Origin of the sequence: Flavobacterium calami (assembly GCF_038290035.1) — a bacterium.
Taxonomy (GTDB): Bacteria; Bacteroidota; Bacteroidia; order Flavobacteriales; family Flavobacteriaceae; genus Flavobacterium; species Flavobacterium calami.
Map to the genome: position 1 here is coordinate 1 of NZ_JBBYHS010000012.1, position 57,671 is coordinate 57,671.

Annotated in this window: 39 protein-coding genes (1 of these 39 running past the window's edge); 14 read left to right on the forward strand and 25 right to left on the reverse strand. The window is 36.5% G+C overall.

Annotation, left to right across the window (positions count from 1 at the left end):
• Nucleotides 1-612: 612 nt before the first annotated feature.
• From AAEO57_RS12140 to AAEO57_RS12190, 11 genes are all read right to left on the reverse strand, one after another.
• Nucleotides 613-2,544 (reverse strand): glycoside hydrolase family 43 protein, encoded by a 1,932-nt coding sequence (locus tag AAEO57_RS12140; RefSeq protein WP_341692935.1) that lies wholly within the window; start codon nt 2,542-2,544, stop codon nt 613-615.
• Nucleotides 2,545-2,593: 49 nt separating this feature from the next.
• A complete protein-coding gene (locus AAEO57_RS12145) occupies nt 2,594-5,161 on the reverse strand; it encodes an alpha-L-arabinofuranosidase C-terminal domain-containing protein (protein ID WP_341692937.1) in 2,568 nt (855 codons plus the stop codon).
• On the reverse strand, nt 5,161-6,531 hold the full coding sequence (locus tag AAEO57_RS12150; protein ID WP_341692939.1) for a glycoside hydrolase family 27 protein: 1,371 nt from the start codon (nt 6,529-6,531) through the stop codon (nt 5,161-5,163). The genes AAEO57_RS12145 and AAEO57_RS12150 overlap by 1 nt, the downstream gene beginning before the upstream one ends.
• Nucleotides 6,532-6,662: 131 nt before the next feature.
• Nucleotides 6,663-9,086 carry a glycoside hydrolase family 2 TIM barrel-domain containing protein gene (locus AAEO57_RS12155; protein ID WP_341692941.1) on the reverse strand — a complete coding sequence of 808 codons (2,424 nt, stop codon included), beginning with the start codon at nt 9,084-9,086 and terminating at the stop codon, nt 6,663-6,665.
• A 75-nt stretch (nt 9,087-9,161) separates the two neighbouring features.
• Nucleotides 9,162-10,748 (reverse strand): glycoside hydrolase, encoded by a 1,587-nt coding sequence (locus AAEO57_RS12160; RefSeq protein ID WP_341692943.1) that lies wholly within the window; start codon nt 10,746-10,748, stop codon nt 9,162-9,164.
• A 180-nt stretch (nt 10,749-10,928) separates the two neighbouring features.
• On the reverse strand, nt 10,929-12,566 hold the full coding sequence (locus tag AAEO57_RS12165; protein WP_341692945.1) for a glycoside hydrolase: 1,638 nt from the start codon (nt 12,564-12,566) through the stop codon (nt 10,929-10,931).
• 1 nt (nt 12,567) lies between these two features.
• A complete protein-coding gene (locus AAEO57_RS12170) occupies nt 12,568-14,169 on the reverse strand; it encodes a RagB/SusD family nutrient uptake outer membrane protein (RefSeq protein ID WP_341692947.1) in 1,602 nt (533 codons plus the stop codon).
• A 12-nt stretch (nt 14,170-14,181) separates the two neighbouring features.
• A complete protein-coding gene (locus tag AAEO57_RS12175; protein ID WP_341692949.1) occupies nt 14,182-17,214 on the reverse strand; it encodes a SusC/RagA family TonB-linked outer membrane protein in 3,033 nt (1,010 codons plus the stop codon).
• 35 nt (nt 17,215-17,249) lie between these two features.
• On the reverse strand, nt 17,250-18,647 hold the full coding sequence (locus AAEO57_RS12180) for a hypothetical protein (protein WP_341692951.1): 1,398 nt from the start codon (nt 18,645-18,647) through the stop codon (nt 17,250-17,252).
• 687 nt (nt 18,648-19,334) lie between these two features.
• Nucleotides 19,335-19,661: a hypothetical protein gene (locus AAEO57_RS12185; RefSeq protein WP_341692953.1), complete on the reverse strand. Its 327-nt coding sequence runs from the start codon at nt 19,659-19,661 to the stop codon at nt 19,335-19,337.
• A 145-nt stretch (nt 19,662-19,806) separates the two neighbouring features.
• Nucleotides 19,807-23,847, reverse strand: a complete 4,041-nt coding sequence (locus AAEO57_RS12190) for a two-component regulator propeller domain-containing protein (protein ID WP_341692955.1) — start codon at nt 23,845-23,847, stop codon at nt 19,807-19,809.
• A gap of 203 nt (nt 23,848-24,050) precedes the next feature.
• Here AAEO57_RS12190 and AAEO57_RS12195 point away from each other — a divergent pair, with 203 nt between their 5' ends.
• A complete protein-coding gene (locus AAEO57_RS12195) occupies nt 24,051-24,968 on the forward strand; it encodes a phytanoyl-CoA dioxygenase family protein (RefSeq protein WP_341692957.1) in 918 nt (305 codons plus the stop codon).
• Between the two features lie 79 nt (nt 24,969-25,047).
• Here the strand turns inward: AAEO57_RS12195 and AAEO57_RS12200 are convergent, their stop codons facing one another.
• Complete coding sequence (locus AAEO57_RS12200) at nt 25,048-25,425, reverse strand: winged helix-turn-helix transcriptional regulator (protein WP_341692959.1); 378 nt, start codon at nt 25,423-25,425, stop codon at nt 25,048-25,050.
• A 78-nt stretch (nt 25,426-25,503) separates the two neighbouring features.
• Between AAEO57_RS12200 and AAEO57_RS12205 the strand changes: the two genes are divergently transcribed.
• On the forward strand, nt 25,504-26,379 hold the full coding sequence (locus AAEO57_RS12205; protein WP_341692961.1) for an NmrA family NAD(P)-binding protein: 876 nt from the start codon (nt 25,504-25,506) through the stop codon (nt 26,377-26,379).
• A gap of 112 nt (nt 26,380-26,491) precedes the next feature.
• A complete protein-coding gene (locus tag AAEO57_RS12210) occupies nt 26,492-26,851 on the forward strand; it encodes a hypothetical protein (RefSeq protein ID WP_341692963.1) in 360 nt (119 codons plus the stop codon).
• 195 nt (nt 26,852-27,046) lie between these two features.
• Here AAEO57_RS12210 and AAEO57_RS12215 read toward each other — a convergent pair whose 3' ends face one another.
• The 5 genes from AAEO57_RS12215 to AAEO57_RS12235 all read right to left on the reverse strand — a co-directional run bounded on the left by AAEO57_RS12215 (nt 27,047) and on the right by AAEO57_RS12235 (nt 32,527).
• A complete protein-coding gene (locus AAEO57_RS12215; RefSeq protein WP_341692965.1) occupies nt 27,047-28,465 on the reverse strand; it encodes a TolC family protein in 1,419 nt (472 codons plus the stop codon).
• Complete coding sequence (locus AAEO57_RS12220) at nt 28,446-29,801, reverse strand: HlyD family secretion protein (protein ID WP_341692967.1); 1,356 nt, start codon at nt 29,799-29,801, stop codon at nt 28,446-28,448. The genes AAEO57_RS12215 and AAEO57_RS12220 overlap by 20 nt, the downstream gene beginning before the upstream one ends.
• Nucleotides 29,802-29,803: 2 nt before the next feature.
• Nucleotides 29,804-31,459 carry a peptidase domain-containing ABC transporter gene (locus AAEO57_RS12225; RefSeq protein WP_341692969.1) on the reverse strand — a complete coding sequence of 552 codons (1,656 nt, stop codon included), beginning with the start codon at nt 31,457-31,459 and terminating at the stop codon, nt 29,804-29,806.
• A 105-nt stretch (nt 31,460-31,564) separates the two neighbouring features.
• On the reverse strand, nt 31,565-31,969 hold the full coding sequence (locus tag AAEO57_RS12230) for a hypothetical protein (protein WP_341692971.1): 405 nt from the start codon (nt 31,967-31,969) through the stop codon (nt 31,565-31,567).
• A 156-nt stretch (nt 31,970-32,125) separates the two neighbouring features.
• On the reverse strand, nt 32,126-32,527 hold the full coding sequence (locus AAEO57_RS12235; RefSeq protein ID WP_341692973.1) for a DoxX family protein: 402 nt from the start codon (nt 32,525-32,527) through the stop codon (nt 32,126-32,128).
• A 413-nt stretch (nt 32,528-32,940) separates the two neighbouring features.
• Here AAEO57_RS12235 and AAEO57_RS12240 point away from each other — a divergent pair, with 413 nt between their 5' ends.
• On the forward strand, nt 32,941-33,996 hold the full coding sequence (locus tag AAEO57_RS12240; RefSeq protein WP_341692975.1) for a GntR family transcriptional regulator: 1,056 nt from the start codon (nt 32,941-32,943) through the stop codon (nt 33,994-33,996).
• Between the two features lie 37 nt (nt 33,997-34,033).
• Here the strand turns inward: AAEO57_RS12240 and AAEO57_RS12245 are convergent, their stop codons facing one another.
• Nucleotides 34,034-35,263 carry a PQQ-dependent sugar dehydrogenase gene (locus tag AAEO57_RS12245; protein ID WP_341692976.1) on the reverse strand — a complete coding sequence of 410 codons (1,230 nt, stop codon included), beginning with the start codon at nt 35,261-35,263 and terminating at the stop codon, nt 34,034-34,036.
• A 346-nt stretch (nt 35,264-35,609) separates the two neighbouring features.
• On the opposite strand from AAEO57_RS12245, the gene AAEO57_RS12250 reads away from it, so the two are divergent.
• From AAEO57_RS12250 to AAEO57_RS12265, 4 genes are read left to right on the forward strand one after another with little or no spacing between them, the layout of a single operon-like run.
• Nucleotides 35,610-37,118 (forward strand): ankyrin repeat domain-containing protein, encoded by a 1,509-nt coding sequence (locus AAEO57_RS12250; RefSeq protein ID WP_341692978.1) that lies wholly within the window; start codon nt 35,610-35,612, stop codon nt 37,116-37,118.
• A gap of 57 nt (nt 37,119-37,175) precedes the next feature.
• Entirely contained in the window at nt 37,176-37,658 is a 483-nt protein-coding gene (locus AAEO57_RS12255) for a DUF2271 domain-containing protein (protein WP_341692980.1), read from the forward strand.
• 15 nt (nt 37,659-37,673) lie between these two features.
• Nucleotides 37,674-39,872: a PepSY domain-containing protein gene (locus tag AAEO57_RS12260; protein WP_341692982.1), complete on the forward strand. Its 2,199-nt coding sequence runs from the start codon at nt 37,674-37,676 to the stop codon at nt 39,870-39,872.
• A 17-nt stretch (nt 39,873-39,889) separates the two neighbouring features.
• Nucleotides 39,890-40,891, forward strand: a complete 1,002-nt coding sequence (locus AAEO57_RS12265; RefSeq protein ID WP_341692984.1) for an FAD:protein FMN transferase — start codon at nt 39,890-39,892, stop codon at nt 40,889-40,891.
• 161 nt (nt 40,892-41,052) lie between these two features.
• On the opposite strand, the gene AAEO57_RS12270 is transcribed toward AAEO57_RS12265, so the two are convergent.
• Nucleotides 41,053-42,084, reverse strand: a complete 1,032-nt coding sequence (locus AAEO57_RS12270; RefSeq protein WP_341692986.1) for a LacI family DNA-binding transcriptional regulator — start codon at nt 42,082-42,084, stop codon at nt 41,053-41,055.
• Nucleotides 42,085-42,297: 213 nt separating this feature from the next.
• Here AAEO57_RS12270 and AAEO57_RS12275 point away from each other — a divergent pair, with 213 nt between their 5' ends.
• The 6 genes from AAEO57_RS12275 to AAEO57_RS12300 all read left to right on the forward strand — a co-directional run bounded on the left by AAEO57_RS12275 (nt 42,298) and on the right by AAEO57_RS12300 (nt 48,520).
• Complete coding sequence (locus tag AAEO57_RS12275) at nt 42,298-44,913, forward strand: glycoside hydrolase family 3 C-terminal domain-containing protein (protein WP_341692987.1); 2,616 nt, start codon at nt 42,298-42,300, stop codon at nt 44,911-44,913.
• 168 nt (nt 44,914-45,081) lie between these two features.
• Nucleotides 45,082-45,882, forward strand: a complete 801-nt coding sequence (locus AAEO57_RS12280) for a polysaccharide deacetylase family protein (protein WP_341692989.1) — start codon at nt 45,082-45,084, stop codon at nt 45,880-45,882.
• A 349-nt stretch (nt 45,883-46,231) separates the two neighbouring features.
• On the forward strand, nt 46,232-46,723 hold the full coding sequence (locus AAEO57_RS12285; protein WP_341692991.1) for a TlpA family protein disulfide reductase: 492 nt from the start codon (nt 46,232-46,234) through the stop codon (nt 46,721-46,723).
• A gap of 164 nt (nt 46,724-46,887) precedes the next feature.
• Complete coding sequence (locus AAEO57_RS12290) at nt 46,888-47,565, forward strand: YiiX family permuted papain-like enzyme (protein WP_341692993.1); 678 nt, start codon at nt 46,888-46,890, stop codon at nt 47,563-47,565.
• A 192-nt stretch (nt 47,566-47,757) separates the two neighbouring features.
• Nucleotides 47,758-48,210 (forward strand): hypothetical protein, encoded by a 453-nt coding sequence (locus AAEO57_RS12295; protein WP_341692995.1) that lies wholly within the window; start codon nt 47,758-47,760, stop codon nt 48,208-48,210.
• A gap of 4 nt (nt 48,211-48,214) precedes the next feature.
• On the forward strand, nt 48,215-48,520 hold the full coding sequence (locus AAEO57_RS12300) for a hypothetical protein (RefSeq protein ID WP_341692997.1): 306 nt from the start codon (nt 48,215-48,217) through the stop codon (nt 48,518-48,520).
• Nucleotides 48,521-48,528: 8 nt separating this feature from the next.
• Here AAEO57_RS12300 and AAEO57_RS12305 read toward each other — a convergent pair whose 3' ends face one another.
• The 6 genes from AAEO57_RS12305 to AAEO57_RS12330 all read right to left on the reverse strand — a co-directional run.
• Nucleotides 48,529-49,473: a hypothetical protein gene (locus AAEO57_RS12305; RefSeq protein WP_341692999.1), complete on the reverse strand. Its 945-nt coding sequence runs from the start codon at nt 49,471-49,473 to the stop codon at nt 48,529-48,531.
• Nucleotides 49,474-49,522: 49 nt separating this feature from the next.
• On the reverse strand, nt 49,523-50,902 hold the full coding sequence (locus AAEO57_RS12310; protein ID WP_341693001.1) for a M20/M25/M40 family metallo-hydrolase: 1,380 nt from the start codon (nt 50,900-50,902) through the stop codon (nt 49,523-49,525).
• 394 nt (nt 50,903-51,296) lie between these two features.
• Entirely contained in the window at nt 51,297-53,201 is a 1,905-nt protein-coding gene (locus AAEO57_RS12315) for a discoidin domain-containing protein (protein ID WP_341693004.1), read from the reverse strand.
• 91 nt (nt 53,202-53,292) lie between these two features.
• The gene (locus AAEO57_RS12320) at nt 53,293-54,078 is read right to left on the reverse strand and encodes a glycerophosphodiester phosphodiesterase family protein (RefSeq protein WP_341693006.1); all 786 of its coding nucleotides are present in this window, start codon (nt 54,076-54,078) and stop codon (nt 53,293-53,295) included.
• Between the two features lie 151 nt (nt 54,079-54,229).
• Nucleotides 54,230-56,530 (reverse strand): beta-glucosidase BglX, encoded by a 2,301-nt coding sequence (gene bglX, locus AAEO57_RS12325; protein ID WP_341693008.1) that lies wholly within the window; start codon nt 56,528-56,530, stop codon nt 54,230-54,232.
• Between the two features lie 118 nt (nt 56,531-56,648).
• Nucleotides 56,649-57,671, reverse strand: partial view of a glucoamylase family protein gene (locus tag AAEO57_RS12330; RefSeq protein ID WP_341693010.1) — the 3' portion only. The gene runs 366 nt beyond the window's last position; the window shows 1,023 of its 1,389 coding nt (coding positions 367-1,389); its start codon lies off the right edge, out of view; its stop codon occupies nt 56,649-56,651.

Genomic DNA, 57,671 nt, shown 5'->3' on the forward strand with positions numbered 1-57,671 from the left:
CAAATTTTTTTGGGCTATCAATTTTGTTTTCTTTACAAGAAACTAAGTTCATTAAAATGAATATAAAAAGAATTTTTTTCATAGATTTTTTATTTACGCAATTTTGGTCAACTGACTGCTAACTCTTTTATATGCGAATAAATTTAGCCTGTTTTATTCTATATTGGTATGTTATGCGCATGTTTTGGTTTGTGTTGTTGCGTTTTATTGCTATACAAAAATAAAATTATTTCTTACATCTCGAAGGGATTGATGTTTTTTTTGTAATGAATTGACTGATTCATGTATTTGTTTCGGTTGTTCTACTGTTGTTTTGACTTAATGGTTTTCTGTATCCAACTTAATCAGGCTTAATAATTTTGAATTCTGAGGATTTTATTGTGTTAAATCATTGTTACATCTGTTTATAAATTTATCCTGGTATTTACAAAAGTTTCTTTTTAATACTGCCCTAGCCCTGATGGAAACGGCATCCTTTTGTGCCGGGGTTCGGCACAAAAGATATAGTGTACAGCAGGAAACAGCTTCTAATGCAAAAACTGAAAATTTTAAAAACCAAAAAAGCTGCTCCGGGGCAAGGTAGAGCAGCTTTTTACAACTAAATAATTGGTATTACTTAATTGCTTGTGTTCCGGTATGTGTTGGTGTTACTTGTTTGATTGTTCCGTCTGGATTGAATTCTAGTTTGTCTATGCAGACTTCACGGTGAAAACCTCCTGCTCTTCCCATTTTTATTCCGGTTGGGTAGGAGAATCTGTGATAAGTAATGTACCATTCGTCTTTGTTTTGGATTTGTAAAACCGAATTATGTCCTGTTGCATAGATTCCCTGATCTGGGATTCCCTGAATTACGATGTTGTTTTCGGGAATTTCAATGGGTCCCAAAGGCGATTTTGAAGTTCCGTAGCGCACTTTGTAGTTCGGGCTTCTGGTGTCGTCTTCGCTCCACATGAAATAATAGGTTCCTTTTCTGTAAATCACATACGTTCCTTCACGGAAAGTCTTGTCAACTTTTATCAATTTTACATCTCCTTTGAAAGAAATCATATCGTCATTCAGTTCGGCTACAGCCATGTATCCGTTGCCCCAGTACAAATAGCTTTTGCCTGTTTTTGGATCTGTAAAAACATCCGGATCGATTTCCTGACCGCCTTTTGCTCCTTCGGGTTTGGTGGCTACCAATGCTTTTCCGCTGTCTTTGAACGGCCCTGTTGGATTATCAGAAACGGCAACACCTATTTTTTGCGCTGCGGTGAAATAATAAAAATACTTGTATTTTCCTTTTACCTTTTTCTCTACGATACATGGCGCCCAGGCATTTCTGTTCGCCCAGCTCACGTCTTTTGGAAGATCTAAAATTACGCCTTCGTCTTTCCAGTCCACTAAATTATCTGAAGAGAAAGTCTTAAAATAATTCCCCGACCAGTCGTTAAAACCATCGCTGGTTGGGTAGATGTAATATTTTTTGGTTTTGTTTGAATATAAAATATCGGGATCGGCATAATAGCCTTCTAAAACCGGGTTGTTATTGATTTTTGGAAAATTGGCAGGAGTCCCCCATTTTGCAAGTAGTCTTTTTAATTCGGTACGGGTTATTGGCAAAATAGTTCCATGGCGCGGTTTGAAATCCATTGAAATTTCATCGTCAATTGCTTTGAAATTCTCTAAATCGGTACTTTTTGTAAACTGATATCTTCCCTTTTTGTACACATCATACATTAAAATATACTCATCCGAATTGTTTAGTTTGAAAACGCTTGACCCTTCTACAGATTCTTTGGTTTGCTGGAGGTAATTGTCGTTTTCTGTCCATTTTCCTGAAGTCAGATCGGTTGTAGTAGCCACTTTGATTCCCGGATTTTCGGTTTCGGTTTTGTAAAAAAGATGATAAACACCGTCTTTTTCAATAATATCGCCATCGATACAGGCTTTTTCAGATTTTGGAACGAATAATAATTTTGGTTCGCTTTCGAGAGCCGTAAAATCCTTATTTGCATAGGCGTAATAAATTTTGTCTGCATCTTTATTATGCTGCATACTGAAGTAAATCAAATATTTACCGGCTTTGGAATCATAAATCGTCTGCGGTGCCCAAACACGTTTCAGGTTTTCATTTCCTGCAAAAGCGATCTGAATATTCACAATACTGCTTTTCCAGTTTACCAGATCGGTACTTTTTAGCAAAACCATTGCACGGTTACTGTCCCACCCTTTTGATGACGTCATATCGGTCAAGACCATATAAAATGTTTTACCGTCATCGCCTCGTAAAATATGGGGATCACGCACCCCACCTGTTGAACTGATAATCTTACTGTCTATTACAGGTTTGTTATTATTGAGGTGATAATAATGGTATCCATCAGTACTGACTGCGTAACGAACTGCCTCGTCTTCGACAGCGTTTCCGGTAAAGTAAACAAACAAATAAGCCGTTAAATCCTTGCCGGCTATAACCGGAGGAGTTCCTGTTGCGGGCTGCTGTGCCTGTAGTATATTGAAAAACGCTACTAGTGCTACAAGACAAAAATGTGTTTTTTTCATTATCAATTAGTTTTATTTTAATGCTTTAAATTTTATAGTGATGCAAAATTTAAAAGGTTTCATTTAAAAGTGTTTTCGAAATCATCTTAACACGAATCACTGCGAAAGAATACGGAGGCAGTTCCTTTGAAAAAGCTTCTTTCGTAGCTATTTTTTGAGTTACCGGTCTGGCCGTTGTTTTTTCCGGATTGCCTGACATTAAAGTGTAAGCTGCATTTTCAGCAGTTGAAAAATTTGCAAAATCCATAGAAGGCGTTACGGCAACCGGAAGCAGATTGACCAATTTTACAATCAAATCTCCGGAGTCATTGTCCTGAACTGCAGATACACCAATTCGTTTACTGACTTCATTATTGGTATCAGAAAGTTTTATCGAACTTTGCAAATAAACATCTCCCGGATTTTGTCCGTACAGCTTTTGCACAAAATAATTTACGGTTGGTTTTACTTCACTTCCTGTAAAATAAATCAAGTCTGTATTCCACTGTACATGTTTTTCACGAGCCAATAATGGTGCGTAAGATGCCATAGCTACCACATCCCCATTTCTTTCAACCCCCGTAAGATATAGTGCTTCTGCCAGGGCGTTGTAAAATTTGTTGCCCCACGAAGCGTATTCGCCTAAATATACTTTTGATTTTGAGCGGTCGTAACCGTCATAAAAATCCTGATTATTGATAAACCAGCCCGGACTTTGGTAATAATGTTCATCAACAATGGGCAGTTTCAGATCATTGGCTATTCTCCAGCCTTCGTTATAATCGGTTCCTTCATTGAATGGGCCAACAGTACCAATTACAATAATTTTAGGATATTTTTGCTGAACGGCTTTTACGATCATTCGGTAACGCTCTTCGAAAACATCACTGATAAGATCTTCATTCCCGATTCCGATATATTTTAAGTTGAAAGGTTTTGGATGACCGGCTTCGGCACGTTTTTTACCCCAGACACTGGTTGCGCTTCCGTTTGCATATTCAATTAAATCCAAAATATCCTGCACATATTCGTCCATATCTTCCATCGGAATACCAAATTGCTGTCCGGCACCACCGTCAGAGGAGTTCTGACAGGGAACTCCAGCCGCTAAAACCGGAACCGCCTCTGCTCCCAGATCTTCGCAAAACTGAAAATATTCAAAATAACCTAATCCCATTGACTGATGGTAATTCCAGATGTTTCGTGAAGGAACACGGCTTTCCAAAGATCCAATGGTGTTTTTCCATTTGTAAATATTATGCAATCCGTCTCCGTGCGCTACACAGCCTCCCGGGAAACGGACAAATTTAGGGTGCATCTCTGCAATGGTTTCCGCCAAATCTGAACGAAGACCGTTTTTACGATTTTTAAACGTTTTTTGAGGAAAAAGCGAAATCATATCGATGGAAGTTTCTCCCGTTGTACTGATTTCTAAATGGGCATCGATTACTGTTTTTGATGGTTTTAAAACTGCATTTAATTTTTTCCAAGAAATAGCTGGTTTTAATACGGCTTCCGCCAAAGTTTCTCCATTAGCTCCTTTTAGTTTTACAGTACATTTTTCGCCTTTCGCAAATATGCTAAAATCATATTTCTCATTAGCTTTCAGGGCAATTCCATCAAATCCTGTGTTGCTGATTGCTCCTTTTGTAACCACTGCGTAATTTGGATTATTAGGATGAATTGGATTGTCTTTTGATATTTTAAAATCGCCGCTCCATGCCATCGTAGCATTCCATTTTTCGTCCCTGCCTTTTTTATCGCTTAAGGCATATTCGAAATCACGATTCTGGATCAGTTCGCCATACAAACCGCCATCGGCAGCATAATTGATATCTTCAAAAAACACACCTGTAAGCATGTTACTTATTTTTTTGGACTGCTGGCTATTGATGCTGATTTGCGCCGTAACAGGTTTTAAACCTACAAATAGTAAACTGTCGCTTTTGGGAGAGGTATTGTTTTGTTTGTCTTTAAACTTTACAGATTGCATTGTTTTGGTCAGCAATTCTACCAGACTCCAATCCACTTCTGTAATGGTGCCTTTTTGAATGTCGCCCTGTATTATAACTTCAATTAGTTTAGGGGATGTGCCTGTATATGTTTTTGCTTCAGTATAATTTTCAAAATCTTTGGTCGTATTGTAATATCTTGTATTATTTACAATCCAATGGATATCGTACTGATCTTTTTTTTCACTTACCGTTATACTTTGAATTACCGGTTTATCATCCGTTTTTTTTATCAGATTCTTCATGGCTTGAACATAACGCTGACTTTTCCAGTTAATCAGGTCTTTGCTGGATGCGTGAGCCAAAACATCGTCTTTCACACTCCAAAAACAGTGAAAAATTCCCACATCATCTTTAAATAAAAAAGCTTCAGACATACTTTTTCCTGTTGGTCCCCAACTTCCATAATCGGATTTTAAGAAAGGATGTTCCGGACCAATAGCAAACCAGTTTTTCTGGTCGGAACTCCATGCAAAATGGAGTCCGTTTTTACCATTATTCTTTACTGTTGAATAAGCAAACAGATATACTTTTTCCGGCTTTTCTACTGTTGGTTTCGAAATAAAACCGGACAATACAAAAAGTAAGATGAAACCCAAAAAATTATGCTTCAAAAATTGCTTCATTATTTTTTGCTTTTTAATTGATAAAGAACAGAACTATGCGGTTTTAAGGTTACGGAAACTTCTTTGGAAGAAACATTCAGTTTTTCACCTGTCCACATGTTTATTCCTCCGGTAAAACCGGCTATTCCAAGATCTGAAAGACTTACTGAAACGTTTTGAGAATCTGTATCCGAAATATTAATTAAAGCCAGGTAAACACTACCATCTTTTGGATTTTTTGAAGTCACGGCAATTTTTCCGTCTTTATGAAAAAGCTGTTTCACATCTGTGCTTTCCTTGTGCATTTTTACCACATCTTTATTCGTTAATAATGATAAAGTGAAAGCATCGTTGCTTGGCAAATCTCCACCAAAGAATAAAGGCGATTTAAAAATATTAAAGAAAGTGATCAGTGTATATTGTTCGTCTTTTGTTAAACGTGTCATTCTGTCGTTACCACGTTCTCCACGGATAGAAATACGTCCAAGCGGAATCATATCACAATCAGGCCATGTGCCCGGTGCAATGTGCGGATACCATTTTTGAGCCACATCCATAAGGTGTGTAATGTGCGGCCAGGTGTCCCAAACGTCATCAACCATTCTCCACATATTGGCATGTGTTGTTACGTGTGGAGCTGCTGAAATTGGTGTTTCTCCAGGTGAAGTACTCAATACTATTTTACGCCCGCATTTGTCGATAGCGTTTCTGATTAAATTGATTTCGCCTTCGTGATACGGTCTTGATAAGTCATCAATTTTAATGAAGTCTACTCCCCATTGTGCGTACAATTCAAAAATAGAATCATAATATTCCTGAGCTCCCGGTTTATCTGCCAGAATGGTATAATTATCTTTTAACCATTCGCACTGCAAAGCTGTTGTGTAAATTTGATCAGCTGTAACTCCTTTTGCGCCTTTAATCGGCATCTTCTCTTCTACCGCTTTTTTAGGAATTCCACGCATGATATGGATTCCGAATTTCAATCCTTTTTTATGAATATAATCTGCCAAAGGTTTAAATCCCTGATTGTCTTTTGCAGAAGGAAAACGGTTTACAGCAGGCAGATATCGTCCGTATTGGTCAATTACGTAACGTGGATCTTTTTGGTTGTAACCTCCTGCTTTGTCGTTTTCTACAAACCATCTGATATCAACCACTACATATTCCCAACCATATTTTTTTAGCTCTTTTGCCATATAATCGGCATTGGCTTTTACTTCGTGTTCTTCTACTGTGGGACCATAGCAATCCCAGCTGTTCCAACCCATAGGAGGCGTTTGTGCCCATTGCTTGAATTCACCTTCCTTAAAAACTTCTTTTTGAGCATTTGAAAAAAATGGTGTTAAAAAAAATCCTAATCCTAATATTATTATGCTTTTTATTTTCATATCAGTAAAAAAATAAGTGTTAATAGTACACTTCAAATATAATAAACTTTTTGTCATTACAACAATTAACCTGCTTACTTAACAAAAAAGCAGGCAGGTTAATTAAAAAGTTTTAGAAAAAACTTACGAATCTATTTCAGGTTAACTGTGACATTGACCGATTTTAGCCATTGACTTGTAAAAGTGACTTTTATTGGTTCTGATGAATCTCCGTTTGCCTGAACATACGCCGCAATATGACCGTGATACACTCGCTGTACATTATCTGTGTAATCTGTCATGTCGCTGTTGTTTCCGGCTTCCAATCCTAATAAAGTTCCCGGACCACTGATCGTACAGGTTACTTCATTATCAGAAAGCATAACCGGAAGACCATTTTGATCTTTTACCTGAACCATTATTTTAGCAACTCCTTTGTCTTTGCTAATTGTGATATCTTTTTCGGCAATTGTTAACTCAGCAGGTTGTTGAGTAGAATTAATTGCATAACGGCTTACTTCTTTATCATTTTTATCTAACCCTACAGCCTCTAATTTTCCTGAAGCAAAAGGAATATCCCAATACATAATTCCGGTTTTTTCGTCATATAATTTGGTTTCCCCTACTACTTTTCCGTTTAATTCCAAACGAGCTTTTGCAGCATTCGTATAACAAACCACACGGATTTTTTGCCTGGCTTCGTAGTTCCAGATTGCCCAGGCATCTTTAGAAACATCTTTCTCATCTTTCAGTGGATAAGTCCCTAAATATGCCATTGGTTTATCTGACCATAATGACTGACGGAAATACCCTCTTGGCTTAATTATCCCCGCAAAATCTACCAATCCGGAGTAAAATCCTCTTGAAGGCCATCTTCCTGACTCACCTAAATAATCGATTCCTGTCCATAAAAACTGTCCGAAAATATGCTTGTTGTTTTTTACGGCCAGCCATGGTTCCATATCATGCACATTTTCACTTCCAAAAATTACTCTGTTTGGATATTTTTCGTGATCCGACTGGTATTTACTTTCTGTATAATTGTATCCTGTAATATCCAAAGCTCCCGGATATTCGGTTTCATTAGACATCGCAACACCTGCTAAACCTGCCGTTGTCGGACGGGATTTGTCGTATTTTTTTACAGCAGCAACCAAACGTTTGGCAATAGCTCCAAGTCGCATCGCATCAGGCGCGTCTTTTTTATAACCTCCGTAAGCCGCTTGTCCGAATCCATTTTTTCCCTGATCTAAAACCGGGTGAGAATACGGATCGTTTGGATAATCTACCTCGTTACCGATACTCCAGCCAAAAACAGAAAGATGGTTTCTGTCACGACGCACAAAATCTTCCAGATCTTTTTCTGCCCAGTCAGCAAAAATATCAAATGAACCTTCAAATCCGGGAGTTCCGTAATTCCAGCCTTCCAGCCATTTACGTTTTGGGAATTCCCATTCGTCATACGCTTCGTTCAATACCAACAATCCTAATTCGTCGCAAAGCTCATAAAAATCAGGTGCCTGCGGGTTATGACTTGTACGAATTGCGTTTACACCAATTTCTTTCAAAGTTTTCAATCTCGTTTCCCAAACTTCGCGAGGAACAGCTGAACCTAAAACTCCGGCATCGTGATGCAGACATACTCCTTTCATTTTCATCCATTTTCCGTTAAGGGCAAAACCATTATTTGGGTCGAATGTGAAATTTCTGAAACCTGTTTTTGTAACTGTTTCATCGATTTGCTTTCCGTCTTTTAAAACGGTTGTTTTAAGCTTATATAAGTTTGGATTGTCCAAGTCCCATAATTGTGGATTTTTGACATTTAATTTGGTCGAAATTTTTCCGTTCTGATTGGCTGCTACATCCACTTTAGAAGAAGATTTCGCAATCGATTTTCCGTCTTTCGAAATCAATTCATTAATCACCGTAAGAGATGATTTTGATGCAGAACCATTTTCTACCTCAACCTCAACATTCAAAGTTCCGTTACCTTTATTCACTTCCGGATAAGCATAAACTCCCCATTGTGCAATGTGAACCGGATTTGCATATACTACCCAGACATTTCTGTAGATACCCGAACCTGTGTACCATCTTGAATCGGCACTCTGGCTGTGGTCTACACGAACCGAAATGGTGTTCTCTCCTCCGTATTTTACGAATTGTGTCGCATCATAAGCAAAAGAAATATAACCGTTTGGGCGTTTTCCTAAAGAATGTCCGTTGATGAAAACTTCGCTTCGGTTGTAAACGCCTTCAAAATACAAATACACTTTTTCTCCGGCTTTGCTCTGCGGAATATTGATTGATTTTCTATACCACGCAATTCCACCCGGTAAATAACCGGTACAGCTTGCCAGTGTTGGACTCAACTGGCCTTTTACGCTCCAGTCATGAGGTACATTTATTTTTTGCCATTTACTGTCGTCAAAAGCGGTGTTTTTTGCATCCGGAGTTTCCTGAAGATTGAATTTCCAGTTGTCATTAATTTTTTTAGAATCTCCAAACGAAATCTGACTGCTCGCTGACAGACACGAAAAGAGTAATGCGGGTAATAAGATCTTTTTTGTAAACATTTTTTAAAAGGTTCTAAGATGCTAAGAATCTAAGTTTCTAAGCTTCTTTCGTTTATTAATTAGATTTTTGTTTTTTTAATATTGTAATTCTCCAACAAACGTTACTACTGATTTTGCCGGAATTTCCAGATTATCCAATTTCTGTATTGTTCCTCTTTTTAGATTAGAAATTTCAGAAGTTATGTAAGGTGTAAATTCATTGTTTTTTACAGTTCCTTTTGATAAATCGAACCTGTATTGCTGAGCTGATTTTCCGCAGTTTACAGCTACTACAATCAGCTTTTTGTTCTGAACGTCTTTGTAAGCTGTCAGCATCACATCATTTGCGGCATCCAGTTCAGTTTGATTCGGAACATCAATTCTAAGCATTCCCGGGCGTACAAAAAGTGAATAATTCCCTAAAGCCCAAAGCAGTTTGGAATCGTGAAATTCTCCATCGTTTCGAACATAATCCGGTGCTGTTCCTCCGTTGCTTTTTCCGTCGTCCAGATAGATTAAACCATCTTTGTAATCTACACGGGTAATGGATGTCCACCACTGCCATGAAGCTGCATTTGCAACAGCGATATCATTATGAATTAATCTCGCTACGAACAAAGCCGTCTGCATACCTAAATCTCTTCCTCCGCCTGAACCTCCCGGAATTTCAGCTTCTCCCGGATTTTCTAAAATGCAGTACTCAGACTGCCAATATTTTAATCCCGGTTTCTGTTTTACTTCTGCAGCAATTAATTTTCGGCTTAAAACTTGTTTTTCAATTGGCCAGGTGGTAAAATAACTGTGTCCGAGAATCACATTTTTTACATTTGAAAATTTCGAAATATTCGTTTTTGTATTTCCGAAGAAATAATCAATCTGATTATCACGATTTTCTGCATTTACATTTTCATATAAATAATTGATTTGTGCAGCTTCGGCAATTACAATTTCTGTACTCATTTTGTTTGTTTTGAGTTTTTCAGAAAGTGCTTTAGTCACCTCATATATTTCCTGATTGGTTGCCGGAGTACCTTCCTGACTGTTTTTGTCTCCATTGTTAGCCATCCATTCCCATTGCGGTTCGTTTAACGGACTGACATAATCGAATTTTATACCTTCATTTTTCTCCAGTCCCTGAATACTTTGAACTAAAAAATCGGCAAATTTTGGAATTGCACCATCTTTTAGATTCAGTTTATTTTTTCGGGAAGAAAAAGATAATCCGTTATGTGTCATGTGAACCGGCGGACTGTTGGTGAATATCAGAAATTTTTCGACTCCTCTTTTTTTCGCAGCCTGCAAAAACCATCTCTGACCTTCCTGTTTAGAAAAATTGTAGGTTCCATCAGCATTTAGGAAACATTCGCTTCTTCTCCATTCGTCAGAAACTTTACTGTTTTCTCCTTGTTCTGTGCTTCCGGCACCTAAATTAAATCTCCAGATTGAAAGTCCTATTCCTTTTGGATTTCCCTGATTATCAATTTCTTTACTAAAAAGTAAATCAGCAATAGCATTCTTTTTTTGTTCCGGCCAGTTTTTACCCACGAATTGCGTTCTCCATGCATCCGATCCTCCAAAACCGTCCATCGTCTGGACTACATTATCTGTGCTGATAGTGATGGTTCGCTGTCCATAAGACAGCGAACTCATTACTACTAAAAGCGAGATATATATTTTTCTCATTTATTCTTTGTTTTCTAATTGACGTTATCGTCTAGTTTGTCATTCCGAGGAACGAGAAATCTCACTAGAAATTCCGCAAAGTATGTCGCCAATCTTTGTCGATTAACGAGTGTGATTTCTCCTTACGTCGAAATGACAGTATCGTGGTTAAAGCCTTTGAAACGTTATCTCTTTGTATCACTATTTATAAGTTCCCACATAAGTCACTACTGATCTTGCAGGAATTTCTAAATTCGTAGCATCAACAGCTGTTCCTTTTTTCAAACTCAACGTTTCAGAAGTGGTGTAAGGTGTTAATTTACCATCAGTTAAAGCACCTCCGGTAAGATTAAATTTGTATGTTTTTGCTGCTTTGCTAATGTTAACGGCAACAATTACCAGTTTTTTGGATGCAACATCTTTATAAGCCGTCACCATCACATCGTTTACTGCTTTTGCGCTATCAATACTTGGAATCTGAACTCTTACCATTCCCGGTTTTACGAAGAAAGAGAAGTTTCCTAAAGCCCAAAGTGTTTTCGAATCCCTGATAAATCCGTCGTTTTTACAATAGTTGGCATCACCGGCACCATTACTTGAACCGTTGTCCACGTGAATCAATCCGTCTTTGTAATCACCACGGCTAATCGCTGTCCACCATTGCCATGAGGTTACACCTCCAACCGCAATATCGGTACTGATGATACGGGCTGTCCAAAGAGCCAAAGAAATTCCTAAATCTCTTCCCGGGCCTGCACCACCCGGAAGTTCTGCTGTTCCAGGGCTTTCTAAAACGCAATATTCTGTAGACCAAAGGCTCAAACCTCCAATAGATTGTGCTCTTGTAGCTGCCAATTCCCTTGAATTTACAAGTTCTCTTAAAGGCCATGCCTGCCAGTAACTGTGCGCCGAAATGGTTTTCTTAACGTTGCTTAAACCGGCAATGTTTTTAGATGAATTAGATGCAAAGAAATAATCGATCTGGTTCGATCTGTTTTCTTTTCCGGTGATAGTTTTATACAAAGGCTCAAAAGATCCTCCTTCTCCCACTACAATCTGAGAGCTCAATCCTTTTGATTGTAATTTTGGAGAAAGCACATTTACAAAACTGTGAATATTTCCATTCGTAGCCGGAGAACCTTCCTGACCAGAACCGTCCCATTCGTATTGCGGTTCATTAAACGGACTTATATAATCGATAGTCAATCCGTGTACTGATTTTAATTTATCTAAAGAGTTTACCCAGAAATCAGCCAGATCCGGCATTTTTCCTTCTTTCAGATTGTAATACTCTTTGATACTTGCATGCGCTTTTCCGTTTTGAGTTAAATAAACCGGAGCACTGTTTGAAAATGCTAATAATTTATCTACTCCACGTTCTCTTGCTGCTTTCATAAACCAAACCTGACCGGCTTGTTTATTCATATCATAAGTAACTCCGTCTGTTGTAAAACATTCCGTACGTCTCCATTCGTCAGTAATATCGCTGGCGTCACCCTGTTCTGCACTTCCTGCACCCAGGTTAAAACGCCACAATGACAAACCAATACCTTTTGGATTTCCTTCGGCATCAACATCTTTACTGAAAAGCAAATCTGCCATTTGATTTTTTTTATCCAAAGGCCAGTTTCTTCCAATGAAATTACACTGCCAGGCATCAGAAGCTCCAAAGCTTTCCATCGTCTGAAGGTTTGCATCCAGATTAATTTTTAGTTCTGCAACAGCATTATCAGAATCAGAATTTTCGTTTTTATCTGAATCACAACTTATGAATAAAGAACTTGTGAAAAGCAAGCCTGCACACAGCAGACTTACTTTATTTATATTATTGAATCTCATCTTAATAGTTAGGATTTTGAGTAATTATACCTCCACTTAAATCTCTCTCGATTTGTGGTATTGGCCAAAGCAAATGTTTCGCAGGATCAAAATTAATTCCTTTGTCCTGTGCTTCTCTCGTATTTGTCGTTTCGTAAGGATCAGTAGAGCTTAAGTTGTATTTTACAAAAGTTCCGTTTGGCCCCATCAAAGTTTCAATAACACGTTTTCCTGTTGTTGGATCTTTTTCACGACGGATATCGAATAAACGTAATCCTTCAAAAGCTAATTCCAGACGACGCTCTTTGTAAATATGATTTAAAAGCGTTGGTCCTGAGATCCCTGTTTTTGGTTCTAAATCTACACGATCCCTGATAATATTGATGTCAGCCAAAGCATCTCCGCCTGTATGGTAATTGGCTTCGGCTCTTGTCAGATACATTTCTGCCAGACGAATCAACGGAACATTTAATGGTAAATGACCATCTTTTTTATCCAATGTACGGCGTGTTGCTACAGGAATATAATATTTACGGCAGATACGGCCTGATTTATTGTCGTTTAAACTGAATTTATGAGTCGGATTCAAAACCTCATCACCATAAGCGGCCTCTCCCCATTTGGTGATAGTGCTTCTGCGGCGGATTTCATCATTTTCAGAAAGATAAGCATTCTCTAAATCACTGGTTGGCATACACCATCCCCATCCGTCAATAACATCTTTGGCATCATTGCTTGGGAAGTTTTTCTTGTCTTCACCTCTCGCTCCTGACAAAGTTGGCAGCATAGAACCTAAAGCTTCGTTTTGTACAGAAGATGACTGAGCTTCCAAAATAGATTCTTTACCGTTATGATTGTTTACATTCCAGATGTTCAGGAAATTTTCTTCCAGTGTATATGGTCCTTCAGTGATTACTTTGTTAGAATATGTTTTTGCTTCAGCCCATTTTTCCTGGAATAAAGAAACACGGGCCAATAAAGCATAAGCAGCCCATTTGTTGATTCTGCCGTTTCTCGCTACTGGAATCCCTTCGAGTTTTGCTGCAGATTCTTTTAAATCGGCTTCTATTTGTGCATAAACTGCTGTTGCCGGACTACGCTCTAGTTTTAAATCGGCTGTTCCCAAAGATTTTGTATACAAAGGGACAGCTCCAAAAAGATTGACCAATTCATAATAGCAATACGCACGAACAAACAGAGATTCTCCCATATATTGGTTTTTCTGAGCATCCGTAATTGGCGAATTTACCATCTTTTCAAGTCCAATATTTGCCGACTGGATCGTATAATAATGTGCTGTGTAAATACTATTCATATCCCCCATATTATCAGGAGTAACGATGTATTGTGAACAAGGTCTGTGAGCAGAATTATCCTGACCCGTATTCCCCATCCAGGCATCATCAGTGGCCATTTCGTTTGTAATTCTTGGAGCAAGCAATGTGTACCAGTCTTTAGAAAGCAATAATCGCTGCGTCAATTCATTGGTATAGTTTTCACATTCCTGCGCTGTCTGAAAGTAGTTGTCCAGCGTCTGCGTTCCTCTTTGTTCTTTTTCAATAAAATCCTCGCAAGAAACTGCAAACATTGAAAAAGCCAGTATAGATAAAATTATTTTTTTCATGTCTTTCTATTATTAAAATGCTACATTAAGACCCATCAAAATTGTTGGCTGAACCGGATAATTCCATCCTCCAAAACCTGATCCTTTAACTCTGTCATCTTTATTAGGGTCTCCTCCTGCCACTTCAGGATCAACACCTGTATATTTTGTCCATGTCCATATATTTTGACCTGACAAAGACAATCTCAATTTATCTAACCCGAATTTATTATAGAATGAAAATCCTACCTGAAGGTTTTTAAGACGTACAAAAGAACCGTCTTCCACATAAAAAGAAGAGAATTTAGTAAAGTTTTCGTTATTGTCGTCTTTAGACAAACGAGGAACATAATTAGAAGTTCCTTCTCCGTGCCATGCCATCAGCTCTAATCCACTTACTTTGTTTGTTAAACTTGCACCATTGTATAAATCTGAAATATTCTGGTTTACGATATCATTTCCGATACTTGAATAGAAATTAGCCACCAGATCAAACTGTTTATAAGCGAAATTTAAATTTAAACCCACATTATAATCAGCCCACGGAGAACCAATTTTTGTTCGGTCTTTATCATCTAATTTTCCGTCTCCGTTTACGTCTTTGAAACGAATATCACCCGCTTTTGCATAAGGCTGCAATTTTGTTCCGTGTTCGTCAGTATGAGCATTAAGCTCGGTCTGATTTTGAAACAAACCATCTGCTACGTATCCGTAAAAATATCCTGGCTCTTCTCCTTTTTCAGTTAAAGTTCTGTTTCCTGCCCCATAAAGTCTTTCTCCTTCAGCTGATAAAGAAAGCATTTCTACATCTACTGTTGTAAAAGTTACATCTACACCGTACGAAAAATCCCCTTTTTTATCTTTATAGGAAAGTAATAAATCAATACCACTTGACTGCATAGCACCTACGTTTGTCCAGATTGTTGAATACCCCGGAAAACCACTGTATGTTGGAAATTGCTTCTTGAATAACATATCATTTGTTTTCTTTTGATAGTATTCTAATGAACCTGAAAGTTTGTTTTTCCATAATCCGAAATCAAGTCCAAAACTGATATCTTCAACCGTTTCCCATTTGATATCTTTATTTGCCATGGTTGACGGATAAGAAGTATCTACCATTTCACCTCCAATTACGTAGTAACCTTGTCCAATATTAGATTGATAAACTGAATCCGGCAATCCCTGATTACCTACTTTACCCCAACCAGCTCTTAATCTAAGATCATTTATAACATCTTTGCTGCTCTCCATAAAGCCTTCATTAGAAATTCTCCATGAAGCAGAAGCAGAAGGGAAATTCGCCCATTTATTATTTGACATAAATTTAGAAGAACCGTCACGTCTAAAAGTTCCTGTAAGATAATATTTGTTGTCGTAGTTGTAAGAAAGACGAGAGATGTATGACATTATAGAACTTGACCAGCTATTTCCTCCGCTATCACGATTTTTAGTAGCTGCATTTACCTCTCTCATCGATTCTGAATTATTAGGTACACCTTCTCCATAGCCCCATGTATCATTACCGTTATATTCTTCCATAGTACTACCAATCATCAACGAAGCATTGTGTTTCTCTGCAAATGTTCTTGAATAAGTTGCAGTAGTTTGCCATGTCCAGTCATGATTTGTAGTCGCTTTTCGCTCAACACTGTTAATTTCTGCCTTTTCATGAGCAGCGTCAATAACAAAATCTGGTCTGAAAATACTTTGTACTTTATTTCCCACTTCAATGGAAGCCTGAGTACGAATCACAAGTCCTTTGATAGGCGTGTATTGCAAGTATCCGTTGGTATTTAAATTATACTGGTCTGTATAATCGTCATATCTTTTTACAGCGGCAACAGGATTCCAAACGTATGAAGGAGAACGTGCATAAATGCTGTATTCATTTTCTGTTCCGTTTAACTGATCTGCCGGCTTGTAAATTGGTGTAATAGGATCAATTTTAACAAAATCAGCCCAATTTGAAGGACCTCCCCAGCTTTCATAACGAGGGTTTAAAGTGATTCCTGCAGAGAATTTATCTGAGAATTTAAAATCATTATTGATTCTCATGGTGATTCTTTCCCATCCTCCTATTTCATACATTGATTCTGAATCGTAATAGTTTAAACTCACAGCATAAGTATGTTTTTCTGAACCTCCCATAACACCTAAAGAAGCATTTGTTACAGGAGACGCTTTTCTTATTCCGGCACCCCACCAGTCTGTAGTTTTTCCTCTGTACTGAGAAGCATTTGGCAAATAATCTGAATAACCAGAATTATTATAAGCAGTATTCAAAATATTTGCATACCCTTCTGCATCTGCCATATCATACGGATTCTCCATCATCTGCATACCTGAACTCAGATCAAAAGTAAATCTTGTTTTTCCCACTTTTCCTTTTTTAGTTGTAATAAGAATAACTCCGTTAGACGCTCTCGAACCGTAGATTGCACTTGCCGAAGCATCTTTTAGAACCTCCATAGACTCAATTTCGTTATTACTTAAAAAATTGATACTCGTCCCCATCGGAATACCGTCGACCACATAAAGCGGATCTGTACTAAGGTTTATCGTAGAAATACCACGAATCAAAACTCTTGGCTGTGCGCCCGGACCACCCTGTCCTGTAACCTGAACCCCGGAAACTTTTCCTTGTAAAGATTCTGTGACGTTACCCACAGTCATCGTCTGAAGCTCTTTTCCTTTTACAGAAGAAATAGAACTCGTTACATCGCTCTTTTTAACGGCAGCATAACCAACCACCACAATTTCATCCAAAACCTGGCTGGATTCTTCCAAAATCACATCAATGGTTGTTCTGTCTCCTGCGTCTACCAGTTTCGTTGTAAAACCGATGAAAGAAAATTCAATCTGAGTATTTTTATTCGGAACAGAAATCGAAAAATTTCCATCAAAATCAGTTGCTGTTGAATTAGAAGTTCCTTTAGCAATTACATTAACACCCGGAATCGGCACATTGGCTTTATCCTTTACAGTTCCTTTGATTGTTATTTGCGCAAATGATGCTGTACTGCATAATAAGGCAATAAAAAACCATATATATTTAAATTTCATATTTAGCTGTTTTATTTATTAATGTTATAACAAAACTATTTTTTTGTTATGAATACCCTTTCTAACTCGGTATCAAGAACTACTTTGTAAACTCCTGGAGCTGCAGGATATTTAGCATTTCCGTTTTCACCAGGTGACATGGTTGCAATACCATTTTTGATCAGCCTCCATGATGGATCCCACCACTGCCCTGTGAAAGTTGCTTCCATAGTTCCTGTCAATGTATATTCGCCTACTAACTGATAAGGGTTGTTTGGGTTATTGGCCAAATGCAGGCCGGTTTGAGTCCAGGCTGTCCAGGTGTCCCAGTTGGCTCCCTGAATTCCTCCTCCGCAAACACTTACGAAAGGTCTTCTTTGGGCTGCGTCATCATGCCATAAACCGTTTGCAACATCTGCCCATACTTTACTTGTAGGAGTATATTTTTCTACAGTATATTTTAATGTATTTGGATTTACCTTGATTTTGTAATATCCTTTTGTCGGTAAAATAATCGGAGAGGAAGCCACATCGTCTGCCAATTCCCCTGATGCATTTAATCCGAAACAGTGTGGGGAAAAGTCAGATTCCTGACCTAAGAAAAACACTTCTTTATTGTCTTTATCGGCATAATATTTAAATTCGAAATCCTGTCCGGTTTTATTGTGAAAATACATCGGAACACCAACAGCATCTGTCGTAAGATTTGTTCCTTTTGGCTGATCCACCAAATAGATTGCCGGATATTCATTCGTAGCTACAATATTGATATTTAAAGTTCCAGTATTCGGAATCGCAAATTTATCTTTAGCTGTAATAGTCAAAACGTAATCCGCGGCAGTTACCGGCAAAGTATACGTTTTATTGAAAGTATAAGTCTGAGGCGAACCAGACAGCTGAATCGTTTCATTAATTCCTAAAGCCTCACACTTTACCTGAACATAATCGATTCCGGAATCATCGTTTACCACAAAATTTACCGGCATCTGATTGCTTGTCGATAGTAAAATAACCGCTCCTTCTTTTGGAGTAACCATGCTTATTGCAGGAGCAGCAAATTCTCCATCTAAACGCAGGTTGATTTCTTCATTAACAGTATTTCCGGAAACATCTGTAATGATAAGTTTTATTTTGAAAGTCTCTGAGGCTCCTCTGTCTGCAGGTACTTCGAAAAAATAACTTAAATCGTAAGTTTCCAACAACGGATTTGTTGCAAACGTAATCACTTTATCAAGGGATAATTCAGGAATCTGAATTTCAACACTCTTTAATCCCAAATCATCTGCCAGAGCGGCTTTGATTTCAAATTTTCTGGTCGGTGCACCATAAATTTCTTTTGTAGCAACAACTACTGTGGGATTGTCAGAACTCGGAAAACCCGATTCGTTATTTTGGCATCCCGTAAACAGGACAGCAAAAAGGGCAAGAAAAAATAAAAATACATTTTTTTTCATTTCTTTGATTTTAAAGTTAGGTTAGTTAGTTTTTTTTATTTCTAATAATGATTGTATTCTATGTAGGTTGTCTTATCACTATTTTTTGAGGCATACAGAATAAAAGAGTTTTTAAAAGGTTGTTTTCATATACTATCTATGGTATTTAGGATTAATTATTTTTCTTTTTTATATATTCTTTTTGAATTCGTTTTTAATTAAACCCGCAGTTTTTTTAAACTGCGGGCGTGATAAGCAATATGACAAACCAGCTCATACTCTCTGTTTATAAAAAATGCTCAGTTCTTTAAACAGATCAAAAACTTATCGTAAAACAAACACTTATAACATAACGGTAACTTAACTAACAATCATTACCTTATAGATGCAAAGTAATGCGTAGTTTGAAATTTCAATGAGGGGTAAAATGGAAAAAAAAGGAGGTCAAATTTGTAATTAGCCATTATTTTATACATAAAATTATCAACTATAAAAAAATAACTACACATTTTTAAACAATACATAATTAACAATTGAAATAAAAATTCATCTTATAACGGTCTGAATTTTGAAAAACTGACTTCTTTCAGCATGATAACTATTTTTTAATTTTAACAAATGGTTAATTTTAATAAATACTTGTTGCTCCTTCTTTACCTTTTTCTTTTTGAACTACAAGAATAGATTTTAGAATTTCAGGATTTTTAATCACTTCCGATTAAATGATTCGCTGTTCATGTATTTCAAAATTGAAATAAGCATTTGTTTAGCAACTGGGCGTTTATCTAAATCGGTTGTTAAATCAAAAGAGGCAATCATCAGTTTTCCTGAGCCTGTACTTCCTTCAAAAAGTGATGCCAGTTTTCGGTTATTGGCAAAATTGTCTACCATTTCCACAATTGGATTTCCTCCTTCAATTCCGTCTGTAATAAGCGTTGTAGAATTTACATTCAAATCCCACCATTGCCAGTCGGTATTCATAGCTGTTGGAAAATCTTCCAGTGCTTGGTGCGATGGGTTGCAAAGTACTCCCATTGTGCCAGTTTGTTTGTAAAAATGGATTGGACTCCTAAACACCTTCGCCTTTTTCAGAAATCAATATCACCTGAGCGGAGTCGAAAGCTTTTATGCGTAGAGGCTTCGCTCGGCCTGACAACTTTTAAATTACACCCTGCAAGTTCTATTTTATAACATTCAAATCTGAATTAAAAGAACTTTTATACTTTTTAATATACTCTGAAGGTGTCATTCCGAATAACTTCACAAATTGCTGCCTGAAGTATTTAGGATCTTCAAAACCAACCTCAGCACTTGCCTGTGCAATATTAATATCTTCAGTAAGCATGAGCATCGCAGCTCTTCGGATTCGTAGGGAACGAATAAAAGCATTTAAAGTCTGTCCCGAAATGATTTTGATTTTGGTATAAAGCGTTCTGTGGCTCATGCCCATTTCAAGCGCAAAGGTTTTAATCGTAAAATCTCTCTTATGAATATTGGCCTCTACGATATCAATACATTTTTTTAAAATTTCCTGATACTCCACCGGGACTTTCTGTGTGTTCTCTTTTAAAGTAATACTGTCTAAGAAATAGGTTCGTAAATTGCTTCGGTTACGCAATAACGATTCAACACGAGCCACCAAAATATCATTATCAAATGGTTTTGTAATATAATCGTCGGCACCATCGTTTATTCCCTGCAAATGGGTCTCCGGATTTTTTGATGCAGTTAACAGAATGACCGGAATATGAGACAAATCATTGCTTTCTTTTATTTTTCGGCATAACTCAAGACCGTCCATTTCTTCCATGGTAATATCACTGATTACCAGATCTGGCATGTGTTTTTTGGTTAGTTTTAGCCCCTCTGCACCGTTTTCAGCACTGTAGACTATATAATTCTCCGCAAACAATTTGATCAAATATCCCCTGATTTCAGCATTGTCATCTACAATTAAAACGGTTCTTTTTTCAGTAAGCATTACTTTTTGCAGATCTGCTTCAGAAAGTGGATTTCCGTGTACATTATTTTCATCTGAGTCATCAATAATTAATTCATCAAACAGCTGGCTCCTTTTTTGAATATCATTGGTTATTTCAGCATTCTCAAAATGCCTGTCACCTTTCAGAAAAGTCAATTTAAACGTACTCCCTTTTCCGGGTTCACTACTACAGCTTACGGTTCCTTTATGTTTGTCTGTAAAATATTTTACGATATAAAGCCCGATTCCGAAACCGGTTCCAATAGAAACTTTAGAATTGATTTGTTTGAACTTTTCGAAAATTACCTCAATATCTTTTTTCTCGATTCCTTCGCCATTATCTGTAATTTCAAGCATTACCTCATTATCATTTTCAGTCAGAATCAGGTTGATTTCACCTCCATTTTGTGTATACTTAAAAGCATTGGACATCAGGTTGAATAATGAAATTTCGATTTTTTCATAATCTCCAATGATTTCAATTTCATGATCCGGAATATTAAAATTGTACTTAATATTTTTGTCTTTTGCCTGATTTACAAAACACTGATACACTTCATTACAAAGATTATTTACATTTATAGGAGATAATCGTAGGGAATCTGCGTCATTTTCGGCCTTTCTAAATAGCAAAAGCTGATCGACAAGACTTAAAAGCCTGCGGGCATTTCGATGCGCAATTGCCAGATCACTTCCGGAAGAACCATTTTGAACACTTTCTTTCTGAACTGCTTTTTTAAGCGGATTAATTATTAGCGAAAGCGGGGTACGAAACTCATGTGAAATATATGTAAACATCGATGACTGTTTCTCAGCAATTTCTTTTTCCTTTTTGCTTTCGAGTTCAGCTATTTTTACTTTATATTTTAGCTTCTCCTTGTTTTTCTGATAATTCAAATAGACAAAAAGACCTCCGGCAATAGCCAGTAAATACAAAGAATAAGACCACCAGGTTCTGTACCACGGCGGTAAAACTTCTATCGTAACAAGACTGATTTCTTTGTTCCAGCCTCCTTTAAAATTAGTGGTTTTTACTTTAAAAGTATATTTCCCTTCAGGCAATCTGGAATAATTAGCTTTTCTGTTCTGCCCTACATAATTCCATTGCTGATCCCAGCCATCTAACAAATACGCATAGTTGATCTTGTCGGCATTGTTATAATCCAAAGCAACAAATTCGAGCGATAAAGTGGTCTGGTCGTAATCTAAACTGACTTTTTTTATTTTATCTGAGTTAGTATCGATCTCTGCATTACTTTCCTCAATCGACTGATTGTTTACATAAAAATCGGTCAGCAATAAATTATTTTCCTGATTAAAACTTTTAATAGCTTCCGGTAAAAAGCTGTTAAAACCATTAATTCCGCCAAACAAAAATTCTCCTGTAGACAATTTAACTCCGGCATTAAAACTAAACTGATTGCTCTGAAGCCCGTCATTTACTGAGAAATTCCTAAAGGTTTTTCTTTTCTTATCAAACCTGCAAATACCATTATAAGTACTCATCCAGAGATTTCCTTCCTTGTCTTCCAGCAGCCTCAAAATAGTATTCGAAGGAAGGCCGTCATCAGTAGTAAGTCTTTTAAACGTATTTGTTTTTCGGTCAAACAATAGCAATCCTCCCTCCTGCGTTCCGAGCCAAAGATTTTTGCCTTTATCTTCATGAATACAGCGAACCGGATTACCAATTGTAATTTTATTAATTTTTCTGCTTTCCTTTTCGATAGAATACAACATCGAATAATTTCCGCCCCAGAGTTTTCCGTCTGAGGTTTCTGTCATGCACTGCAGATTATTGATCGATGTATCAAAAAGTGTAAAACTATTTTTAGTCCGGTCAAAAAGATACAAGGAACCTTCATTTGTTGTGCTTGCCCAAATGTTTGATTTTGAATCTTTATAAACAAACCAAACATTTTTTTCCACTTGTTTCGTAACAGGATTATAGCATGAAAACTGTGTTACCGAGTTATCTTTCGGATTAATTTTGTTGATACCTCCTGCCCAAGTAGAAAGCCAGATTTCGTTGTTATCATCCCTTACAATGCCGGTGATAAATTTACTCGAAAGTTTATTGACATAATTAATATAGGTATTGGTTTTACGGTTCCAGTATTTCAGGCCCGCACCATCTGTTCCTACCCATAAATTGTTTTTTTCGTCTTCGCAGAATGACAGAATAAAATTTTCGGCAGGATCATTGGCATTGTTTCTCACCGTTTTAAAATACCGTGCCGTATTGCTCAGCATACTGATTCCGCCACGCAAAGTACCTATCCATTTGTTTCCCGCTTTATCCTCGTACAGGCTCCAGATCGAATTACTTTTTAATAGTTTATTTTCTTTTATTGAACTGTAAAGAACCGCTTTTTTTCCTGTTCCGGTAACTTTATAAATACCATTACCATCTGTAGTCACCCACATTTCTTTTTTCTTATCAATAAGAATATCCGCAACGGTACATCTGCCGGAAAAATAATTTTCAGAGAATGAACCTTTTTTTATGTCAAAAAGAAAAAGACCTTCATCTGTCCCAAACCAAAGGTTGCCAGATGAAGCCACTTCCATTGTTTTTACTTCTATAGAAAACGGAAAGACAACTTTTAACCTTTTTGAGGTATCATTAAAAGTACAAAGCCCTACATTTCGTACATATATCCAGCATCTGTTATTTTTTAAATCGTTTTGAATAGCGACAGCATCATAATGATGCACAACGTTTCTGTTTCCGGGCATCACAAGCGGAACACTCCTTCCGATAAAAGAACCATTTTCAAAAATAAGCAAGCCTAAGTTTTGAGAGGCAACCAAAACCCTGTTTTCAGAAACAGCCTTTACCTGATGGATAATATCCCTCACAATTTCAGACTTTTTATTTAGGGAAATATATCTGACAGGTTGAAACCCTGCACTGGTTTTGTTGTAAATGCAGACACCATTTGCCCCGCCAATCCATATATTATTCTTTGAATCCCCTTCAATATTATAAATTGTATTAAAAGGCAATGACTTTTTATCATTGATGCGGTTTCGGAATACCTTAAAATTGTATCCGTCGTAGCGGTTTAGTCCGTCATAAGTCCCAAACCACATATAACCATCATTATCCTGAAATATGGTAACAACCGAATTATTGGATAACCCGTCTGATATATCAAGAAATTTAACCTGAGTTTCCTGCGCAGAAACCGGTACGTAAAATCCCATGAATAAAATCAGAATTATAAAAAAATTCTTCAAGGTTGTTAATTTTAAATTAGAAAGCATAATTAAGCATTAAAATTATCAATAATTTAAAAAATCACAACAAAAAACAAATAAAATCACAATTGCCCGTCTATTATTTAAAAGTTTAATTTCGGTAATAAAAAGAAAAAAAATGATAATTTTAACAATGTCTTTCTTAGATTAAAATTAAAGCAAACTAAAAAAATATCTAAACTATGCCATGGACTATTCTTGAAAATTTATGGAAAAGAACTACTAATCCTGAAAGTAAATCTGCAGAAAATACACAAAGCTGGGATAATGAAATAAAAACGTTATTTCAGTTAGGCATCAGCATGGAAGATACTTTGCAATTTTTATATTTTGAAAAACCTAATTTTGAAACTTTTAAGTCATGGATTAATGATCGTAAAAAAGATATTCATACAGAAAGCACAGATTTGACAGAAAACGTCCTTTCTGAAAAAGATCTTGAATTTTGGGACAAGAATGGTTATGTGGTTGTAAAAAATGCTATTTCGAAAAAAGACTGCGAAGATACCCAACAAGCCATCTGGGAATATTTACAAATGGATCCCAACAAAAAAGAAACCTGGTATATAAGGCACGAAGATCAAAAAGGATTAATGCTGAATTTTTCTGATCATGAGACCCTGAATAAAAACCGGTTTTCTCCAAAAATAAAAAAAGCCTACGAACAACTTTATAAAACAACCAACATCTATAAAACCATAGACAAGGTAAGCTTTAATCCTCCTAAAAATGAAAATTTTGTTTTTTTAGGAAGTCCGCTACATTGGGATATTAGCCTAAAACAGCCTCTTACATTTGGGTTTCAGGGTTTGCTCTACTTAACCGACTGTGGACCCGACGAAGGTGCTTTTCATTGTGTCCCGGGTTTTCATAATCAAATTATTCAATGGTTAAATGATCTTGGTCCAGATGAAAATCCAAGGGAAAAAGCTATTAAAACATTAGAACCAAAACCTATAAGTGGTAATGCTGGTGATTTTATAATCTGGGACAACACTTTGCCACATTGTGCAACTCCAAATAAAGGAAAAAGCCCAAGAATGGTTCAATATCTTACCTATTTACCAAATGATTATAATGCTTCGGGAGAATGGTTATAACCTTAGAGAGGATAATTTTTAGAAGATAAAAAAAACATTATATCTTAAAACACCTCTCACGAACAAGCCTTTTATTACTTTATTCCAAAGTTTCTATATTAAAAGCCCCGTCTTTCATCTTAAAAGCCCACGAAGCCATGCCCTCAATAACAGGTATCAGCCCTTCTCCCGCTTTACTTAGCCTGTAAGTTACAAAAGGCGGTACAACCGGTTTTGCTTCTCTTATCACAAGACCGTCAGCTTCTAACTGCTTTAAATGCTGAATCAGCATTTTCTCTGTCACGGCCGGAATGGCTCTTTTCAATTCGCTGTAACGCTTATCTCCATTCGATAATTGATACAAAATTATAGGTTTCCAGTACCCTCCAATTTTTTCCATTACAAATGTAACAGGGCACTTCTCTAAAGCATACTGCTTATTTTCCTGAATAGTCGATGATTTTTTAATTGCTGTCATAATACATACTTTAGGGTAAGTACTTGTATAAAAGTAAGTGCAAAGATACCTTTGTATCAACAAATAAAAAAATATATTATGAAAATTATAATTTCAGGTTCTTTAGGAAACATTGGAAAACCTCTGGCAACTAATCTTATTGCTTCAGGACACGACGTAACGGTAATCAGTAGTGATTCAAACAAAAAAACAACAATCGAAAATTTGGGTGCAAGAGCTGCCATTGGCTCTGTAAGTGACGCTGCATTTTTAACTGAAACATTAAAAGATGCTGATGCTCTTTTTGCAATGACACCACCTAATTTAGGAGGTCAAAATATCATTGCAAACACAACTGAAGCCGGTCGTGCTTTCGCAAAAGCGATATCAGAAACAAAGATTAAACGTGTTGTCATGTTAAGCAGTATTGGAGCTGATTTGCCCACTGGAAACGGACCGATCGCAGGACTTTATCATATCGAAAAATTGTATAACGAATTAAATACATCCATTACTTTTTTAAGAGCAGGTTATTTTTATACCAACTTTTATAATGATATCCCAATGATTCAGGGAGCAGGTATTATAGGAGGCAATTTCCCATCAGATGTAAAAATACCATTGGTTCATCCCGAAGATATTGCTCAGGCTGCCGCCGAAGAAATAGTAAAAACTTCATCAGGTAAAAATATTCGTTACATCATCAGTGATGTCAGAACTCCAAAGGATGTGGCAAATAGTTTGGGAGATGCCATTGGTAAATCTGACCTGCCATGGGTTGAATTTACAGACGAGCAATCGTTTCAGGGTATGACTCAGGCTGGAATACCTGAAGAAATTGCAAAATTATATACTGAAATGGGGACAGGTTTAGCCAACGGAAAAATTGCTAATGATTTTATCACAAATAATTATAGCATTGATGGAAAAATTAAACTGGAAGATTTTGCAAAACAATTTGCATCCCGCTTTTAAATCTTTCACAACCAAACAAAAGCCGTAAAAAAAATTACGGCTTTTTTGTTTATTAACCTTCTCTCATTATTTGATATATTTGTCCTCTTTTTTTTAAACTACCAACAAAATAATGACAATACAGGATTTAACTGGCAGCTATTCCATCTCAGGAAGTAATCAGGATGGTTCAGATGAAATGACGTATAAAGGCACACTGACACTTTCTCTTGACGAAAACAACCGGATTAAAGCCAAATGGATAATCAATAATAGTCAGGAACAAAAAGGTTCGGGATTTTTTAAAGATAATATTCTCGTAATCAATTTTAGTTATAAAGGAGAAGACAAAAAAACATACAAAGGAGTTGCCGTTTACCGCTGTATCACCAAAGATTTACTGGAAGGGTTCTGGTCCGAAAAACACGGAAACCCGCTCTATCTGGGAACTGAAATTTGTCTTAGAACAGAAACTTGTGAAAGACTAAACTAAAACCGTTGGGTAGAAATTAAAAATTAAGTGTCAGGCTAGCATCAATTCCTTGAAATTATAAATGATATTTACTTCCTAATATCCGTTTTTGGATCTATTTTTAATCATTTGACCCAAAGGGTGAGCTAATATCCTTTAAATAAAAAACCACTTATTTTCCTGACAAATAAGTGGTTTGAAAAAGAAAAAAAAATATCAATCAGGATTTGCTAGTATTTTAAACAATTCGGCATTTGAAATGTAAAACTGATTTTCGATACTAATTTGTGATAGCTTGGCACTCACCAGATTATTTTCCCTTGAATTGATGAGAAATATAGAACTTTCGCCAAAAGAGAACAATTTTTCTTCCGAGTTCAGCATTGTAATGTAATCTTTTACGAGATTGTCGATTACGCCTTTTTGACGTTTTAAAGAAGCTATTTCCGTTTGCTGTGCCTTTATTTTATTTTTAAGTTCCAGTCGCTGCTGATCTATATCATACTTTAAATCCTGAATTTTAAGTTTTGCCAGCTTTAAGCTTCCGCGTTCTTTTCTCAAAAAAATCGGAATACTGAAATCGACGTTAAACTTATAATCGTCGGTATTAAAAGAATCAAAATAGGAAGGTTCGGAAATATAATTGTACCCCACATTTAACTTGGGAAGTAGTGAATTGGCTTTCAGTTCCCTGCTGATTTCCAGCATACCCATTTTGGTCTCCAGAGCCTGAATCTTCGGATGAGAATCAAGACCTGCAACATCCACCATCATGGTATCCGTTCTCAGCGTTTCTTCCAGCGTTTTAATTAAATTTTCTTCCGGTTTAACTGTTTCTCCAAGTTCAACGGGAACATTTTCGATCCATAAATAATTTGAAAGATATAATTTTGCTTTGGCTAATTTCAGGTTTCCGTTTTCTACATTTAATTCACGGTTTCGAACGGTAATTCCGGCTTCAACACTATCAATTGAAGGAGCATCGCCCAGTTCAATCAGTTTTTTTACACCCTGAAAACGAGTACTGGCAAAACCAAGATACCTTTTATAGAGCTCGGCTTCATTATAGCTTTTTCTCCACTCAAAATACGCTTCACTGGCTTTGTACAAAACCTCAATCGCTTTTAGTTTTCGCTGTGCATCACTCAGTTTTACCTGCAGTTTTCCTTCCCTGACATCCGCCATTCTCTGATTGATGAACATTCCCTGACCTAAGGCAACATTAATTCCTAAAGAAGTCAGACCGGCTTCCGGAGTTTTGTTCTGCGGATTGTAATATTGTCCGTCTGTCTGGTCAAAACCTGCTTTGATTTCGATTCCGTACCAGGTAGGAATTTTAAAACTACTGTTTAGGAGCGAATAATATTCTGTCCCTTTAAATTCTTTTTTATTGTAATCCACTTCAATTTTAGGATCAAATCCCCCACGGGCAAGCATCAGAGCCGCCTGAGCAGTACTAATCTCAAGATTGGCCTGCTTTACCAGCGGATGATACTTTTTTACGTATCCTAAAAACTCGCTGTAACTTAATTCTTCTTTATTAAAATCCTGACTGTATACATTAGAAAAGCCGAATAAAAATAAAAGAGAAAATACTGTTACAGCATTTTTCAAATTATTTTTTTTCCTTACCATCCTTTGCCTCTTTTTCGTCTGACTTATAATAATTTGGAGGAAAACCATTCAGGTTTCGCCATATTTCGTACCCTACAGAAACTGTTTCCAGTAAAGCAATGCTCTGTGCCCCAGCTCCAATACTCAGTTCTTTTGGCCATTTATTGTCCTTACCATCAGGTGAAACAAGTACCCTGTATTTTCCGTTGGCACTTATAAAATTTTCGATTGCCACAATTTTTCCTCCATACGTTCCATAAGACAATCCAGGCCATCCGGAAAATACAATTCGCGGCCATCCGTCAAACCAGACACGAACTTTTGCGCCTCTGTGCACCAGCGGAAGATCGATAGGATCAACATAGGTTTCTACCGCAATATCATAACTTGCAGGCATAATGCTGACAATTGGGGTTCCTTCTTTAATAGTCTCTCCTAAACCTGCCAGCAAAGCACGGTTTACATATCCGCTCTGAGGAGCTGTAATGTAATATAAACCGTTTCTGATACTGTAGTTTACATATTGATTTTGCAATTTGTTAACCTGTGCTTCTGTATCGTATTGTGTACTCAAAGCAGTGTATTTATCACTTTTTGATTTCGAAATTTTCTCCGTATACTCAGCTGTAATTCTGTTAATTTCGACTCTTGCATTTATCAGTTCGTTTTTACTGCTCAAAAGCTTGTTTTGCTGTGTCACTATATACGCTTCAGATTCCTGAAGTTTCAGTCTTTTTTGCTCCACATCTGTAAGCGGTTTTAGACCTTCTTTGTTAAGTGCTGTCGAACGGTCAAATTGTGTTTTAGCGATTCTTAATTGTGTTTTTATCGCTTCAAGATCCATACTGTCGCTCTTGATTTTCAGTTGAGCCTGCCTGATTTTATTCTGGGCCTGCTGTAACTTTAGTTCTCTTTCGGTATTAAGCGATTGCGCCTGAACTTCAAGCGAATTTACTTTATCTCCATACGATTCAACCGCCATTTTCTTGGCATCAACCTGTTGTTTTGTATTTCCAACAAGATTAGGATCCAGATAATCTTCTTTTACCTCAGAAATAAAAACAATTGTATCTCCTTTTTTCACATAATCCCCTTCCTGAACATACCATTTTTCAATTCTTCCGGCAATGGCGTTATGTACGGTTTGGGGTCTCTGATCGGGTTTTAAGGTTGTAACAGAACCGCTTCCTGAGATGTTCTGAGTCCATGGCAGGAAAAGACAGGCTACACAAAAAATTAAAAATCCGATTATAACCTTGTTTAAAATTTGATAATGTGGTCTTCGGGCAACACTGGTAATCGATTTGTATTTGCCCGGAGTTATAAGTACATTATTATCTTTAGATATATTGAGCATGATTAAAGCTTTATGTCATTAATAATTTTTCCGTCATCGATCGTTATCATACGGTCACATTTGTTCTTCCAGATATCGTTTTTAGAAGTTACAATTACCGTCCAGTCATTTTCTTCAGAAAGTAAAAAATCTATAATCTTACCTGAAGTCCGTTCGTCCATTTTATCTACAGGATCTTCAAGAAATAATATATTCGGTTTATGAACAATACTGCGTGCCAAAAGAATCTTCTGAATATCTGAAGCAGAAAGTTCATTACCTCCCGGGTGAACCTGGTGTTCCAGTCCATTCGGGAATGTTTTGATATCGGGAGTCAGGCCAACATTGTCCAAAGCCCATTTAAGATCATCATTGTTCAGTGTTTCGTTTCCAAAAAGGATATTTTCGCGAATGGTTCCGGCAAAAAGTGTATCGCCTTGTAAAAAAGTTCCGGCTTGTGCTCTGTAAGTATCCTCGTTGAGACGGTTCATATAATTATCGGTTACATAAATAGCACCGCTTTCAGGCTCAAGCAATCCTGACAATAAACGCAATAAAGTACTTTTTCCGGCACCGTTTGTTCCTCTCAAAATTATTTTTTCGCCCTGATTTATTTTCAGGTTGATATTTTTAAGTGATTTTTTATTATGGTCAGGATAATTGTATGCTACACTCTCTGTTTCAATATTTATTCCAGTTTCAGTAATAGCAGATGTTTCCGGAATACATGAAGTTTCCATATCGGTCACCTGTCCAATTTTTTCTAATGAAGTCAGTACATCGTAAAAAGATTCCAGCCCGAAAATGATTTTTTCAACCGAATTAATCAACAGTACAATAACTATTTCAGCTGCCACAAACTGCCCTATGTTCATTTGATGGTGAATTACCAGAAAACCACCAATAGACAACAAGGCAGCTGTAACAATAACCTTAAAAATAATCAGCTGAATGTATTGTTTTTTCATTACCTGAAAATGCTTTTCACGATAGTTTACATATTTGCTTACATAGCCGTCATTTCTTTCCAGCGCATATTCGAAACCTCCTTTTTTGCGAAAACTGTCGCGGTTACGGGCGATTTCCTGAAGCCAGGCTGCTACTTTATATTTAAACTTTGATTCGTTAAGACTCGTTTCAAGTCCGTCTTTGTACGAAAATTTAAAAATGATATATAAAATTACGATAAACAAAAGACCAATTACCGTAAAGAAAGAGTGATACAAAACCAGTAATATGATTCCGAGACCCACCTGTAAAAAAGCGGTACAGAAATCCAATAAAAGTTTTGCCGTGCCTTTTTGTACCGTCAAAGTATCAAAAAAACGGTTCGCTTTTTCCGGAGCGTATTCAGAATACATTTCTTTGAATTTGATTAAGGGCAGTCTGTAGGCGAATTCAAATGAAGAACGAACAAAAATGCGCTGCTGAAGATTTTCAACAATCCTGAGTTGCAAAATGGTCAGAATTCCGCCAAAACCTACTCCGATTGTAACTAAAATTACTAATACAATCCATGATACACTAAGCTGTCCGCTCTGGATAAAATTAATAATAGCCTGAATTCCTAATGGGAGTGAAAGGTTTACTAAACCTGCAAAAGCAGCATAAAAAATGATTTGATATACATCGCGTTTGTCAAGATGAAGTAAGTTGTAAAAACGTTTTAATGGTGTCATGAATTTATGTTATAAATACAAGATTAACAGATAGATACTAATATACGACAAAAACCGTATTAAGGTATTAGAATTTCTTCTAAACCTCTTTAAAAAAATAAGTATTTATGCTATAAATTCGGGAGGAGGTAAATGAATTTTACCGTGAAAACCAAATGAAAATATCTGATTATCAATATAATTTTTTCTTTTTGTACTAATTTGAAAGTACAAAACAGTCAATGAAGTATTTAAAGGGATCAGATAATCTAATGAAGGAACCCCTTTGGCAAGTTTCGTTGTTTTTGTCTCTTTTGTTTCGTAGTCATCCAGTTCTTCCGGAATTCCGTCACATTTGAATATCTTCTTAAGAAAATTACAGGTTATGCCTTTAACTGTACTTGTCTCGGCATTATCGGCTATGATGCGTCCAAAACTATTGGAAACATTAATACTACTGATTAGAAAGTACCCAATCAGCAACACCTGTAGGCATTTACATAAGATACTATTTTTAATTCTTTTCAGCATTTATTGGTTCTTAGAGTGGCGCAAGTTAGGGCGAAATTCTATGGCCAACATTAAAATAACATTAGAATTGGAATTGGTTCTGTTATTTTTTTCTTAATGAAAAAACGAAAAAAGAAGCCCGAAAGCTTCTTTTTAGTATGGTATATGTGACTAAGTTTAATCCCAGCTACTGCTTTTTGAAACTGCCAGTTTTCCTCCGCCAGTAAAAAATAAAGCCAAAGCTGTAAAGAAATACAATCCTAAAAGTTCAAGCGCCCAACCTCCGTGTTCACTCAATTTGAATATATCGGCACTATGAGCCATTAATACAGCAACCAAACAATTGAAGGCAAAAATAAGAGCTGCTAGCCTGGTTCTAAAACCAATTAAAATGGCAATTGGAGCCAAAATTTCGCCAACTAAAACACCGTAAGCAAAAAATCCCGGAAGTCCTTTTTCAACAAGCATACCGCTTATAAACTCCAGCCCTCCTCCAAATTTTGCCAAGCCGTGCAAAAGCATTAGTAATCCAATTGTAATACGTAGTATCAACAAACCAAAATCATTGTTTTTTCTCATTTTTTAATCATTAAATTTAGTAAAACAAATCAGTATTTCATTCCAGCCTTTGTGCTGTATGATTAGCTGCTATCTGTAAAAATAATAAAAAAATACAATGCCGGGCAGACAAAAAAAATACTTATTTCGGAAGTTGCCATAATAAATTCATACGTCTGATATTCTGACCATTCATAATAAAAATATTCTTTAAATATTTCAGCACAGAACAGGACACATTGAAAATTCAATTTACATACATTTGAAAATAAACTAACATTTAACACCACAAACCTCATTAAACCAAAAAATAACGTAAAATATTTGTTAAAAAATTAGCTTTTACTGCTTTTTTACTTCTATCTCTTCTATAATATTGAAATACTAAATATTGAAGAGTAACACTTTTTTACGGTATATACAGACCACTTACTATGGCATCAAAAAGAAACCCAATCACTATAAACCTTAAAATGGATTCCGGATCACCTAAATTTATACAGGTAGCTGATTTTCTGGCAACAGAAATCCTGAACGGAAAAATGAAGAACGGACAACAAATGCCTTCTATAAATGAATTGAGTACTCAAAATTCGATCTCCCGGGATACTGCCGAAAAAGCTTATAAGATATTAAGAGATCAAAAATTAATTGTTTCGGTTATGGGTTCCGGCAATTTTGTTTCTTATGCAGGTTCCAAAGCCAAATTTGATGTTTTTTTTCTTATCAATAAGCCGTGTACCTATAAAATGGAGGCTTATAATGCTTTTGTGGATACCGTTGGAAGCAAGGGTCACGTCAATATGTATATCTATTATTGTGACGAGCAGCTTTTTATCAATGCTTTGAAAAAAAACATCAACAATTACAACTATTTTGTAATCATGCCTCACTTTAGAAACAGCAGAAAAACGCATATCAATTATACCAACAGAGTATTGAAAGCGATTGAAACCATTCCGAAAGATAAACTTCTGATACTTGATAATTCGTATTCCGAAATTTCGGGAAATTTTACTGCAGTTTATCAGGATTTCAAAGAAGATATTATTTATGCCCTGACAAAAGCTTTTACAAAATTAAAAAAATACAAAAAGATTATTTTGGTGTTTCCAACCCAGACCTTATTCCCTATTCCGGTTGGTTTATTGCATGGTTTTAAAGAATTCTGCCAAAAGCATTCTCTTGATTTTGAAATCATCGAAGAAGTAAAAAATGATTTGGATTTTAAATCAAAAGAAGCTTATATTGTTATTGACGATAACGACCTCGTAGAACTGGTACAACAGATAAAAGAAAAAAAACTCCAGATAGGTACTGATGTCGGAGTGATTTCTTATAATGAAACCCCACTCAAAGCACTGCTTGATATTTGTGTATTGAGCAGTGATTTTAAGGCAATGGGACAAAAAGCCGCTGAACTGGTTCTCAGCAATAAAAAAGAGTTTTTCAAAAATCCGTTTGGATATATTGAACGTAGTTCTTTATAAAAAATGGCGCCGTATTAGCGCCATTTTTACCGAAATATTATTTCTTATCTATCTTATAAAGTCTTCCCTGATCGGTTACAGCATACAGGGCTCCGTCATTTCCCTGGGTAATATCCCTGAATCGCTGACCTTCCTGAGCCAGAAGTCGTTCTTCACCCACAACACGGTTATTTTCTATAGCCAGACGCACAATATGCTGACCGCTTAGTGCTCCTATAAAAAGATTGTTTTGCCACTCCGGAACACGGTTACCGGTGTAAAAAGTCATTCCGCTTGGTGATATCACAGGATCCCAGTAATAAACCGGCTGTTCCATACCATCTTTTTTCTGGATAGCCTCACCAATTGCCGCTCCGCCATATTCTATTCCGTAGGTAATAACCGGCCAACCGTAATTTAAACCTGCTTTTAAACGATTGATCTCATCACCTCCACGTGGTCCATGTTCGCTTAACCAGATTTCACCAGTGCCAGGATGAATTGCCAGACCCTGTGGGTTTCTGTGTCCGATAGTATACAATTCAGGTAAAGCTCCGGACTGACTAAAAGCAGGATTGCCGGATGCTGCCTGCCCGTCTTTGGTTATACGAATAACCTTTCCCAAAGCTGCAGTAACTGACTGAGCCAATGGTCTTGTTTCTAACACAGAACGTTCTCCTGTACTCACGATAAGGTTTCCTGTTTTATCAAAAAGAATTCGGCCCCCATAATGAAGTACGCTTACATTTGCCGGATCTGCACGGTAAATTACTGTAGCCCCTTCAATCGTTTTTTCGTCATTTGATAATTTCCCTTTGGCAACTGCGGTCCTGTTTCCACCTGATCCCGCTTCGGCATATACCCAATAAATCATTCTGTTAGAAGTGAATTCAGGATCAAGGCACAAACCTAACAAACCTCCCTGATTCGCCGGATTTACAGCTGGCAAACCTGTAATTGCAGCACTTACTTCGCCAGTTACTTTCACAATACGTAAAGTTCCTGTTGTTTTCTCTGTAATTAAAAGCCTGCCATCCGGAAGACTTTTTACCCCCCATGGATTAGTCAGTGATGAAGTGATAATTTTTGCTTCATAATCTGTATTAGTAATCAGCCCTCCTATTCTCGTTTGCCCTTCAAATGCTGGTTTATAAGTTGTATTGGCTTCATTATTTTCTACCGGGCTTGTTGGTGTACCCGGATCATTGGAGGCTTTATCATCATTCGAACAGCTCAGTAAAGTAAACGCTGCAATCGAAAGACTCATAATGTATCTTGTATTTTTCATTTTAATTTGGGTTTAAATTTTTAATCAATTGAATTTCAAAAATCTAAAATTACCATCAAATTTTAATTATACAATTTATCTTATAACTTATATAATTTCCTTGTCTGACCTAATTGATAAAAGTTAAAAAGATATTGATTAATCCCTTTCAACAAACCTTAAAACTTCCTTAAAACCCAAATAAACATTGGTATTTTATTATTTATTTCTATATTTGCTTTATTTTTATTTATTCTAAATAATAAATTAATCAAAAAATAAAGTTCAGCAAATTTTAAACCTTTTTTGGCTTAAAGTATCTAAACAATCGCTAATACTTTTGTCAAAAAATTATCTCTGTTTATTTATGAAAAAATCCCTTTTTGTTTCTATTGCTTTAGCTGCTTCATTTTTTGCAGCTGCACAGCAAAAAAATACGCTGTTAGACCAGTCTTTCTGGAAAACCAATCCTGATGTAAATGCTGTAAAAGCAGAAATTGCGAAAGGCAACAGCCCTTCTGCGGCAACAGCCAATGCTTTTGATGTAGTCGTGATGGCAATTAATAATGATGCACCAGTTGAAACAATCAAATTTTTATTAGAACAACCGGGTAACGAAGTAAACAAACCTACCCACGATAACCGAATTTATCTTCACTGGGCTTCCGGAAAAGGGAATTTAGAAATCGTAAAATATCTCATTGGTAAAGGGTCAGATGTTAATTTAGAAGACAGTCACGGTTCATTTCCTATAACAGCAGCAGCGAGCAGCGGTCAAAGCAATCCGGAACTTTATGAAGCTTTTTTTAAAGCAGGTGTTGATCCAAAGAAAAAATACCAAAATGGTGCTAACTTATTGTTATTAGCCATTTCATCTGACAAAGAATTAAAAGCAGCCGAATATTTTACCACAAAAGGAATGTCTTTAAAAGATGTTGATAGTGAAGGAAATACTGCATTTACATATGCTGCCAGATCAGGAAATATAGCATTATTGAAAAAACTTCTTGAAAAAGGGGTTAAACCAAACGACAATGCCCTTTTTACAGCTGCACAAGGAAGCCGTAGAGAAAGCAATACAATCGAAACCTACAAATATTTGGTTGAAGAAGTAAAAATCAAACCAACTGCCCTAAATAAATCGGGACAAAATGTACTGCACATTTTGGCAGGAAAACCAAACCAGACTGAAATCATCAAATATTTTATAACCAAAGGACTTGATCCTAATAAGGCTGATAAGGAAGGAACCACTCCATTAATGGTTGCCGCTTCTGCCAGAGAAACTTCTGTTCTGGAATTTTTACTTCCTACAGCAAAAAACATAAATCTTCAAAATTTGAAAGGCGAATCTGCTTTAACAAATGCAGTAAGATATGGATCTCCTGAAGCTGTAAGTTTGCTTTTAGCCAAAGGTGCTGATGTAAATGTAAAAGATAAAGACGATAATAATTTAGGCGTTTATCTGGTTCAGTCTTACCGCCCGCAAATGATGGGACGCGGACAAGAAGGTGCTAATGCAAAACAGGATCCTTTTGCTGCTAAAATTAAATTATTACAGGACAAAGGACTTAACCTTGCAACTCCTCAAAAAGACGGAAACACATTGTATCATTTGGCAATAATCAAAAATGATTTAAACTTACTTAAAAAAATTGCTGATTTAAACATCGATATCAATGCCAAAAACAAAGATGGCTTAACAGTTCTTCATAAAGCTGCAATGATTTCTAAAGATGATACTATCCTGAAATATCTTTTATCCATAGGTGCAAAAAAAGAAATTATTACCGAGTTTGACGAAAGTGCTTATGCTCTGGCAAAAGAAAATGAAACGCTTACAAAAAGTAATATTTCTGTTGAGTTTTTAAAATAAATCATCTTTACTTTCAATTTTTTAAATTTCAAATTACAATAAATAAATCAATTTCAAATGAAATCTATAATTAAAACTGCTCTTACGGGCGTCCTTATATGCCTTGTTTCTTTTAATACAAACGCTCAGTCATCAAAATATAAATGCATGCTGCAGATGTCAAACTACATGGGTGAAGGTGCTTATGTGGTAGTATCACTCATCAACGCTAAAGGAGAGTATGAAAAAACGCTTTATGTAATGGGCGATGATAAAAAATGGTACAGCTCCTTAAAAGAATGGAACAAATTTTATACTAAAAAAACAGAAGATATCAGTGCCAAAACCGGTGCATCTGTTACAGGCGGAGACCGCAGTATTACTACGATTGAAATCGAAAACTCTAAAATAAATAAAGGATACAAATTACGTTTTGAATCTGCTGTTGAAGATCAGAAATATTATGTAAACGATCTTGAAATTCCGCTTACAACTGAAGGTCTTGCTGCAAAAACAGAAGGAAAAGGATATATCCGTTATGTACGATTAAACAAAATATAATACGAATATACCATAATGACTATTTCTGTTTGGCGATATGCACACTTAACCTTAGCGCTATTTTCTTTTCTTTTTTTAACAATGCTTTCTATTACAGGTGTTATACTGGCGATAGATGCTGTAAACGAAAAAATTCCGTCTTATCAGGTTCATGATTTAAATACCATAACACTTGCTGAGGCGATGCCAGCGTTAAAAAAAGCGTATCCCGAAATTATCGAAATAAACGTCGATCATAATCAGTTTGTAACTTTACAGGGAATGAACGAAGACGGTGATGATGTCAACGCTTACGTCGATCCTAAAACTGCAAAAAGAACAGGCACTCCTCAAAAAAAGAGTGCCTTTATACAATGGGTTACTTCCCTCCACCGGTCTTTGTTTCTTCATGAAACAGGACGGGTTTTAATTGGCATTACAGCCTTTTTATTGTTACTGATTACTATTTCCGGAACGATTCTTATTATACAAAGACAACAGGGATTTCGCAGATTTTTTTCTAAAATAGCGAAAGACTATCTTGCGCAGTATTATCACGTTGTGGCGGGCAGGTTATTGCTTATTCCTATTTTTATAATGGCTCTTACGGGTACTTATTTATCAATGGAAAGATTTCATCTTTTTCCTGAAAATAAAATCAGTCATAAACTTCCGGAAGTTAGTGATAGCAATCCAAAGGCAAAAAAACTTAGCGATTTTTCAATATTTCAACAAATCAAACTTGCGGATGTTCAAAAAATTGAATTTCCTTTTGCCGAAGATCCTGAAGAATATTACACCCTTAAACTAAATGACCGCGAACTGATGGTGGATCAGTTTAACGGTAAAGTTGTTAGCGAAATTCCGTATCAGAAAACATTTGTTTTAGCCAATCTTAGTATGGACTTGCATACAGGCCGTGCCAATATGGTATGGGCTATAATACTGGCTATTGCCTCAGTTAATATCCTGTTTTTTATCTATTCGGGATTTGCAATGACTTTAAAACGCAGATCCACCAAAATTAAAAACAAACACAAAGCTTCTGAAAGTAAATTTATATTATTGGCAGGTTCTGAAAACGGAAGCACGCTTCGATTTGCCAATGCCATACACGAACAGCTTCTTGCTCATAATCAGTTGTCTTATTTGGCAGAAACAAATAAGTACACCGATTTTCCAAATGCAGACCATATTGTAATTTTCACTTCTACGCATGGGTTAGGCGATGCACCAACAAATGCAGATAAACTGGTTTCGCTTATCAAAAAACATCCGCAAAAACAGAAAGTGAATGTTTCTGTTGTAGGTTTCGGATCTTTGCATTATCCCAATTTTTGTGGCTTTGCGAAAGAAATCCACACATTATTGCAACAGCAATCGTGGGTTGACCCAGCATTAGATCTGCATACAGTAAACGATAAATCTTTAACAGATTTTGCCTTATGGGTAAAAGCCTGGAATGAAAAAACACAGCTGCCTTTATCTGTAACTCCGGCTTCTTATAATCAGACACCGGGAAATCTTCAAAAAATGAAGGTATTGGGCTTGAAATCTTCATCAGAGGAAAATCAGACTTTTATGGTAACGCTTCGTCCGGAATCAAAAATAAAATTTACATCCGGGGATCTTTTAGCGATTTATCCTTCCAACGATGCTACAGAGCGCCTCTACTCTATCGGTAAAATAAACCACAATATACAGCTTGTCGTAAAACTGCATCCTAATGGCCTTGGCTCTAATTATTTATACAATCTTTCTCCCGAAACTACAATAGAAGCCCGAATTATTCACAATCATGCTTTTCATTTTCCTAAAAAAGCGGCTGCTGTCGTAATGATTGCTAACGGAACCGGAATTGCACCATTTTTGGGGATGATCGAGCAAAACAAAAAGAAAAAGAAAACCTATTTGTATTGCGGCTTCCGTGAGGAAACTGAAATGGTTAGGGAATATAAAAAATTTGCAGACAACCAGATTGAGCAACAACAGCTTGAAAACATTCAGATTGCTTTCTCCCGAGAAAAGAATTTGTGTTATGTAATGGATTTAATTAAAAAAGATGCCGATTTTTTTGCTGATACACTTCAAAAAGGCGGCACAATTATGATTTGCGGTTCGTTGGCCATGCAGCAAAATGTTGAAGCAGTTTTGAATACTATCTGCCTCGAAAAAAATAATACCGATTTAAAACAATATCGCACGAAAGGACAAATTCTGACTGATTGTTATTAAAATAGCTTTCTAAATTCATGAGAAAAAAAGATATTTTCCTGTTATTTTTTGTATTCATCAGTTTTATCAGTACCGGACAGGTGGTTCGAAAAAAAACTACCCTGCTTATGGGCGGAAGGTTTGATATTACGGTAATAGCAAAAGATACTTTAACGGCAGTACAATCTATAGACACTATAATTGGAGAAATTACCCGAATCGAAAATTTGATTTCGGACTGGAAACCCACTTCTCAGGTATCTGAAGTGAATCATAATGCCGGAATTTCTCCTGTAAAAGTGGATTGGGAAGTTTTTGAACTAACACAAAGAGCAATAAAACTATCACAGTTGACTAATGGTGCTTTTGATGTAAGTTTTGCCGCAATGGACAGAATCTGGAAATTTGACGGTTCTATGACCGAAATGCCTTCGGCGGAAGCCATAAAAAAATCGGTTGAGAAAGTCGGTTATAAAAATATTGTTTTAGACAGCGTTCAATCCACCATTTTCCTGAAACTAAAAGGAATGAAAATTGGTTTTGGAGCTTTGGGAGAAGGATACGCCACCGACAGATGCCGTGATATGATGCTGGCCAAAGGAATAGAATCCGGAATTGTAAACGCATCCGGCGATATGACAACCTGGGGCAAACAGCTTAACGGAAAAGACTGGAATATTGGTATTACAAATCCCTTTCATCCTGATGCTGTTTTTGCTGTGGTTCCTTTAAACGGAGGTGCCGTAACGACATCCGGCAATTATGAAAAGTTTGTTGAATTTAATGGTAAACGATATTCACACATTATCAATCCTGCAACAGGATATCCGGCAACAGGGCTTTGCAGTGTAACCGTTTTTGGCCCTAAAGCCGAAGTCGCAAATGGCTTTAGCACTTCACTAATGGTTTTAGGAAGAAAATCCGGAATGGAATTAATTGATCAATATCCTGATTACAGCTGTATCATGATTACGGATGATGGCAAAATTATTAAGTCTAAAAACTTTAAAATCAATAAAATTGATTCTAAATTGAAATAGTATTTAAACACATAGAAACATAGATTTTTAAACCTTTAAGGTTACAAAAGAAGCTTGCTTCTACACATGCAGAACAAATGTCTTAATACAAAGTGAAACGCCTTTAAGCGCAATTATAGACTATTTTTCTATGTGTTTAAAAACCTTTAGAGGTAAAAAAGTTATTTCCTCGCCGAAGACTCACGTACCAAAACCTCAGTATTCAAAAAAGTAATTTCCTTAACCTCATCGTGTTTGGCAGATTTTAGTTTTTTAATGATAATTTCAGCGGCTGCCTTGCCCATTTTTTCCGCAGGATGCGTTATGGTTGACAAATTTGGATCAATAATTTCAGAAATCGGGTCATTATTAAATCCAATAACAGCAACATCTTCAGGCACTTTTATGCCTCTTTTTTTGGCAGTCTGTACAGCACTTACGGCAATAATATCCCCGGGAGCAAAAATACCATCCGGAATTGGGTTTAAATCAAACAATTTATTGCTTGCCTTTACGCCCGCTTCATAAGTAACCGACTTTAAATTCACAATCAGTTCTTCATCGACAGGAAGATTATGGTCTCTCAGAGCTTCAGTGTAACCTCGTTTTCTTTCGTTATACAAATTACCAAATTCAGATCCTGCAGTCAAGTGCGCAATTCGGGTACAGCCCTGATCGATAAGGTGTTTGGTAGCTTTATAACCTGCAGAATAGTTATCAATAACCACTCTGAAAGTATTAAAATCTTTAGGAACCCTGTCAACAAAAACAAGCGGAATATTATTGTTCGAAAATTGCAGAAAATGCGAAGTATCCCTGGTTTCCATAGCCAAGGAGCAAATAACCCCACTTACACGGTTACTATACAAGGACTTAGCCATATTTACCTCCTCTTCTGAAGAGTCATGCGACTGCATAATAATTACCGTATAACCCGATTTTTGAGCTGCAATCTCGATACCGCTAATTAACGAAGACAAGAAAGGCTGCGTAACTGTCGGAATCAAAACACCTATAGTTTTTGTCTTATTTCCTCTCAGACCTGCTGCCAGTGTATTGGGTACAAAGCCCATTTCTTCAGCGGTTTTCTTTACTTTTTTTATCGTTTTTTCACTAATGGTATGATGATCTTTTAAAGCTCTTGAAATGGTTGAAGTAGCCAGATTTAGTCTCTCTGCAATATCATATATCGTGACATATTTATTTTCTTCCATGGAATAAGTACTAATTGTAGTGTAAAGATAATAATTTCTGCTAAAAACCAACCTTTGAAAAAATTCTAAGCCTTCACTTCTATAGCTATTTTCCTAATTTTTTAACTTTATTATTTAAAAATCAAAAAATATTTTCTTTATACAATCGGTTGTGTTATTTTTATTTTTTTATCTGAACAAACTATCTAACCATCATTTTTGAACTACAATTGTATGAAACCACTTCTTTGTCTTCTAATTTTAGTTACAGCTTTACAAGTAAACAGTCAGGAAAAAGAAAAATTTCTTTTTCAGAACCCAAATTTAAGTTTTGAAAAAAGAGTTGACGATCTTGTAAGCCAGCTGACACTGGAAGAAAAAGTATCACAAATGCTCAACTCCTCTCCTGCTATTCCGAGGCTCGAAATTCCTGCTTATGACTGGTGGAATGAAACACTTCACGGAGTGGCAAGAACGCCTTTTAAAGTCACTGTTTATCCACAGGCTATTGCCATGGCTGCTACTTTTGATAAAAATTCACTTTTTAAAATGGCCGATTATTCTGCACTTGAAGGAAGAGCGGTTTACAACAAAGCCGTTGAAACAGGACGAACCAATGAACGTTATCTTGGACTTACGTACTGGACACCCAATATCAATATTTTTCGTGATCCCCGCTGGGGACGCGGACAGGAAACTTACGGTGAAGATCCTTATCTGACAGGTGTTTTGGGCGATTCATTTGTAAAAGGGCTACAGGGAGATGACCCAAAATACCTCAAAGCTGCTGCGTGCGCGAAGCATTATGCTGTTCACAGTGGTCCGGAACCGCTGCGTCATACTTTTGATGTCGATGTAACACCTTACGAACTTTGGGATACTTATCTGCCTGCTTTTCAAAAACTGGTGACTGAATCTAAAGTTGCCGGGGTCATGTGCGCTTACAACGCTTTTAGAACTCAGCCTTGTTGTGCGAGTGATATTCTGATGACCGATATTTTAAGAAAACAATGGAAATTTGACGGTTATGTAACTTCTGACTGCTGGGCGATTGACGATTTCTTTAAAAACCACAAAACCCATCCAGATGCTGAATCCGCTTCGGCTGATGCCGTTTTTCACGGAACCGATATTGATTGCGGAACTGATGCTTACAAAGCTTTGGTACAGGCTGTAAAATCAGGAAAAATCTCCGAAAACCAAATTGATATTTCTGTAAAACGTCTTTTTATGATCCGTTTCAGATTAGGAATGTTTGATCCTGTAGAAATGGTAAAATACGCTCAGACGCCAGCATCAGTTTTAGAAAATGATGAACATAAGGCGCATGCCTTAAAAATGGCAAGACAATCTATGGTATTGCTTAAAAACGAAAATAAAACCCTGCCGCTGAGTAAAAAACTAAAAAAGATTGTGGTACTTGGGCCAAATGCAGATAATGAGATTGCTATTTTAGGAAATTACAACGGAATTCCTTCTAAATTAACTACCGTTTTGCAAGGCATCAAAGAAAAAGTGGGGAAAGATACGGAGGTGGTTTATGAGAAAGCAGTAAATTTTACAAATGACACTTTACTGGTATATGCGAATGTTAAAAATCAGTATTCGTTTGAAGGAAAACAAGGCTTTAAAGCCGAATATTTCAGCAATACAAACCTTTCAGGCGAACCGGAAACCATTCGGACAGAAACAGAAATCAATAACTTATGGCAGGAAGGCGAAGTCGTTACAAAAACAATAAAAGCTAATAATTTTTCTGCACGCTACACCACAAATTTTACAGCCGCACAAGATGGTACTATTGCATTTGAACTTACAGCAGATGACGGCTATCGCTTTTTGATTAATGGAAAAGAAGTTTTGAATGCCTGGAAAAAAAATCGCTGGGGAGGTCAGACGTATCAGTTACAAACCAAAAAAGGTTCTGTTTATAATTTTGTGGTCGAATACTGGCAGGGAGATGGAAAGGCCAATGTAGCCTTACATGCCGGAAATTATGAAAAAACAGATCTTAAGTCCCTCACTGATCGTATCAAGGACGCCGATGCTTTTGTTTTCGCCGGCGGAATATCACCTCAGCTTGAAGGCGAAGAAATGAAAGTTAATTTTCCAGGTTTCAAAGGAGGTGACCGTACTTCAATTCTCTTACCTGAAATTCAGACCGAATTATTGAAATCGCTGAAAACTACCGGAAAACCGGTCGTTTTTGTCATGATGACCGGAAGCGCTATCGCTATCCCGTGGGAAGCAGAAAATGTACCTGCAATTGTAAATGCCTGGTATGGCGGGCAGGCTGCCGGAACAGCTGTAGCTGATATTCTGTTTGGAGATTACAATCCGGCGGGAAGATTACCGGTTACGTTTTATAAAAGCGATGCTGATCTGGCTTCATTTGTTGATTATAAAATGGATAACAGAACTTATCGCTATTTTAAAGGAACTCCGCTTTATGGATTTGGGTATGGACTTAGTTATACCACATTTAAATATGACACTTTAAAAATTGCTTCTACCGTAACAAAAGGCAAAACTGTTCCTGTCTCTGTAAAAGTAACCAATACAGGCAAAATTGACGGTGAAGAAGTTGTTCAGTTGTATGTTGTGAATCAGAATGCATCGATAAAAGCGCCTTTGAAAACTTTGAAAGGATTTCAACGAATTAATCTTAAAGCCGGAGAAAGCAAAACAATTACCTTTACACTTTTGCCTGAAGATCTTTCGTATGTTACCGTCGAAGGAAATCAGCAGCAGTACAATGGCAAAATAAAAATTGCTGTAGGAGGAAGTCAGCCGGATGAACCAAATAAAACCAGTGGAAACATTGTAACTAAAACTATTGAAATACAATGACAATTTCAATGACAATGACAATTTCAATGTAAATATAAATATAAATATCAATTTCAATTTCAATGGCAATGGCAATGGCAATGAAAATGAAAATGGCAATTGAAAAATGGTAAGGATGAAACGACGATACAAATAAAAATCTGGTAATTTAATCAATTAAACCAAAATATGAATCTAAAAAACTGCATCGCTTTCTTATTGCTCTCTTTAATAAATACTTCAGCATTTGCCCAGTCAGAAAGCAGAAACTGGAATGGTAAAAAATGCGCCGTTGTTCTAACTTATGACGATGCCTTAAACATTCATCTCGACAAGGTAATTCCGATGCTGAATTCGTATCAGTTCAAGGGGACATTTTATCTGATCGGCAACTCTCCTGTTGTTTCGAAAAGGATTCCCGAGTGGCGAATTGCTGCAAAACAAGGACATGAATTGGGAAACCATACTTTAAACCATCCATGCGACGGTAGTTTACCGGGAAGAGGTTTTGTTACTACTGAAACAGATTTGTCAAAATATACAGTGCCAAGAGCTATCAATGAAATCAGAATTACTAATACTTTATTAAATGCGATTGATGGCAAAACCGAACGTACGTTTGCTTATCCTTGCGGGGATTTAACGATTAAGGATACACTTTATTATAATGCTTTAAAAACTGATTTTGTAGCTGCCAGAGGCGTTTCTTCGGGGTATGCAAATATGAAAGACGTTGATTTTTCTAATGTGAATTCGTTTTTCCAGAACGGAAGCACCGCCGAACAAATGATAGCGCAAATTGAAGAAGCGGAGAAAAAAGGTTCTTTTATTGTTTTTCTGTTTCATGGCGTAGGCGGTGAACATGCTTTGAATATCGATTTGGAAGAACACCGAAAATTACTGGAGTATCTAAAGAAAAGAAAAAAGGATATCTGGACGGCTCCAATGATTGAAGTGGCAAAGTATATCAGAGAAAATCAGAATAAATAATGAAAAATACCACTCATTGATGTCAGGCCGAACGGAGTCGAAGCCTCCTAAAAAATTTATCCAGTGCACAAATGGTTTCATTTGCAATAAACTTCGTCAGAAGCGTTTTTGTTAAAAAAAGGGCTTCGACTCCGCTTAGCCAGACAATTAAATTTTAACTTCACTAAGGGGTTAAAATACTATAGTCTATGTTCTAAAAACATTTAACCACGAATAAAATTCTGTCTGCGTGATATTTAAAACAAATTATCCTGAAATACTTACTTTTATTGAGAAAATTTAAATACTGTTATTTATATTTGTGCGAAAATAAAAAACAGGATTTATTCCCCAAATTGATCGCTGAATTATGAAAAAAATGTTTTTTACTGCCCTATTATTGTCTTTTTTTATTAATAACACAAACGCGCAGGTTGTAGGTCTTGAAATTGGCGACATCGCCCCGGAAATTGACCTTCCGGATACAAAAGGAGAAAAAGTTGCCCTCTCGTCTTTAAGAGGCACGCTGGTGTTAGTTGACTTTTGGGCTACCTGGTGTGGTCCATGTATAAAAGAACAGCCTGAATTGCTCAAATTGTATAATACGTATCCTGACAAACTTTCTATTTACGGAGTTTCTCTTGATTCCAAAAAGCCCGCATGGACCGGAACCATTACCAAACTGAAACTTCCGTGGACACAGGTAAGTGATTTAAAATACTGGAGTTCGCCAGTTGTTTCAGATTATATGGTACAGGCGCTACCTTATAATTTTTTACTGGACAAAAACGGCATTATCGTAGCAAAAAATATACACGGAGCCAAACTAAACGAATTGGTAAAGGAATTAACTGGCAGTTAATAAGTTTCGAAAAAACTTATTCTTCCCTTGCCAAATACTCTGGGAAGAATTTTAAACCCGAAAAACCACTTTTATTATATTTCCGAAAATAGCTGTCGATTTATTTGGCAGCTATTTTTTTTATTACTTACTTTGTATCTCAAAGTACTTTAATTTACACTTGTATGAAAAATAAAAAATATTTATTTCCGATCATAACTTTAATCCTAAGTTTTGGATGTGCCCTGTTTGTGGCTACAAAAGTTTTCCCTAATAACCCTTTTACGGGAACTGAGTTGGAAAAGATTGCTTCAGACAAATTCAAAGATGGCGATATTATTTTTCAAACCTCTGAATCTGCGCAGTGTGAAGCGGTGCGAATAGCAACTAAATCAAAGTTTTCCCACTGTGGCATAATTTTTACCGAAAATGGCAAACAATTTGTTTTAGAAGCCGTTCAGCCTGTTAAAATTACACCACTGGAAAACTGGATCAGACACGGAAGAAATTCTAAATATGTTGTAAAAAGATTAAAAAATGCCTCAGCCGTTTTGAATGCAGAAACGCTTCAAAAGATGAAATCTTACGGAAAGCAATTTATCGGTAAAGAATACGACGCTTACTTTGAATGGACAGACAACAGAATCTATTGCTCTGAATTAGTCTGGAAAATATATAAAAACGGAGCCGGAATTGAGCTTTCACAACTTAGAGAACTGAAAGAATTTAGTCTGGACGATCCAAGAGTTCAGTTCATATTGAAAGAGCGCTACGGCAATGAGATTCCACTTAAAGAAAAAGTCGTTGCCCCTTCTGACCTTGCTGATTCGAAACTGTTGACAACGGTTTTTGATAATTATTAAGAAACACTAATAATTTATAAACGAATGTTATACTGTGGGGAGTTAGAGCTTTTAATTTAAAGGGCTTCGACTCCGCTCAGCCTGACATGTTCAAAAACCCAAAAACCAATAACTATTAAAAGCTATTTCAATTTAGCTTTTTTATTTACTATTTAACTTTGAATTTCAAAGAACTTTAAAAACATAAAAAACATGAAAGACTACCTGATCGAAAAACTTTATGAATGTACCAAAGTACCTTATCAAAAATACTTTAAAAGAAACAAACCCTGGGACGTTGACAAAGCAACGCTCCTAAACTATCCGGAAGGCAGTTTAGGATTTGGCTTAGGAAACTTTCTTGATAAAAATCATTTTGATATGCAGCCCAAATTAGAAGATCATGATGTCATTCATGTTTTAACGAATACCGGAATTTCAGTTGTCGATGAAATCGGGATGCAGTATTATCTTTTAGGAAACGGAAAGAGAAGTATGTATTTGTTTTTAGTGATCTTTTCTGGAACTCCTTTCTACCCTAAACAAATTCGGTATTTTATTGAACAATACAAAAGAGGCAAAAAAGCACATTCATTTCATTATCTGAATTTTTCAAATATGCTTTTTGTACCCATTAAAACGATTCAACACATTTTTAATATTTAAACTTATGCAAACTTTAAATAAAAAACTTTCAGAGGAAACCCAGTCTATTGAATTGGTAATCGGAACTTTTATAATCAGTACTGTCTTATTTGCCTTTTATATGTTTACCAGCCAAAATGCTAATGTTCTGTTATTTGCTTTTCCTTTTGCTGTTTCAGTTTTATTTTTAAACGCAATTATGCTATTTCATCTGACAAACCGTTTTATAAAATTATATAAGGAACGAAAAGATATAGCGATTAAGATTTTGCTGGTGTTGAGTAATATTCCTGTTGCGTTTTTGTATTATGCTGTTGCGATAAAATCGTGATAATGGTTTTATATTATTTCAAATATGCTTTTTCTTTCTTCTTCAGAATTTAGTAAAAAATGGTGCAGGTTCCAAGGTGCAGGTTTAACCTCATCTGAATAAAAACAACAATTTATCATCTCATAAGTTTGTAATTCAATACAAACTGCATTTATGTCTAATTCATAACATTCAGAATATGTCGAATGAGCTGGGTTAGGAAAAGAATCCTTGTAGGTTTTATTATATCTTGGTTGAAAATATTTAATCAAAGCAGCTTCTGTAAAATTTATTTTCTGTTGTTCATTTATACCTTCCCCTGCTAATTTATCACTAACTTTTTTTCTTCTAATACCATCTTCCTTTAGTTCCTCATTTGAAAATTTTGTACGACCGTCCATCATCACAAAATTTATTTGGGAAAATGAAGCTAATGCTAAATAAATTTCACTATCAGGGTTATTTATTATTGCCTCTGCATAAATTCCTTGTAGCGTTGAGTGACTTACTAAACGGTCTGGAGCTGTTCTTGCCCCTTCTACACCATATGATTGCCCGATATAAAGCACTTCCAAATTTAAAAAATCCCCTGAGGCATAAGTCTGTAAAAAGGGGGAAACTTTAGCATCTACTAATACTACATCATTGCTTTTTAATTGAAATATATTAAAAGGATAAGAAGAAACAATTTGAATGTCTTTCGATTCTAAATTATTTGCGAATTTATATTCTTTCTCTTCAATTATTCCTTTTCTGTTAATTCCAAATGTCATTTTTAGGTATTCATCCCTTGCTTCAAATTTTTCTGGAATTATAGTAAGTCTTGGTTTTTTACATATAAAATAAATATGGCAAGGGCTGTTTTCGTCAAAATAATTAAACTCTGATACGAATTTTAATTCTGGTTGTTGGATAATCATTATTTTATCCAAGCTCATGTTTATTGCAAATTCAGTTGGAAGCCTTTTACTCATTTATTTATTGCTTTTTTTGCTTTTAAATTACCAAATTATTCATTTAAAATCAATTAACAACAATCCCTCCCTGGTCAATCAAATAAAGTAAAGTTGTCATGGTCGCCGCACCAAGTTCCAGTTCTCTTTTGTTGATGGCATCAAATTTATCGTTTGCAGCATGGTGGTAATCAAAATAGCGTTGTGAATCCGGTTTTAAACCTGCTTTAACAATAGCTTTAGAGGTCAAATGACCAATATCTGAACCTGCATGCCCAATGGTAAAACTATGCACTAAATAAGGTTCGAAAAGATCTTTGTAACCTTGTATCTTCTTCAAATTAGCATCATCCGCTTCAATTGAGAAACCTCTTGGTGTAAATCCGCCTGAGTCACTTTCTAAAGCAAAAATATGGTTTTCGTTCTTTTGCTTTGAAACTTCTTCGTATTTGGCTCCGCCTTTTCCGCCATTTTCTTCGTTCATAAATAAAACGACACGAATTGTATTTTTTGGTTTGTAATTGAAACTTTTAAGAATACGAACCACTTCCATACTTTGCACTACTCCTGCCCCATCGTCATGAGAACCGTCTGCCAAATCCCAGGAATCCAAATGTCCGCCCACAACCATAATGTTTTCAGGCGTTACTGTTCCTTTGATTTCTCCGATTACGTTGTACGAAAGAACATCCGGCAAAGTTTCGCAGGATTGTTTGAAATAAAATTTTAAAGCAGGATTATTTTTTAAAGTAGCACTTAATAATTCAGCTCCGTTTGTGCTGATAGCTGCTGTTGGAATATATTGCTCTTTTGGCAAGTCGCCATAACTCTGAGCTCCTGTATGTGGAAAATCGTCTAAACGTAAATTCATTGAACGAACGATGGTTCCTACTGCACCGAGTTTAGCAGCTTCTTTCGCTCCGGCAAATCTCTGGTCTACACAGGCTCCATAAGATTTGAAGGTTTCAATATTTTCAGGATTCATTGGTCGGTTAAAAAACACAATTTTTCCTTTTACTTTATCTCCTAATGTTTTTAATTCTTCAATACCCTGTACTTCGACCACTTCAGCTGTAAGTCCTGTTTTTGGTGTTGCAACAGAGCCACCCAAAGCACAGATTGGTACTGTGGTTTTTACTTTTCCGTTTAAAATAAAAGCCGTTTCTTTTTCTCCGCGTACCCAATGCGGCACCATAACTTCCTGCAGATACACTTTATCAAGACCTAAACTTTCTAATTGCGTTTTGGTATAATTAACCGCCAACTGGGCATTCTGAGAACCTGACAACCGAGCTCCAATATCGTTGGACAAATACTCTAACCATGTGTAACATTTAGAATCGGTTAAGGCTTTTTTGTAGAATAATTTAATGTTTTTTTCATCATTTGACTGTGCGAATGAAGTCAGTCCGTTTAAAACTAAAACAGCTAAAAAAAATGTTTTTTTCATTGGTTATAAAGTATTTGGGGTTTCTTTTTTGGTTTTACAAAAGAACAAAATTCTTTATAACTCTTACTGCTTTCGTATACCTTTTTCTACAAATAAGAAAAAATTATTATTATTTCCATCAGTTGAAACCGTTGATTATAGTTAAACCGTGTATTGTCTTTATTGTTTTTATTTTTTAATGTTCATAAAAAAGCAAAATGTTATCCTTTAGCCCCGATTAAAGAGGAAATTCTTTTGCTTTTTTCTTTAAAAAGCAAAAGATTACTTCACTTAACTTTTATTTTTAATAGGTGTTCAGTGAACTTCGTTTGGAACGGAAAGCGGGACGATGTTTACTAAAAAACAATAATCATTCTGCTTCAAAAATTACTCATCGAGTTAAGGCTACAAATAATTATTTTACTTCGACAATTTTATTTTTTGCGCCGATTCCGTTTTCGTTGAAAGCTTCAATTGTAAAATAATACTTTGTGCCTTTATCCAAACCTCTGAAATCATAGGAACCATCGCCGTAAACCATAATACTGTTGTATAATTTATCAGGTGCAATTCCGTAATAAATATGATAGCCGATTGCATCATTTTGTTTTTTCCATGAAATTATGGCATTTCGTGAATCCGCTTTATTTCTGTTTACTTTAAAAGAAGAAACTGCTTTCGGTTTTTCCAATAATCCATTACCAAAAACCCTGAAATCTGAAATTGCGAACAAACCTGAAGCGTTGTGAATGTTCTCCATTTTGATATAACGCGCTTTGATTGATTTTGTGAGTTCAAGATAATCATGAGGCGTATCTTTGTCATTTTTGGATTTATCGACAACTAAAGTCCAGTTTACACCATCATCCGACATGAATATCTTATACTGATAATAAATATCCATGGCCTTATTGAACTGAGTGGCTTTATGATCTGCATAATTGATCTGTAATGCTCTAATTTCCATTGATCTTCCCAAATCCATTTGAAGCCATTCACCCGGATTATTGGTTTTGGCAGACCAATACGTCTGAATATTTTCATCGGTTAAATTATCAGGACCATAGCAGAATTTCTCATAGACTTTTTTACCTCCGTTGTCCATTCGGTGTGTTTCGACTTCCATACATTCTTCCGAAGAAGAAACAGTCACAGGCTTTTTGTATGAAAGCAGCATCCAGCCTGATGAAGCTCCTTGTTCATGATTGCGAAGTTTTGTTGGAAGAATTATTGGAAAATCACCATAAGAAGTGTTTGAATACATGACATCGTCTTTATCAAATCCGGCAGGAAACATATCGATACGACGCTCAAAACGGTCTTTTATAGAGATTTTACAGGTTCCGGTATTCCAGTAATTTCCGTAATTGTCTGCAAAAGTATTTCCGTGTCCGGCGCCAATTACAAATCCGCCCGGTTTATACGACATCGGATTGTGTTTTTGATAGGTAAAAGGTCCTAACGGATGATCGCCTACGTGAATCCCATTCGCATAGCCTTTGAATTCGGTTGCCGGTGCCCCGTACTGCATATAATATTTACCATTGTGTTTGGTCATCCATGCTCCCTCGATAAAATTTCCCCAGGGAGCAGGTTCCATATCATTGTTTGGTCCAAAACGTTCCCAGCCATGAGCTGATGGATTTAGAATCGCCACTTCTTTAATCTGACCATACGGATGCTGAATATCTTCAACTTCAGTCGCTTTGTATAATGTTGCATAATCTGCCTGATTTCCTTTTGGAAGCCAGGTTTTATAATCAACCTCAACACCTACAAGAGGCAGTTTTCCGCTTGAACCGTAATACATATATACTTTTTTGTCATCGTCCTGAAAAATGGCCGGATCCCATGTAGGAAGCATTGCTTTGTCTACGTGACGTGTCCATCTGCCTGATTTTGGATCTGCTGTTTTCCAGATGGGATGATCCCTTTTCCAGGTCGAGCCTACATAAAATAAAGTGTCATTTACCACCCAGGCTGCCGGAGCGCACTGATCATCATCGCCAGGTTGTCTTTGAAAACTTCCGTAAACAAAATTCCAGTCGGACATGTCTTTACTCCAAAAGAAACCCGCCTGATTTGTGGCAAATAAATAATAGTCGCCTTTGTACGTAATGATTACCGGATCGGCACTGGAACGCCGGGATTCCGGGATTCCGTTATGATTATACGTTGTATAATTGTAACCAATGTTAATGGGATTACAGTACGTTGTTGCAGGTCTGGCAGAATCAAACCATTCTGTTTTTTGTGCCGTGATATTGCTATTAAATCCTATCAAAAACAACAAAAGCGGTATTGAAGACAGTTTATACATCTCTTAATTTTTATATTTTAAAATTGAGTTAGGAGTTATTACTTCGCCCTTACTCTTTACTCTTTACTCTTTACTCTTTACTCTTTACTCTTTACTCTTTACTCTTTATCCTCTGAATCAGCAGTTCCGGTTCATTTGTGGTGATGTAATTGAATTTATGAGCGATAATCCAATCCATATCTTTGGCTTCATTGACGGTCCATGCATTCAGTATCATTTTATGGTTTTTGGCTTCCTGAATCCATTCGGGGTGTTTTTGAAAGACAGAATAATGATAGTCGACACCATTAATATTATCTGCTTTTACTTCTTTTGGAGATTTATTTCCTTCCAGATATTGCAGAGAAGCTTTGGAGTCAATTGCTCTGATTTGCTTTAGAATTTCATAATCAAAACTAATGTAGCAGGTGTTTTTGTCGGCTTTCAGTTTCCTGATAGTTTCAACAGCTAGAACGGCAGTTTTTTTTCCTCTCTCTTTACTTATTTCCGAAGGCTTTATTTCGCATACCAAAAGTGTCTGTTTGTTGTTTTGCATTCCTTCTGAAATATATTCAAACAAGGTTGGTAGCTTTTCTCCGTTTGAAAGTTTAAATTTTATCAAATCTGCATAATTGGTTTCTTCGATGAGTAATTTATTATAATGCGCATCGTGATTGATTACAAGCGAATCATCAGCGGTTCTCCAGACATCAAATTCTGAACCAGGCAGTTTGAGTTCAATTGCATGCCTTAATGCTGCAATTGAATTTTCCGGGAGATTGTTTTTCTTCCAGGCTCCTCTGTGCGCCACAATACTATTAATATTTGTACTGCAGGACGAAAAAACAGCTGAGACTAAAAAAAGAAAGCAAACCTGAGCTGTATTAAATGTTTTCATTTTGTAATAATCTATATGAGTGTAATTATTTTTAAGTTGGTTAAGTCTATTTGTAATGTTTTTTTAACACAATGAATATTGATAAATATCACTTTTATAAAAAAGCCCTCCGTATAACCAGTACGAAGGGCAATTACTAATAACAAACCAATTACTTAGTTAACTCAAAACTAACTTTCTTATCGGCAGCTGAATTTCCTCCTACGAAAACATCAAACTGTCCGGGCTCTGCTACGAATTGTAAATCAGAGTTATAAAATTTTAAATCTTCAACAGTAATATCAAAACTTACTGTTTGTTTCTCTCCTTTTTTAAGTGTTATTTTTTGGAAACCTTTCAGTTCCCTAACCGGTCTTGTTACTGAACCAACCAAATCTCTTATATACAACTGAACGGTTTCTTTTCCGTCAAAATTACCTGTATTCGTTACGTCTACGGTTACTTTCAGTTTTCCGCTGAAATTCATTTTATCAGAAGAAATTTTCAGGTTTGAATAATCGAAAGTCGTATAACTCAATCCAAATCCGAATGGAAATAAAGGCTCGTTTCTTTCATCAATATAATTAGATTTGAATTTTTCGAATTTTCCTTCTGTATTAGAAAGCGGTCTTCCTGTATTTTTATGTGCATAATAAATCGGTACCTGACCCACGCTTCTTGGGAAAGTCGTTGTTAATTTTCCGGAAGGATTTACATCTCCAAATAAAACATCCGCAATAGCGTGACCTGCTTCGCTTCCGGCAAACCAAACGTTTAAAATGGCAGGAACAGTTGCATTTTCATCATTTAAAACCAAAGGGCGACCATCAAACAGAACCAAAACGACCGGTTTTCCGGTTTTTAACAAAGCGTTCAATAAATCTTTTTGAGCCTGTGGAATTTCCAGATTGGTACGGCTGCTGGATTCTCCGCTCATTTCGGCAGATTCTCCTAAGGCAGCCACAATTACATCTGATTGTTCAGCGACTTTTAAAGCTTCTGCAATTAATTCTTCTTTAGGACGAGCGTCACGATTTAAGGTTTTACCAAACATAGTGGCATTGGTTTCAAAAGTTTCATTGTAATCTAAATTGCTTCCTTTTGCGTAAAGCACTTTTACAGATTTTCCGCCTACATCCTGAATTCCCTGCAATAAAGAAATACATTTTTCGCCAACAGTTGCGACACTCCAGGTTCCCGACATATTGTTTCTGGCATCTGCCAAGGGTCCGATAAGGGCAATTGTACCTGATTTTTTAAGAGGCAATACCTGATTTTGATTTTTTAATAAAACCAATGACTGTGCGGAAATCTCACGCGCTTCTTTTCGGCTGGCAGCAGTAAAGATTTCTGTTTTGGCTCTGTTTACATCACAATATTTATATGGATCGTGGAATAATCCTAAATCGTATTTGGCTTCTAAAATCAATTTAACAGCATTGTCAATGGTTTCTATTGTCACTTTTTTCTCGTCTAAAGATTTCTTCAGAGTTCCTAAAAATCCTTCACCCACCATATCCATTTCAACTCCGGCATTTAAAGCCAAAGCCGAAACCTGCTGCAAATCGCCCATTCCGTGATCAATCATTTCAGGAATTCCGGTGTAATCTGTTACCACAAAGCCTTTAAAGCCCCATTGTTTTCTCAAAACATCTGTCATTAACCATTTGCTTCCCGTTGCAGGAATTCCGTCGACTTCATTAAAAGATGCCATAACCGAACCTACACCGGCATCAACTGCGGCTTTATAAGGCGGAAAATAATCATTAAACATTCGGATGTGACTCATGTCTACGGTATTGTAATCACGACCTGCTTCAGGAGCACCGTATAAGGCAAAATGCTTAACACAAGCCAAAATGGAATTGTTTTTAGAAAGATCGTGCTGCTGGTATCCGTTCACCATTGCTTTTGCAATCTGGCTTCCTAAATACGGATCTTCCCCTGAACCTTCGGAAATCCTTCCCCAACGAGGATCCCGCGAAATGTCTACCATAGGAGAAAATGTCCAGTTGATACCATCAGCACTTGCTTCCTGCGCAGCAATCTGTGCGCTTCTCTCAATCAGCTTCATATCCCAGGTACAGGATAATCCAAGCGGAATTGGGAATGTGGTTTCGTAACCGTGAATCACGTCCATACCAAAAAGCAGCGGAATTTTTAAGCGGCTTTTTTCAACCGCAATTTTCTGTACTTCTTTGATTTTCTGAACCGATTTTATATTGAACAAACCGCCTACTTTTCCTTCAGCAATATTTTTTGCAACATTCGAACTGTTTGCCTGACCTGTTGTAATATCACCCGAAGTAGGTAAATTTAACTGACCAATTTTTTCGTCTAAAGTCATTTTTGACATTAATTCTGCAACAAACTCGGCTTTTGGTTTAATTTTTACTGCATTTTTAGCATTCTTTTTTTGAGCATAACCCAAAACAGTACAGCTTAAAAACAGTATGATTAATTTCTTTTTCATATTAAATAATATTTTGTTCTTTTATGTAAATCGCCATTGCTTTATTCCTATTTTGGTTCGGAACAATGGCGATTTTATAAATGTGGTATTTATGTGGTATTTATTGTTTTCGGAAGGTTTAAAAACCGTATTTCGTTGAATGAAAGCCTAAATTTAACAGGCCTTGCTTCGTTTCCGTTGCGTTCATAAATAGTTTCCATAACAATCCTGAACGATAATTTTCGATCATGGGCGCAATTGTTCCCTGATCTATGGCTAAATAGCGTTTTGTTACCCAATTATACTGTGGTGAAAAAGCATCGTAAGGACCTGCAATTCCAACATACTGTGCCTTATTTTCATCATATAAATAATGCAAAAACTTCATTGCTTCAACAGGTGCAAAAGGAAAAGAAGACAAAGCTGCCGTTGGCGAAATCACTCCGGTATCATTGTTTGGCTGATGCGCCGTATAGCCCGTTGTTCCGTCTGGATTGCGCGTGTAACTTGCTGTTAAACCCCAGCATTTATCAGAGTAGCCTTTCCATCCTTTTGGATTTACAACACTGTGCTGCACCATAATTTTAGCATGGTTCTGAGTCAAAACTCCATAATCAGCGTATTTGTCTTTTAGATTATTTGGATCTAAACCTAAATATGAATAATGCGACCAGAACATCGGACCTACATTTCCTGTTGCTCCGTTATAATTTAAAACAACCGGAATTCCGTATTGAGAACTTCCGTTTACAATGGCTCCGTTTCTTGCCCAGGCTTTGTGATACGCTTCTGCAGAAATGGGATGTGTTGGTGATGAAGCTGCCATGATGTAGGTAATCAAACACTCGTTGTACCCTTCTAATTTAAAGTTCATATCCCAGCCATAATTAGGAGACCAGTGCCAGTATAGTGCCTCTTCGCCTTTGGTGTACCAGTCCCATTCGACACCTTTCCAAAGTTCGTCTGCTTTGGCTGCCAATGCTTTTTCAGCTGTACTTCCGTTTTTAAAATATTCTCTAATCGTAATTAAGGCTTGGCAAACAAATGAAGTTTCAACCAAATCACCTCCATTATCTTTTGTCCCAAACGGAATCACTTTTCCTGATGTATTATCCATCCAGTGTGGCCATGCGCCGTGAAACCGTTCTGCTTTTTCAAGAAA

What these genes read in the sequence shown, in the direction of transcription:
- AAEO57_RS12140 (WP_341692935.1), bottom strand. Translation starts at nt 2,544, where the DNA reads ATGAAAAAAACACATTTTTGTCTTGTAGCACTAGTAGCGTTTTTCAAT.
- AAEO57_RS12145 (WP_341692937.1), bottom strand. Translation starts at nt 5,161, where the DNA reads ATGAAGCAATTTTTGAAGCATAATTTTTTGGGTTTCATCTTACTTTTT.
- AAEO57_RS12150 (WP_341692939.1), bottom strand. Translation starts at nt 6,531, where the DNA reads ATGAAAATAAAAAGCATAATAATATTAGGATTAGGATTTTTTTTAACA.
- AAEO57_RS12155 (WP_341692941.1), bottom strand. Translation starts at nt 9,086, where the DNA reads ATGTTTACAAAAAAGATCTTATTACCCGCATTACTCTTTTCGTGTCTG.
- AAEO57_RS12160 (WP_341692943.1), bottom strand. Translation starts at nt 10,748, where the DNA reads ATGAGAAAAATATATATCTCGCTTTTAGTAGTAATGAGTTCGCTGTCT.
- AAEO57_RS12165 (WP_341692945.1), bottom strand. Translation starts at nt 12,566, where the DNA reads ATGAGATTCAATAATATAAATAAAGTAAGTCTGCTGTGTGCAGGCTTG.
- AAEO57_RS12170 (WP_341692947.1), bottom strand. Translation starts at nt 14,169, where the DNA reads ATGAAAAAAATAATTTTATCTATACTGGCTTTTTCAATGTTTGCAGTT.
- AAEO57_RS12175 (WP_341692949.1), bottom strand. Translation starts at nt 17,214, where the DNA reads ATGAAATTTAAATATATATGGTTTTTTATTGCCTTATTATGCAGTACA.
- AAEO57_RS12180 (WP_341692951.1), bottom strand. Translation starts at nt 18,647, where the DNA reads ATGAAAAAAAATGTATTTTTATTTTTTCTTGCCCTTTTTGCTGTCCTG.
- AAEO57_RS12185 (WP_341692953.1), bottom strand. Translation starts at nt 19,661, where the DNA reads ATGGGAGTACTTTGCAACCCATCGCACCAAGCACTGGAAGATTTTCCA.
- AAEO57_RS12195 (WP_341692957.1), top strand. Translation starts at nt 24,051, where the DNA reads ATGCCATGGACTATTCTTGAAAATTTATGGAAAAGAACTACTAATCCT.
- AAEO57_RS12200 (WP_341692959.1), bottom strand. Translation starts at nt 25,425, where the DNA reads ATGACAGCAATTAAAAAATCATCGACTATTCAGGAAAATAAGCAGTAT.
- AAEO57_RS12205 (WP_341692961.1), top strand. Translation starts at nt 25,504, where the DNA reads ATGAAAATTATAATTTCAGGTTCTTTAGGAAACATTGGAAAACCTCTG.
- AAEO57_RS12210 (WP_341692963.1), top strand. Translation starts at nt 26,492, where the DNA reads ATGACAATACAGGATTTAACTGGCAGCTATTCCATCTCAGGAAGTAAT.
- AAEO57_RS12215 (WP_341692965.1), bottom strand. Translation starts at nt 28,465, where the DNA reads ATGGTAAGGAAAAAAAATAATTTGAAAAATGCTGTAACAGTATTTTCT.
- AAEO57_RS12220 (WP_341692967.1), bottom strand. Translation starts at nt 29,801, where the DNA reads ATGCTCAATATATCTAAAGATAATAATGTACTTATAACTCCGGGCAAA.
- AAEO57_RS12225 (WP_341692969.1), bottom strand. Translation starts at nt 31,459, where the DNA reads ATGACACCATTAAAACGTTTTTACAACTTACTTCATCTTGACAAACGC.
- AAEO57_RS12230 (WP_341692971.1), bottom strand. Translation starts at nt 31,969, where the DNA reads ATGCTGAAAAGAATTAAAAATAGTATCTTATGTAAATGCCTACAGGTG.
- AAEO57_RS12235 (WP_341692973.1), bottom strand. Translation starts at nt 32,527, where the DNA reads ATGAGAAAAAACAATGATTTTGGTTTGTTGATACTACGTATTACAATT.
- AAEO57_RS12240 (WP_341692975.1), top strand. Translation starts at nt 32,941, where the DNA reads ATGGCATCAAAAAGAAACCCAATCACTATAAACCTTAAAATGGATTCC.
- AAEO57_RS12245 (WP_341692976.1), bottom strand. Translation starts at nt 35,263, where the DNA reads ATGAAAAATACAAGATACATTATGAGTCTTTCGATTGCAGCGTTTACT.
- AAEO57_RS12250 (WP_341692978.1), top strand. Translation starts at nt 35,610, where the DNA reads ATGAAAAAATCCCTTTTTGTTTCTATTGCTTTAGCTGCTTCATTTTTT.
- AAEO57_RS12255 (WP_341692980.1), top strand. Translation starts at nt 37,176, where the DNA reads ATGAAATCTATAATTAAAACTGCTCTTACGGGCGTCCTTATATGCCTT.
- AAEO57_RS12260 (WP_341692982.1), top strand. Translation starts at nt 37,674, where the DNA reads ATGACTATTTCTGTTTGGCGATATGCACACTTAACCTTAGCGCTATTT.
- AAEO57_RS12265 (WP_341692984.1), top strand. Translation starts at nt 39,890, where the DNA reads ATGAGAAAAAAAGATATTTTCCTGTTATTTTTTGTATTCATCAGTTTT.
- AAEO57_RS12270 (WP_341692986.1), bottom strand. Translation starts at nt 42,084, where the DNA reads ATGGAAGAAAATAAATATGTCACGATATATGATATTGCAGAGAGACTA.
- AAEO57_RS12275 (WP_341692987.1), top strand. Translation starts at nt 42,298, where the DNA reads ATGAAACCACTTCTTTGTCTTCTAATTTTAGTTACAGCTTTACAAGTA.
- AAEO57_RS12280 (WP_341692989.1), top strand. Translation starts at nt 45,082, where the DNA reads ATGAATCTAAAAAACTGCATCGCTTTCTTATTGCTCTCTTTAATAAAT.
- AAEO57_RS12285 (WP_341692991.1), top strand. Translation starts at nt 46,232, where the DNA reads ATGAAAAAAATGTTTTTTACTGCCCTATTATTGTCTTTTTTTATTAAT.
- AAEO57_RS12290 (WP_341692993.1), top strand. Translation starts at nt 46,888, where the DNA reads ATGAAAAATAAAAAATATTTATTTCCGATCATAACTTTAATCCTAAGT.
- AAEO57_RS12295 (WP_341692995.1), top strand. Translation starts at nt 47,758, where the DNA reads ATGAAAGACTACCTGATCGAAAAACTTTATGAATGTACCAAAGTACCT.
- AAEO57_RS12300 (WP_341692997.1), top strand. Translation starts at nt 48,215, where the DNA reads ATGCAAACTTTAAATAAAAAACTTTCAGAGGAAACCCAGTCTATTGAA.
- AAEO57_RS12305 (WP_341692999.1), bottom strand. Translation starts at nt 49,473, where the DNA reads ATGAGTAAAAGGCTTCCAACTGAATTTGCAATAAACATGAGCTTGGAT.
- AAEO57_RS12310 (WP_341693001.1), bottom strand. Translation starts at nt 50,902, where the DNA reads ATGAAAAAAACATTTTTTTTAGCTGTTTTAGTTTTAAACGGACTGACT.
- AAEO57_RS12315 (WP_341693004.1), bottom strand. Translation starts at nt 53,201, where the DNA reads ATGTATAAACTGTCTTCAATACCGCTTTTGTTGTTTTTGATAGGATTT.
- AAEO57_RS12320 (WP_341693006.1), bottom strand. Translation starts at nt 54,078, where the DNA reads ATGAAAACATTTAATACAGCTCAGGTTTGCTTTCTTTTTTTAGTCTCA.
- bglX (WP_341693008.1), bottom strand. Translation starts at nt 56,530, where the DNA reads ATGAAAAAGAAATTAATCATACTGTTTTTAAGCTGTACTGTTTTGGGT.